This window comes from Archangium violaceum, assembly GCF_016859125.1.
Taxonomy (GTDB): domain Bacteria; phylum Myxococcota; class Myxococcia; order Myxococcales; family Myxococcaceae; genus Archangium; species Archangium violaceum_A.
This window is the reverse complement of sequence record NZ_CP069338.1, coordinates 8,302,844-8,360,514: the sequence shown is the minus strand read 5'-3', so window position 1 is coordinate 8,360,514 and position 57,671 is coordinate 8,302,844. Positions and strand designations below refer to the sequence as shown.

Here is a 57,671-nt window from a genome sequence, read left to right as displayed (position 1 = left end):
GCCCAGGGTCGCGCCGCCGTCGACACACAGGTCGTGCAGGGTGATGTGGCGGGCGCGGTCGGAGACGAGGAACGCCACCGCGTCGGCGATATCGGCGGGAGTGGCGATCCGGCGCAGCGGAATGCCCAGACGGAAGGTCTCGAGCGAGCCGGAGATCACCGCCTGCGCGCCGTGCTCGTCGGCCCACAGAGCGCGCTGCATGGCCGTGTCGGTGGAGCCGGGAGACACCACGTTGCAGCGGATGTTGTGCTGCGCCAGCTCCAGCCCCAGGCACTTGGTGAACATGGTGGAGGCGGCCTTGGAGGCGGCATAGGCGGCCATCTGCATGCGGGGAACTCCGGCGGCGTTCGAGCCGACGGTGACGATCACCCCGGACTTGCGCGGCACCATGCGCCGGGCGACCGCGCGGGAGACATGGAAGACACCGTGGGTGTTGACGGCGAAGGTGGTCGCCCAGTCCTCGTCGCTGAGCGACACGACCGAGCCCATCCGCAGCACCCCGGCCACATTGGCGAGGATCTCGATGGGCCCCAGCTCGCGTTCGACCCGCTCGACCACCGCCTCGACCGCGGCGCTGTCGCTCACGTCGACCTTGAAGGCCGCGGCACGGCACCCGCGCTGGCGCAGCTCCTCCACGAGAACGGACAGACCCTCCTCCCGGGTGTCGAGCGCCGCGATCGACGCGCCCTCGGACAATGCCCGAGCCACCGCCGCCCCGATGCCCTGCGCGGCACCCGTCACCAGCGCCACCTTGTTGGTCGTTCCCATCCGTTCCCTCTTCCCAATGGCCGGAAACCGCCGGCCTGAATGACCAGGAGATAATGAGAATGGTTCTCATTATCATTATCTCGCGAGCGCACTCTTGCCATGTCCCGGCACGGCAAGTCAAGGGCCACTTTCACGGGTTGTGCCAGGAGACAGGATGTTGGAGGTTGCGAGGTCCGGCCCGAGACATCCCATGCGCCATTGGCTCCAAACACACCCAGCAGTGCTCGCCATGAGCACCCTGCTTCTGATCCGCGGCTCGGCGGGTCACGCCTTCGACTCGGCGACGAGCGCCTGTCGGCAGAATCCTGGTTACTGCGCTCGCATCGCGGGCGAGGAAACCGTGGTGCCCACAACCCTCCGAGGCGCCGCCGAGGTCGCCTCCATGGCGGCCACCCTCGAGGTGCTGACCCCCAATATGAAGTCCAGCATCGAGCGCGAGTTGGTGGAGTGCGCCGAATGGGCGAACGAGACGGTCAATCGCCAGCACTTCGGCGGCAACAATCCCTCACGAAGCCAATGCCAGGAGGAGTTGGGGAAGGACCCGTGTGGAAGGAAGGTGACCCGGGCCATGCAACTGGGCAATGAGAAGCACCGCCTGGCCCTCCAGTGCGCGAAGCAGAAGCTGGGCGCGCGAATACCGGGGCGATTCAGCGTGGAGCAGCGCTATCGCTATGACCAGCAAACAGGGAAGAAACAACTGGTCGGCTCCGAGGAAGAACATGCCCTCCGTCAGCAGGGATGCGCTGACGAACTCGTGGGGACGCTCGTGCCCGATGTGGTCATCCACTCGGGCAACCCTCTCGAAGTCCTGGCGGTCTATGACTTCAAGTTCCCCTGCCCCACCAGCAATGAGCCCAGGTGGAACGACTATCCTAAAGGACACCCCTATCATGAATCCAATCAAGGGGCGATGTACCACAGGGCATTGGGAGTGAGGCCCTTTCGCGTGGCTCCCATCTGGAGGATCTATTGATGAGCGAGCACTATCCGAGAATACGGCTCACCTCGTGGCATGGCGGGCTGTTGATGCGCGAGAGCTTGAGTCTCTGCTTCTATATGCAGCGCTCTCACGAAGAAGTAGCTCCCGCCGTGGCGCGCTCGTTGGAAGTGTACCTGCGCGCCGTGGGACCTCGGGCGCTTGCCTGGTATCCCGATGACCACGGCGAATGGTGGGAGTTGGATGCCTCGGGATGGGACGTCGTCCAGCGACAGTTGTCCGACGAGAGCTGGCCCGGCAGCCACATCTTCGACTTGTGTGAGAGTCCGGATAGCGCCCGTGGTTACGAGGTCGAGTACTGTGGGAAAGGGCTTGAAGCATTCCACCCGGGCGCCGTCTGCGCCGTGTCCTTCTGGTTGCCCACGGAGTATCTGGAGGAACATGGCCCGAGCCATGTTCGCAAGTTGGCGCTGGAACTCGCCGCTCCGCTGCCCTTCAGCTCCGGCCATGCGGGCCTTGCGTTCAATCGCCTCGGCACCCCTCCGGAACTCCAGCACCTCCGATTCCGTTACCCGGGGATGGATGTTCCCGACCTGATGAGATTGTCCTGGAACATCGGCACGCGGGTGAAGGGTCCCTCCTGGCTGACCTTCCTCGGCCAACCCGTGCTCGGCGAGTTGGGGGGCTCGACGGGCCTGCGCTCCCGCCTTTCTTCTCCGGACATTTCCGTCCAAGAGATGGAAGGCGAGCGGGCCGTCGTCACCCTGGGGGAATGGCCCGAAGCGGGCGACACCGAGCAGGGCCGCGACCTGCCGCTCTATCGCGAGTTAGCGCGCGTGCTGGAGCCATGGCTCTATCAAGAGCCCCCGAGCCGGGACAGCCTCGCCGCGGAGGACATGCGCCGCTGGGAGCGCCGCTTTCTCGACTGAGTGCTCAAGACCATGACCATTCGATGGCTGAACTACCTTTGGCAGAAGCCACATCCAGCGACGCTCGATGAGATCGAATTGCTGGCGCGCCATTGGGGCGTACGGCTCCCCGAGCAATACAGAACAATCGTATCCCTTCACCAGGGCATGGTCCCTGAACCGTGCGTCTTCGATGTAGGCAGGGGCACCGATGTCTTCAACACCCTCTTGACGATCTGTGAGGATGAGAAGTGGCGCGCGTACTCCGCGCGAAACGCATACCAGACACTAAAGCCTCATGTGCCTTCGGGAATATACCCATTCGGCGACACCCCTGGAGGCCAATATGTATGCTTCGACTACCGAACCACGCCTGATGAGCCCAAAATCGTTCTCGTCACTGTAGAGACAGACATCCACCCCATCGCGGACAGCTTCTCGGCGTTTCTCGCAATGCTGCACGACTAGAACGTGTCGCCTGCCTCGCGGAGCAGCACCGTCACGCGTCTCAAGGCGCGGACCAGCAGCCCGGGCCCGTCCAGCCCTCGCGACCGCTCGCCAGCACCACCTTGCGCCACCCGCTCTCCTCCGCCACCACTTCCAGCCGGCTCCCCGCCGAGAGTCGCTCCAGCACCGGCGCCACCGTGGTCGCCCTCTCCCGCGCCATGCAGTCCTGGGGCAGCACCTCGGCTGGGAGTTCGTGCTCCACCTGCTCCTGTACCACCAGAGGTCGCGCCACGGTCATCGGCTCCGTGCGCCCCGGGGACCTCGTCATCAGGCCCACCAGTCCTCCCAGCACCACGGCCGCGACCAGTCCCAACACGCAGCGCGGGTCCTCCCACACTCGAGGCTTCAGCGCGGCGTCCATCGCCGGTTGTGCCGCCGGCATCCCCAGCGTGGCCCTCATCTTCATCTGCTGCGCCCCCTCCACCTTCGCCGCCAGCTCTCCCGAGCGCTTCACCATCTCCTGCGACCACGTCCGCAGCGGCGCCACCTCCGCCTCCAGCCTCGAGCGCAGCGATGCCTTGCGATGCAGGAAGTGCGACACCAGCGCCCGCCGCTCCGCCTCGCTCACCGCCAGGCTCGGATCGAACCGGAAGCCCTTCTCCACTTCCTTCGCCCACGCCACCAGCCTCGCCGAGCGCACCGCTCCGAAGCCCGGCACCTGCCTCACGTCCTCCTTCAACACGTCGTACGCGGACTCGATGCCCCAGCGCACCAGGTTCGACTTCAGCCCCTGCTTGATGCCCTCGATCTCCTGATCCTCGATGAGCACTCCGCGCAGGAACTGCTCGCGCTGCAACGCCTCACGGTGCTGGAGCTGCCGGCGCTGCTCGGCCTCGTACTCCGGCTGCAACCTGCCGTACTCCGCTCGCAGCCCGTGCAGCAGCTGGCGCGCCCGCTCCCCCAGCCGGTTCAGCTCCTCCTTGAAGCGCTCGTACTCGGCCTGCGCCGCAGCCAGCCCTGACTCCGCCTGCCGAAGCAGTTCCTGCTGCTCGGCCATCAGCCCCGGGAGCCGGAGATCCCTCCGGCCCTTCCACCACAGCACCGAGGCACTCGCCAGCAGCGTACAGGCGGGCACCAGGATCAGCTGACCCACCCTCGAGGACGCCAGCACCAGCACCCACCAGCCCACCGTGGCCAGCACGCCACCCACCAGCATGGCCAGGCTCGCCTGCCGCACCCGGTTCACTTCCGCCTGGAGATCCTCCGGCAGCCAGTCCGGCAACGCGGGCATCGGCGCAACGGGCACCGGCGCGGTCAGCTTCGGAGACAACAGCCGCTGGGCCTCGACCCACAAGGGCTCGATGTCCGGGAAGCCACACGTGAAGCCCTGCGCCGGCGCCTGATTGCCCGGCGCGGTGAAGAAGGCCACCCCGCGCGTGGCCAACATCTCGCACCATGGGCAGGCCGCCAGGTGCTGCGGATACTTGTGGGTGGGCTCCTGGGGGCACGTGCGCAGCGCTCGCGCCAACCCCTGGAGGGCCCGGTACCACGCCGTGGCTCCTGGCCTCCCCGTCCGCGAGGCCTCCGGAGCGAAGGCCTGCTCGAAGAGCCCCGCCAGTTCCTTCGGCAGCGTGGCCAGTGGCAGGTGGATCGCCGGTGGCGTCATCTGGAGCGCCCGCGCGTTGCGCCCGTAGGCGAAGCGGAACTCGCGGATCGCCCGCTCCGGTGTCATCTCCCCCTGTCCGGCGAAGACGCCCGTGAAGGGATGGCGCCCCAGGAAGAGCAGGTGGAAGAGCAGCACCGCCAGGCTGAAGCCCTCGTGCGACGCGGTCCGCTCCAGCCCCGCGAAGCTCTGGCCCTGCAGCTCGGGTGGCGTGAAGAGCGGGACTCCCACCTCGCAGCGGTACACCCGGCTCCCCGCCCGGATCTGGAACGAGTCGCAGTCGATGAGCCGCACCGTGGCGTCCTTCGGCGACACCAGCAGGTTGCTCTCGTTCACGTCCCCCACCAGGTGACCCAGGGCGTGCAGCTCCTCGAAGACGCTGGCGCAGTTGAGCGCCGTCTGCACCAGGAAGGCCCAGTCCGCGGTGGGGAACTCCTTGCGGCGGCTGGCCGTGGAGTACAGCAGGTGGATGGGCTTGAAGCCGTTCACCCGGGGCATCGTGAAGCCACGCACCGGGCCTCCGGCTCGGCCCTCGTGCAGAACCTCGCGCGGCCAGGCCGCCAGCTTCTCCACTCCCTTCGGCGCGTGGGCCGCCATCCACAGCAGCTTCTGCCCCTGCTCCGCCGGTGGCGCCGACAGGTACACCTTCGCCACGTGCCAGGCATCCCGGGGCAGCGCGTACACCGCGCCCTCTCCCCCTCGTCCCAGCTCCGGGCCCAGGGCGATCCGCTCACCTCGCGCGTTGAAGAGGAGCGTCTGCGACACGGCCTACCCGCCTGGAGAGGCCGAGCGCCCCGACCCGGACAACGGCATGGACCCGGCGCTCATGGCGTCCCCTCGACGGGCGCACGGCCTTCCCGGACGGCGAGCACGAGCGTCTTGTCATCGTCCGTCCGCTCGTTCACCGCGGGCGAGTCCAGGAACGAGCGCAGGGGCACCACCAGGTCCTCCGGGTGCGCGGCGCCGCGCAGCGCGGTGAACAGGGGCTCGAAGAAGGGGCGGTGCACCGAGCGCGACGCGAAGTGGAGCGCCAGCATCTGCAGCCCGTCGGTGAACAGGGCCACCTCGTCCACCGGCTCCCCGCACACCACCTGCAGCACCTGCTCCAGGTCCGGCGAGGTGACGAACCAGGTGGTGTTCGCGTACTCGCCCACCTGCGGCCAGAAGATGGGCACGTAGCCCTCGCCCTGGCGCACGACGATGGCCCCGTCACCCACCTGCGCGAACACGGCCGCGTTCTCCCCCACCACCGCCGTCAGCAGCGTGCAGGCCAGCTCGCGCACCGGCACCTCGCGCCTCGTGGCCTCCTCCTCCAGCGTCCGCCGCACCTCCCGGTACCAGCCGCGGATCCGCTCCGGGTCTCGCAGTGCCTCCGGACCCTCGCGCTCGAGCGCCTCACAGGCCACCTCCACGAAGCGCCGGCACGCCAACGCCGAGCCCTCCTGACTCAGCCCGGCACTGCCCGCCCCATCCGCGCACGCCACCACCAGGAAGGACTCCTGCCCCGGACACGTGGCCGTGCCCGCGCAGCTGTCCTGACACGGCGTGGCCGAGCGCCGGTGCGAGGTCCCCTCCAGGGACTGCTGGAGCAGCCTCCACATACGGTGTGCCCTGTCCCTAGACGGAGGCCCAGCCGCCGGGAGCCGCCGGGTTGGCCAGCCGCACCTCGTCCGTCGTCTGCGAGCGGGACACGGCCTTCTGCGAGTTGGACAGCCACTGGAACAGGTCCCGGAAGCGCAGGCCGTCCAGCTTGAGCGGCTCGCGCACGGAGATCTGCTTCAGCACGTCGAGGTTGGCCCCCTCCACGCCCACGGCGAAGAAGGAGAAGGCCTTGGAGGCCTCGCCCTGGCGCACGCGCTCGGCGGCGGACTGCCACGCATCCGTGGGGCCCCCATCGGTGATGAGGAAGATCCACGGCCGGTAGAAGAGGATGCCGTTCTGCCGGTAGAGGCTCTTGCGCACCGACAGCATGTCCGTGGCGCGGACGATGGCCTCGCCCATGGGGGTGTTGCCCTCGGCCATCAGCGGGGAGGGGAAGAAGGCGTCCGCGGTGGAGAAGTCGTGCAGCGTCTGCACCTGGCCCCCGAAGGTGACCACCGCCACCTCCACCCGCTTGGAGGCCAGACTGTCCGCGGCCAGCTCGTCCCGGTACTGGAGCAGCCCCGCGTTGAGCGCCTCGATGGGACGCCCATTCATGGAGCCGGAGGTGTCCAGCAGCAGCACGCACGGACAGCGCGGCTCCGGGTTCTCTGCGAACGACAACGCTCCAAACGGTACTTGCTCGGCCACGTGGCTCCCTCTCGGGTGCGCGGGGCGGGTCTCCCCCCCAGGCGGGTCACCGGGGATCTACCAGGGCGGCCCTGGGTTGAACAGGCACACCCGGAGGGATGCCCGACACGCCAGGCTCCGGACACCCACCGCGTGACGCCAGGCCGCTCACTCCCCGGCCAGGGAGAGACGGGCCCGGAGGCGCTCGGACCCGCGCTCCAGGACTCCGGTCGGCACGGGTTTGCGACGCAGTTTGAGCCTCAGGTTCGTGGCGGGCAGGCGCACCTCGCCCCGGGCCTCGAAGAAGGTCTCATCCGGTGAGAGCTCGTATTCGTAGCGGCCGGGAGCGAGCCCATCCACCTCGAAGCTCCCATCCCCGGCCGTCGTGGCGCTGCCTCCCCGAGGGACATCGCCCCGCGCTTCCCCGGAGTCGGGGAGGCTTCGCGCCTCGCGCGGGAAGAAGCGGATACGGACGCCCCGGAGCCCCCGTCCTTCCGGATCCAGGATGCGCCCGCGCACCGGAGCGGCCTGCTGAAGGGTGAAGTCCGCCGAGACAGAGCTCCCAGCGGCCAGGTCCCGCCTCATCGGCTCGCTCGGGAGAACGTGGCCAGCGGCCTTGATGGAGAGCCCCACCTGGCCCGGGTCCACGCACTCGAAGCGGAACCGCCCGTCCGCGGAGGTGGTGGTGACGAGCCTTCGCCAGACGTCGTCACGGGTGAGGAGCAGCTCCAGCTCCGCGCCCTGAATGGGTGCCCCATTGGGACGCGCGACACGTCCGGTCACCTCGCCGCAAGGCTCCAGGGAGAGCCGGGCGTCCGTGAAGTCCCCCTCCTCGGGGATGCGCACCGCCGCCGTCGCGATCTCCTTCCCCTCACGCACCCGCAGCGTGTAACGGCCGGGTGGCAGACCCTCCATCCGGAAGCTCCCGTCCGCCCGGGTCTCCTCGAGCCGCCGCCATCCCTCGCCCTCGAGTTGGACACGGAGGCCCGCCGCCCCCTCCCCCTGCCGGAGCACGCGGCCCGAGAGCGTCCGAGGCACGTGCAGGCGGAGGGACAGCGCGTCCCCACCCACCGGGCCCGCCTCCGCGAGGCGTCCGGGAAACGAGGCGACCGCGTGGAACTCGCCCGTGGGCACTCGCGGGAAGACGACCTTTCCTCCAGCGTCCGAGGTCGCCAGGAAGGCGTAGCCTCCGGCCCGGGGAAGCAGCGCGACCTGGGCACCGGCCAGGGGCTGCCCCGAGTTCCCGTCCATGACGTCCACCGTGACGGGCCTGCCCGCTTCCAGCGGGACCTGGGCCACGTTGGCTCCGGCGGGAATGGCGGCCACGAAGGCGGTCCCCTTGGGTCCGCTGGCCCAGAGGTCGTAGGTCGCGGCCCGGAGGTTGGAGAACTCGAACCAGCCATCGGCATCCGTCACGGTCTCGCGGAGCGGGGACCTGCGACCGAGCCAGTCCGCCGTCTGTGCCAGTTCCCCCTTCATGGCACCGCACCCGGGGTCGAGGATCGTCATCCCGGGCTCACCCTGGACACAGTCTCGCGCGGAGAGGGGCACGTCGGCATGGAGCACGGCGCTCACCGTCGCGCCCGCCACGGGCTTGCCCTCCCAGGTCACGACGCCCCGGAGGACGAGGGACCCCGTGGGAAGCGGCTCCCGGACAGGCGTCCCTTGGGGAGCGGAAGCCTCGGAGCGTGAAGGCCCGACGGGCTCGTGCGCACAGCCCGAGACGACGAGCACGAAGACTCCCACCACTGCTCCCAGCAGGCGCGACACCCAGAGCTCCCTGACGAACATGAGACGCCGCGAACTCTACCCTGCTCCACCCCAGACGGGGGCTCGCGGGGAGGGGGCTCGCGGCCTTCGCCGGGTCGTGCTACCGATTCCCCCCTGAAACCTCTCCCGGAGGAGAAAACGTGTCGCTGTCCGTGGTCCACGAGGCCCCCTCCCCCTTCGGGACCGTGTACGTGGTGGACGAGGGCGATCAGCGCACGCTCCGCTTCGACAGCCCCGAGGGAGCGCTGCAGAGCGCCATCCTCAAGAGCGATCCCCTGGCGGTTCCCACGAACTACGTGCGAGTGGCCACCGCCGGGCTCGCGCTCACGAGGGGCCGCTCCCGGGTGCTGGTGGTGGGGCTCGGAGGGGGCGCGTTCCCCATGTTGATGCACCGGCTCCTGCCCCGCCGCGCGCAGGTGGACGTGGTGGAGATCAACCCGGTGGTGGTGGACGTGGCCCGGCGCTTCTTCGGCGTCCGCGAGGACTCCCGGCTCCATATCCACGTGGGGGACGGGGCCCGCTTCATGGCACGGCAGGGGGCTCGCTACGATCTCATCCTGCTCGATGCGTTCTCGGACAGCGGGACGCCGGACCACCTGAAGGAGGCACTCTTCCTCGAGGACGTGCGGCGCAGGCTCGCGCTCGGGGGCGTCGCGGTGCTCAATATCGCGCTGGAGGAGTCGAGGAAAGTGGCCCAGCGGCTCGAGACCTTCGCCGGCGCATTCGAGGGCTGCGCGAAGCTGCGCGGAGCCTCGGGGTACAACAACCTCATCCTGGTGGGCACCCTGGAGCCGCTGCCCCCCGAGCCCCTGTTCCGGCAGCAACTCTGGAGGCTCGCGCGCGAGCTGGACTTCCCGGCGCTGACGGAGAGCGTCGTGTCCTTCGAGAGAGCAGCGCTGAGTCGCGCGGAGCCTCAAGACTGATCGCACGCACCTGCGCATTCGTTTGCCCCTATGCTGTACCCACTGTCAGTAGGAAGCAGCTATGAACTCAGCGCTGAGTTCCGGAAGGTCACGCTTCCCTCTGAGGTAGACCATTCCCCAGGTCCACGAGAGCTTCGGTTTGACAGGCGAAGTCGCAATGAGAGTCTCCTGCTTTTCGCCTTCGTCGGCATCGGAGATGACAAGGGTCCCGTCGAGAACTTCGTTGCCCTTAAGTGAAAGCCGCTGGTCATAAGGAACCTCGAACTTCGCTTCGTACCCATCATCCCACCATATTCGCGACGACTGGCTCAAGACATGCATGAAGGCTGAGGTCGAGCGCGTTGGGTTGAGTTATCGGGCACAAGGCAGAGGAAGCCCGCCCCGGGGCAGCGGGTAGCAAGCAGGAGGAGATGGAGAGGGGAGTGGGGAGAGTGCGACACGTGAGCTGCAATTGACTCCAGGCAGCTACGTGATTTGCGCTGTGCTCAGCGAGCCCAGCTTCGTCCACAGCTTCTGCCAGAGGCTGGCCGACTCCCGGCCAATGACCAGCACCACTCTTCTGGCGTGTAACAGCACCCGCGCGGCTACTTTGAGCACCCGCTCGCGCACACGGAGCAGCCCCAGCCCTCGCCCGTGGCCTGCTCCATCAGCACGCGCGCGGCGTGCACCAGGTTGTAGGCCAGGGCATTGAGCAACAGGCGTACCTCGTTGTTGGCGAAGGCGTCGATGGACACCGCGCGCTGGACGGGCGGCTGCCCCCGGTACTTGGACTTGGGCCGTCTGGCCGAGGAGAGCGCCGGGGCCAGCACGTCCATGAGCTCTCCGAAGTGGCCCTCCGCCGTGCCGCGTTGGCGGTAGTGCTCCAGCAGCGCCTGTGCCGGCATCTGCTCCTTGCTCCAGCTCGTCACCAGCCAGAAGGCGTGCGGGAAGAGCTCGTCCTTCCTCTCCAGCACTACCAACACCACGCGCCGCGCACGGCTCCAGCCCTGCGCCTGGTACTCCCATTCGTACAGGTGGGTGCCCGGCTCCCCCTGCGGCACTCCCGAATTCATGAAGCGCGGCAGCGCCGCCTCCCGCTGCAACACGCTGGTGTTGCGCACGCGCGCCACGTAGGGCGTGCCTCGCTCCTCCAGCTTCGCCAGCAGCTTCTCCTCGGGAAAGCCCGCGTCGAAGCGCACCGCCGCCACCTCACACACCTCCTTCTCCACTCGCCCCAGCAACTCGTCGATGAATTCCAGCGCTCCATTGGCGCTGTGCACGTTTCCCTCGCGCAACCTCACGTCCAGCAGGTCTCCCGTCTCGGCCAGACTGGCGACAATCGGGTGGTACATGCGTACTCCGTAGTGCCCGTTGTACGCGCTGCCCTCCTGGTGCCCATGCACCTCCACCGGCAACCCGTCCACGTCCACCGTCACCTGCTTGAGCTTCTGGCCCTTGGGCTGCTGCGCCCTCAGCCTCCGCCCCGTCTGCCACACCAGCGCCTCGTGCAGCACCTTCCGGTTTTCCTCTCGCGCCAACATGGCCGTCAGCCGCGACAAGGTGGGCTGTGAGGCCAACCCCTCCGCTCCCCCCTCTTTCCCCCTCAGCGGCACGCTGCTCTTGCTGTCCGACACCGCCAACCTCAACGCCGCGTCCCTCCTGAGCGCGTCCGCGTCGTCGTGGTCTCTCCACCCTTGCCCCAACAGCAGAAGGTCCGTGCGCACCAACTCCCTCAGCGAGTGGGTTATCCGCTTCTCGTCTCGCGTGTCCGTCAACATCTCCCCCAGCCAGCGCGTCAGCCCCAACCGCTCGTCCACCTCCCTCAGCAGCACCGCACCTGCCTCCGACGTCAACCGCTCCGCCCTCGCCTCCAGCTTCACGGAGCCGTTGAACTCCAGCCCGAAGTCGTTGAGGATTTCACCCATGACGCGCCTCCTGCCTTGTGGTTGTGGATGTCTGAACAACACCCCTCTACCACTCGGGAGGTCAGGCGCGTCACCCTCCTTTTCCGGTCATCCTCCTGCACCTCTCGTGAATAAGGCGGGATCATCCGTCAGGGCGTACTCCCCCCGCAGGACTCCCTTCGGCGTAGGCGAGTTCGCGGAAACGAGCCAGATTTTGTCTTCATCAAAATACACCAGATTCTGCCACCCTCCCGCTATCAGCCCCCAAAGTTCGAGGTGGTCCGCATGGATGCTCTTACCAAAGCGGACGAAATCGTCACGCACCTTCAGCTTGAACCGAATCCGATCGACTCCCCAACTCATCACCAACTGAGCCGACAAATCACTGTCGTCCTTGCGGCTCTTCTCGCCATACACGGGTAGGAACTCGCGAAAGACCAAACGCTCGTCGAAATCGCTACCCGCGACAAGGAGAGCCCCACTGACGTTCGGAAGGGGCTCCATGGAGGAGGATTTCGATACAGCCCCAGCCGTACCCTTGAGGCCCGAAACCTTTGTGAACGTCCTTCCAATGAGATCAACAGCCTGTTCCGTGAACTTCTCCTGGCGTGGCTCATCCGCCATCACATCAATGGTGCTTTGATGCAACTTCCAGCGACTGACCACGAATACATCGTCCCTGAAGTCTACATCCAATGAATGTGTCGTCGTGGTGATTTCGTGACTGGTACTCGAGACGTCCTCCTGCTTGTACCGAATCGTCACCAAGGTCTGCCGCCTGGGCTGCTCGTAAAGCAGGTCAACGCTCTTGTCTTGCTCCGCGAAGGGCTTCGAGAGCAGGAGTTTCCCATCCTTGCGAGTGCCCAGCTGCCACTTTCCAGCCTTGTCACGTACGAGCAACAGTCCCTGCTCTGCGAGTTCCTTCTCGATCTTCGTATCCTGTTTCTGGTCGAGAGGAGGAGCACCGACCGGCTGCTGACCACCAGGAACCTGTGCAGCACCTGCCACAGACGATGTCGGCTGTCCTCCGGAACTGGAGCAACTCCATAGAAGTACCGTGGTGAAAGCCAGGAATCTGCGGGAGCGTCCCATACCTGTTTGACCTCGTGGAAGTTCGTAAACATCTTGGTGTGATAACCGTGTTGCGCATACAAAGCGCCGTTGTAGCCTTTTGCCAAGTCCCGGCACTGCTCCGCGCTCCCCACATCGGAGAGACTCAATACATCGACTGGCGTCTTCGGGGTGAAGTCGGAGAAGACCTTCTTGCTTGCTCGGCTCAGCGGGCCGTGTACCCTCCGCGTTCTTCGGCTTTATCACGAGGCTGAGGATCATTTGCAAGCTCACTACCTGGGCTGAGAGGTGCGTTTGCGGTAGTGACAGAGCCTGGCAATGGCTTGATGCCGACGTCGCCAGAAACTCCATCGGAGGGAAAAAGCGCTCAGGGGTTGCCATGATTGCAGCAGACGGATGAAGAGCCGTCTCACCTCCTGGATGCTGAAGAGGACGAGTTGGACGCCGAGGCTGGAGAGCGAAGGCCGCGCCGGTGCAGAAAGAGATGCATGCTGCTCTTCTTGCACGGCGGGCCCAGGACTTTTGGGAGGAGGGACTCCGGAGAAGCGCGTTTGCGGCCTGCCGTCTCCCGCACAGTCCCTGCCCGCGCGGGAATCTGGTGTGCTGGAGCAGGAGACTGCTCCCGCGTGTCAGCCGTAGCTGTCTCCGGGTGGCCGGAGCCAGAGTTCGCCGGCTCCTGAATTCGCATCGCATTGAGCTCCAGACGCGCCGTCGTGAGAAAGGAGTGCGCCACCAGGCACAACGTCATGTGGCGGTACCACCCCGTCCACGAGCGCACTTCATATTCATCCAGCCCTACCTCCTGCTTGGCGGATTCAAAGCAGGACTCCACGGGCCAGCGGCCTCCCGCCGCCTCCACCATGGCCTCCAGCGAGGTATTCGCGGGCGCGTGCACCAGGAAAAAGTCGTAGTTGCTCAGGGTGAGTGTTTCAAGGGTTTTGTCCACATCTCGCCGCACCAGCAGCCAGCGGCTGAGGCTCTCCACGTCCGGATTGAGCCGCACCCGAGCCCAATCCGACTCGCGAGGACCCTTGGCGCCGTCGCCCGCGGACAGTCGCTGGAAGTCCTCCGGGTGCACCTCCTCGAGGAGTATCTGGGCGGGAGTCATCTTGCGCAGTCCTCGCTCAACCGGAGTGTTCGAGGCGACTGTCAAGACATAGCGTTGGCGACGTTGCTCCAGAAAAGCGCGCAACTTGCCATCCCGGCCATACACTTCATCCCCAAGCACCCAACGCGGCGTGTACCCCGCTTCAAAGGCCCGCTTGCGCCAGTTGCGGTTTGGTGGCGAACTCCACCTCATCCGCAATGCCCGCCCGGCGGCAGCGCTCCCTGTCAGAAGTCCACTCCTCGGGCAGGTACAGCTCCCGGTCGAGGAGGGTATGCCCCTGGGCGGTGGCATAGACGAGGAAGACACCCATCTGGCAGTTGGCGATGCCGCCGGCCGTGCCGGTGTACTGGTGCGCGACACCGGCGGACATGTCCCCCTTCTTGAGGAAGCCCGTCTCATCCAGGATGAGGTCCCCCTTGGGGCCCAGCTTGCGCAAGACATCGGCTTGCATGGAGTCGCGCACTTCGTCCGGCTCCCATCTGGCGCGCCCCAACAGGTACCGGAAGGCGTACGGAGTGGGACGGCCAGCCTCCTCGCTCAACCCCCAGGAGTTCTTGTGCTCCACGCGCGCCAGCAGGGCTCGCAGGAAATCCTCCACGTTTCGCCGTGTCTCGGGACGGCGAAAGTGCGGATTGAGCTACTCCACTACTGTTGCCGCGCACGCTTGTTGATGGAGATTTGGACCGGCTGGTTGATGGGCATCAGCGGGGATGAGCGGGCCTGGAGCAGGCTGGCTGATGGGCATCAGCGAGGATGAGCGGGCTTGGAGCAGGCCCGGTGATGGAGCCCTCATCTTCCATGCGCGCGGGGAGGGCACTGCCGATGAGGGGCCATGGCTGGGAGTCCAACTGGTGCGCTGCTTCTGGAGTTGGACTCGCACCGGATTGGGATTGACGGCGTCGACGTGCCGTTGAGGCCGAGGGCCCCGGCCGGTGCCCTCAGGCACTCCCGCCAGCCAGGGAGCGGGCAGCAGCCATGGCTCGCGGAGCACCAGTCAGACTCCATGTGCTGCCTCCGGTGAGGCCCTGTCGGCCCCGGGGCCGACAGGGCCTGGGCGCAGGACATACCTCCAGCGTGCCCGGCCGGGAGCGGACCAGGAAGGGGACTTGTCGGGTGGGTGAAGCTGTCGGGCCCTGGGCTTGAGGTCTGTCCCTCACTGAGCGCGCACGGCGCCCAGGAATGCCTGCACACTCAGCGGCGGGGAGGGAGCGGCGGGCGGGGCGTAGCCGGCCACGACACTGGCGACGTGGGCAGCGGCCTTGCGCGGGAGCCAGTGCGGCGGCCAGGGGCGCAGGGCGTGCACTTGTGGGAGCATCTGCCCCTGGTGCACGGCGCGCAGCCAGCGCCGCGGCGTGCGCCAGCGTCCGGCCTCACTGGCGCCTGTGTGTGTCCAGGGGTTGACCAGACGGCGCACGGCCGTAAGCCCCATCCCCACCAACCCCCACAGCGCCAGGGCCCACGCTATCGCCGCCACCGAGTACAGCCGCCGCCACGCCACCTCCCAGGGGGCCACCGTGCACGTGCCACCGCACGCCTGGCAGCGGTAGCGCCGCACCTGCACCACCCGCACCCGCGCCTGCTGCCCGGGTTGCGCAGGGCCTCGCACCTGACGGCTGCGCGTGCCATGCCCCTGCAACACCGTGCCGACTCCCACCGGCCGACTGGCCGCTCCACACCTCGGGCATTGCCCCGGCCTTGCCGCTTCCACGCTCGGCGGGGCCTTCGCCCACCCGTCCACTCCCACCCGACTGCGCACCAGTTGCTGACGGCCTGCTGTCCGCTTCTCCATCGCCTCTCGCGGAGCCCGGGGCCCTGGCCTGTACCTGCCCCTGTTTCTCTTCCCCGCCCTCGCCGGGACGTCGGGGACGGCTTCATGCCGTTTCAGCTCCGCCCTCCTCGGCTCCCCCTACTTCGGCCGTCAGGCGATTACCCGAACCCGCTGGGTGATGGGGCGCACCACGACCCGGGCCCCCTTTCCATCATCCAGTCGGTCCGATTCCGGGCCGCTCTCCCTCATCTACGCTGCGCGGTAACAACTACTCGCTTCAACGCCTCGGAGAGTTTCGCAACGAGGGTTGCCTCCGTGCCGGTGGGGACGACACGGGTGGACTCCGCCGTGATGGACTTGGACATGCGTTCCCCCTTGGACTCGACTTCTTCCATGGGATGGAACCACATGACCTCCGCCGTCACGTCCATCCCCTCGAATTGTTCGCCCCCATGGCTGCCTCCCTGCCAGGTGGTTACAGCGGCGTGACGTGGGAAGTCACCCTCGCCCTCTGCTGTTTCCAGGGGAAAGCAAGCACAGGGACAGGACGACGATGCCCCTGCGGACGAGCAATTTGAGGAAGGTTGATCTCCGTTTGTTTTTGAATCTACAACTGTAAGGTTATGGTATCACAGGTGAAAGCCTTCGATGGTCCGGAGCGAGTATCCGAGCCGCGCGGCTGTTTCGCTCTCCTCGGTCAATGCGGCGGTAAGGATGTCGCGGATGGCGGCATTGACTCTTAGGCGGCTGTTGTCCGCTCCCGCAGCGAAACCGAGACGGGTGGCGTCGAGGGTGCAGATGTTGTTCGCCTCGAAGGTCGGCGAGGTCACCTGACCGAAAAGAGCATCTCATTCATCGGGCGCAGGCCCTGTCAGGGGTGCGACACCATAGTCCTGCTGAAGCTTTTCGACTGTTGTGATCGTGTATTGAGGAACCGGCTGAGACCTAGACGGTGCTGCCATCACAATCCCCCCAAAAGCGCAATGAACCTACGAACGCTCCGGAACTGTCGCGAGTACGCGCTCCGGCGCGAAAGCGGCGGCAATCTCGCTGCGCCCGTGCTCGATGAGCTCGGCCACGGCACGGCCCGTCAGTGCGCTCGTGAGGATGCCCTGCCCCGCATGCCCGCTGGCGATCAGCACCGCCTTCGTCCCCGGGTAGCGGCCAATGAGCGGCTTGCCCCCCGGCGTCACTGAACGCAGTCCCGCCCACGCCTTCCCGAAGCGGGCCTCGCGCAGTCTCGGCGCCAGCTTCGCCACCGTGGCTCCCAGGTGCATCAGGCCCGTCGGCGTCACGTGGCACGCGAAGCCAACGTCCTCCTCCGTCGCCCCCACGACGCTCTCCCCCATGCGCCAGGGCGCCAGGTACGTGGGCCCCGACACCACCCGCGTGAGCCGCACCTCCGGGTGGAAGATTGTCAGCATCTGCCCTCGCAGGGGCTTCACCGGCAATGGCGGCAGCCCGGCGATTCCTCCGGACCACGCCCCCGCGCACACCACCAGCGTCCCGGCTCGGAGCGTCTCGTGCTCCGTCCGTACCTCCACTCCGCCCTCCACCTCGGATACCGCTCGCGCTCCCTCGCCCAGGCGCACCCGCACACCCCTCCGGTGCAGGTCGTGCAACAGCGCGTTCAGGTAGGCCTCCGTGTCCACCATGAAGCCCTGCTCGGTCAGGAAGGCCCCGAGGATGGGCGTGCCCTCCAGCGCGGGCTCCAGTTCCACCACGCGCGCCGCGTCCGTCCAGGCTCCCAGCCACTCGGGGTGATTCGCCGCCTTCTGTCCGAGCGCGTCCCGGCCCTTCGCGTCCATCGCCACCCGGAGCACTCCCTGTCCCCGGCGCAGATGCAGGCCTTCACCCAGTGCGGCCAGCTCCTCGGACAGTGCCCCGTGTGCCGCCCTCGTGAAGGCGAGCATGTCCGGGTCGTCCAGCAGCCGCACCGAGGGAATCGCCACCCCCGCCGCCGCTCGCGAGCCCTGCCCTCCTGGATCCATCGGATCCAACACCGTCACCCGCGCCCCCAGCATCGCCAGCCGGCGTGCCACCGACAGGCCCATCACTCCGGCTCCGAGTACCAGGACGTCCCGGGTCGCGCTCATCGGTCAGCCTCGCTCCTCGCTCCAGCGCACCGCCTGCATTCGCATCTCGCAGGTGTAGCGGCCCCGCTCGTCCTTCAGCCACAGCTGCTCCGGTGCCGGGTACATCTCCTCCACCGAGAGCTGCTCCGCCGCGCGCGACAGGTACAACAGCAACTCCATCGCGAACGGGGAGGCCGTGTCGATCAGGTACGGCTTGCGCTCCGTGGTGCTGCGCACGAATACGAAGCGGGGCCAGCCGCTCGCGTGGCGCTCGCGCTCCACCGCGAGCAGCAGGTCCATCCCGCTCACCTGTGAGAACGAGGTTGTCGGCAACTCCCACCGCTCCCGCTGGTACACCGCGCCTCCGATGCTCAGCCTCGGCAGGTGTCGGCCCTCGGTTCGCAGCTTCGCGTGCAGAACCTGCGGATGCGCCAGCGCCGCGAACGGCGGGTACGTGTTGAAGTCGTCCAGCGGCATGTACAGCGAGAGCCGCTGTCCCTCCCCATTCATCAGCACCGGCCCCTCGGGCGTCGGCAACACCTTCACGTCGTGTGGCTTCAGGGCGTCCTGCTCCACGTCCAGGACGTCCGACACCGAGTACACCAGCCGCCGCCCCGGAAAGACGTAGAAGCCCTTGTTGCGCCGACGGATGGCAAGCCCCACCAGCCCCTTCGCCGCCGGCTCGCGCTGGAGCCACTGACCCGCCACCGACTCGTAGCGCGCACGGTCCGGGTAGAAGGCGCTCAGCCAACTCCACAGCATCAGGTGGTGGTGCACGCGGGCGAGCAGCACCTCATAGCCGCCTCCGGTCGCCGCGAGACACACGTCCGGCAGCGCATAGCGGCCTCCCGGCCTGGAGGTGCCCAGGAAGTCCTCCGGCAGCGTCCGGGCTCGCGACATGTCCTCATCGAGCTGGATGGGGGGCACCGGCGCGAAGCGGCTCCCCGATACCTGGTCCGGCCGCAGCCGCACCGCGTACTCCAGGAAGTCCAGCGGGCGCTCCTCGGGGCCCAGCGCGTCCCGCACCTGCTCACGGTAGCTGCGCTGCACGCTGTCCCCGTACGCCGCCGAGAGTTCCAGCCCTCCGGACAGCTTCGCCGCCACCTCCTCGCTGAAACGCCGGCCCAGCTTCAGCCGAAAGGGCGAGGACGCCTCCTCGTAGAGGATGAGCCGATCCGAGTACACCTGCCCTTCGCCTCGCCTCGCGGGCTTGCCCGTGTACTCGGTGAAGCGCGACTCCAACGTCTGGAGCAGTTCCCGGCGACGGGCCAGCCCGGCTTCCTCGAACGCGGCGCGCAGGCGCTCCAGCTCGTCCAGCCGCGACAGCCAGCGCTCCCGGGCCTCCGAGTCGGGCAGCGCCGCCACGGCCTCACGCAGGCTCGCGAAGGCACCGAAGTCGTTGGGGACGAAGGGCAGCCCCAGCAGCACCACCGCTGACTTCACCAGCGGCACCACGAGCCGCTCCACCGACTCCACTGGAAGGCCCAGTGCGCGCGAGGCCGCGTCCAGCGTCGGAGCCGTGGGCAGTACCGCGAGCAGCCGCTCCGCCTCCGGCGACAGCGCAACCTCCAGCCTCAACGGCGCGCAGCTCGCCCGGCCCGCCTCCACCTTGAAGATCGGATTGGGACGCAGCGGCAGGTACGGGCGCACCCCGCGCTCCCGAGCCACGGCCCGCGCCAGCTCGGTGATGGCCCAGAAGGTGAGGAAGGTGCGCCGCCGCGTATTCCCACTCGGCACCACGCGCACGTCCGAGCCGTCGTCCCCATCACACTCGCCATAGGAGATGGGACCGAAGAAGCTCGTCGTCTCGTTCTTCGCGCAGAAACGCTGGAGGTACGTGTAGACCTGCCGCTCCACCCGGCGCGCATCCGAGTTATCCGGCTTCGGCTCCCCCTCCAGGTAACGCGACCAGACGTTCTCGTACATGGCCGGGTTGGAGAAGAAGACCGCCTCCTGGATGGAGGAATCCGCCGCCCGCTCGCGCAGGCGCCTTCGCAGCTCCTGTCGCTCCTCCGCGTACCGGGCCGACAACGTCTCCCGCCGCGCACGGTAGCGCTCCAGCGCCTGTGCACACCCGGGCCCGTACTTCGGCTTCAGCGAGGGCTCCTTGCCCCGCTCCAGTGCCTCACGTGCCGTCCGCGCCGCGTCCTCGCCCGCGGAGGTGCGCACGGCATCCACCAGCGCCCGCTCGTCCTCGAGCAACACCGCCACCTCGGAGCGCAACTCCTCCGAGAACCCCAGGCCCTCCAGCCAGTCGAAAGGGAAACCCGCGTGACGGAGTACGAAGACCTCGCCCAGCGTCCAGCGCTCGCTCATGCGTGTACCCTCTCGAGGACCGCCCTCCCCACCAGCGCCGCATCCACCTTGCCGCGCTGTACCTCCGGCAGTGTCGCGAAGAGCTCGCCCACCGTCACCGGATGCTCCGCCCCCGCCACCATCGGCGCGAGCCTCGCGTCCATGGCCAGCACCCCACCCGTACGCAGGTTCGCCGCGTACCAGGAAGGTTTCACCACGCCGTCCAGCGTCGCCGGCAATTGCACCAGCGCGCAGTCTCCATCCAAGCGCACCCGGTCGCCTCCAGGCGCCCCAGGGCTCGGTGGATGGATGGAGGCCCAGGCCACCCGGCCCGGGCTGAGCGGCGCGCGTTGCAGCAGCCTCCCCGCCAACGAGGTGAGCAACTCCGGCAGGCGGGCGTGAGGCACCGTCCCCTGCGCCTCGAAGGGCACCGTGCGCGCCAGATCCCGATCCTCGGGCGGCGCGAGGAAGCGCACCGGCACGCCCGCGAAGTCCTCGCCAGGGCGCCCGCGCGTCCAGTGGAACGGCCTCACTCCCGAGACCCAATCGAACACGGGACGCTGCCCGAGCAGCGCGAAGGTCCGCTCGTGCGCGGCCTCGTCCACACCGGGAGCCCCCACCCACCACTCCGCCACCACTCGAGCTCCACCGGAGCGCAGACGTTCCACCGAAGCGACCAGCGACTCCAGCGGCACACGCACGCCATCACTGCCCACGACACCGCCCTCGTCCATCGAGCAGAAGCCCACCACCGCCGTGCGACAGCCGCTCGTCACGAGGGATTCCGGGTCGAGCAACGCCCCCTGCGGCACATGGCCCGCCCAGGGCCCTCCGTCCACCGGTGGACGCACGTTCTCGGGGACCCAGGTGAGCGGCTCTGGATCCGCCGCGTCCAGCGCCGCCACCCTCCAACGCAGAGGCGCCACGTCCTCGGGAAACGAGGCCCGCTGAAAGATAGGGAGCGCCGCCAACACCGCGCGATGCATCGCCGCGAAGGGGCCCGCCACCTCCAGCGGAACCGACGCCGGACACGCCGCCGCCAGCGCCACTGCCGCGGGGAGTTGCAGATCCCTCTCCAACCACAGCCGCACCCGCTCCGCGCCCGGCAAGTGCTCCACCGTACGGGACAGGTCCTCGTCGTAGAGCGCGGGCCGCTGGACAATCCGCAGCACGTCGGCCGAGCGCTCGGTGGTGCCACCCTCCAACTCGATATCGTCCAGCCGCAGGCGCACGCCCGACGGTGGACCGGAGAGCGCCGTCAGCACCGCGCCCAGGGCTCGCAGGGGCCGCAGTGGATCCGCCCTCCCCCGCTTCCCCAACACGAGCGCGGCGCGCAGCAGCAACAACTCCCGCATCGTCTCGGGCGTGGCGGGCCCGCGCTCCCGCGTCTCCACCGCTCGCGCCAGGGTCTCCGGTGCCATCACGCGCTGACAGAAGGCTCGCGCTACGTCGAGCACCCGCCAGCCCTCGGGCGCATCCGGCACACACGTCACGTCACGATGCGGAAGCAGGACGAGCAGCCTCATTCCCGAGACTCCGTGCCCCACAGGAAGCAGCAACGCAGCTCCGCCGTGTGCCGCCCGTCCTTCGCGCCCAGCCACAGTTGCTCGGGCGAGGGCCGCATCTCCGACAGCACCACCTCGCCCTTCTGCTCGAGCAGGTTGACGAAGACGCGCAGCAGCGCCGGGCTCCGCACGTCGATGAGCACCGGCTTGCGCTCGCCAGGGAACTTCGCGAACACGTGGTCCGGCAGTCCCCTGCGCGCCCAGATGGCCACCGCCATCCGGAGCCGGGCCCGGTCATCCTTGCATGCGAGGAGCGCCTCCCCGTCCGAGTCCTCCAGCGTCCACTGCTCGCGCTGAAGCACCGCGCCACCGAGCACCAACCGGGGCGTGTGCGCCCCCAGCGAGACTCGCAGGGGCCGGACGCGTGGCAGGGCGAAGGCCGTCTGCACCAGGCTCTCCATTTCGCCGTTGTAGAGACACACCTCCGAGCCCAGCCGCGTGGACATCAGCCGAGCCGTGCGCCCGTCGCTCTCCACCTGGAGGTCATCGAAAGGCAACCGCCACGCCGAGGGCCGGGCACTCACTCCGCCCAGCTCGACGACGGGCCCGGGGAACTCGGAGGGCAGCAGGCCGGTGCGCCGCGAGGCCAGCACGGTGATGAAGGGCATCGGCCGCCGCAGCGCCCCGAGCGCCCGCACCATCTCACTCTCCACCCGCCCGCGCGCCTCGTGGAATTGCAGTGCCCAGCCCCACACCAGGGCCGTGTCATGCACGTCCCCCACCACCAGCTCGTAGTCGCCGCGACTCCAGGCCTCCACGTCCGAGGCGCCCACGAGCAGATCAATCGAGGTGACGATCGGCAGCTCCACGTCCGCGCGAGGCGTGGGGAGCACCGCCGGATCCAACTCCACGCGGGAGGCCGCCGGGTCGGAGATGGCCGCCGCGAGCGCCGTGGCCACGGACGTGTCATAGGGCAGCGGCTTCTCACCGTACGCCGCGACCACCTTCCAGAACGGCACCGTCCGAGCGCCCACCAGGGCCGCCACGGCCGACCGGGCCGCCTCGCGCGTGCGCAGCGCCGCCTCGCCCATCAACCCGAGCGCCGGTTCCAGCCGCCGCGCCAGCTCCCGAGCGCGCTCACCGCCCAGCGAGAGGCGCAGGTCTCCGCCGCACTCCTCCCGCATCGGGAGACGGTCCTGGTAGAAGTTGTGGCCCTCGGCGGACGTCGAGGTGGGAGCCTGTGGCGCCACGCTCCAGCACTCCCGGGCGCGCTTCGCCATCTCCTCGTTGAGCGCCATCTTGGCCGCAGCGTCCGCCGCGCCATAGCGAGCCATCAACCCCAGCAACCCCTCCAGCGCGCGCAGGTGCCCACGCGCCGCGGTGCCGGGGAGACCAGCGAGCCGCTCGGCCAGGTCCTCCAGCGGGTGGTGCGACGCCGCGGGCACCTCGAGCTGATGGGTGAACAGATTCCGCCGCAGGCCGAAGCCCACGGTCTCGAGCAGCAGCGGCCACTCCACCCCGAGCGCCTCGCGAAGGGCCGACAAGGGTCGCGTCCCATCCACGGCCTCCACCAGCCTCGGGAGCAATTCCTCCACGCTCGCGGGACGGGGCGCCGCTCCCTTGCTCGGGGGCAGAGAGGCAAAGGACTTGAGGCGCAGGACGAGACAAGGCGCCACCTCTGGATCGGCGGCGATGGCGCGCACCAGACCCAGCACCAACCACGAGGCGGCGAAGGTGTTTCGCCCCACGAGCGACTCCGGGCCGGACCAGCGCACCGTGACTCCCGTGGGGGCGTCGGGCTCCACCCGGCCGTAGTTGATGGGGCCGAAGAAGCTCATCGTCTCGTTCTTCGCGCACAGGCGCTGCAGGTAGCTGGCCACCTGCCGCTTCAGCCGGGCCCCGTCCCGGCCAGCGATCAAATCCCTCGCCACCGGAGGGCTGGAGCTGGCCACCGCCTCCAGGAAGCGGGGCTCCGTGCGCAGCGCCGCGAGCGCCTCCTCCACCCGGGCCGACTCGCGGGTGAAGGCCGACTCGAAGGCGGAAGCAGCCTCCTGCGCGGCCCGGGCGTGGACGTTGTAGCCGGCGAAGAACCCGGGGGACTCCAGGCCCTCCACCTCCACCGGGCGCCCCGCCTTCAACGCCGCCAGGACGGCGGGCGGAGGCCGGTGCAGACGCGGACCGCTCGCCTTCAGCGCCTCCAGAGCACGCTGCTCGGCCCACAGCGTCCGGGCGCTCGCCGCCGCCTCGGGACAGCGCAGGCTCTCCAGCCGCTCGAAGGGAAACCCCGTGGTGCGGACGACGAGGTGGGGAAAGAGAGTCCAGCCCTTCATGGGTGACGCACCAGCCCTTCGGGCCTCTGGAGAGCGAGGGCTCTCCCTAGTTCTTCGGCAGCGGGACGACCTGCACCTCCTGCCCCGGCACCGCCATCACCCACCGCGACCACACCGGCTGATTGGGGCAGGTGACGATCACCTCGATCTCCTTGCCGGCCTCGATCGGCATCGACACCGGCGTCGCACCGGGCGCCATCTCCTCGCCCACCTTGACGAAGCAACCCGGCTGCCCGCCGACGCTCAACGTGCCCTTGCTGCCCGGCTCCGGCCTGGCCTCGGGCAGGGTGCGCACGTCGATGAGGTCCTTGCGCACCGCGATTCCGAAGCGGCGCAACTGACCGTTCTTCGCGGTCGAGACGACGTTCTGATTGACGCCGGCCAGATCGAGGCTGCCAGGGTCATCCACCCGGAGGCCCGCGGCGTAGAGCTGCTCGCCCGGCTCACGGTTGATCACCTCGACACCGCCGCCCGAGAGCATCTTGGGAACCACCACGCCGGCCCCACCCACGACCACGAGCCCGACGGCGCCCAGGATGATCCACTTGAGCGGCGAGGATTTGGGAGCGGGGGGCTGCGCCGCGGGAGCCGGAGTCCTGGGAGGCGCACCCACGGGAGGAGCGCCAGGCGAGACCTGGGTCGCAGTGCGGCCGGACACCGGGACGGCGGGCTGCAGCGCGGGCCCGGACGGACGAGGAGGCGCCACGGGCGCGGAGGCCAGGGACGGCCTGGGCGGTACCGCGGGTACGGACAGGGACGGACGCGCCGGCATGGACGCGGGCACGGAGGCCATGCCCGGCGAGGACAGAGCCGCCGGACGCGACGCCACGGTCGGCGGCGGAGGTGGCGGCACGGGAGGCGCCACGGCCGGCACGGAGCGCGAGGGCACGGCCGGCATGGAGCGCGAGGGCGCGGCCGGCACCGCGGGCTCATGAGCCGAGACGTTCAGTGTGGGAGGCTCGGGAGGCAGGGCATTGGGAGCGATGAGGCCCTGCTGCGCCGACCGGTAGACCTCGGTGCGCTCGTCCGCGCCAGCAGCGCCGGGAGGAGGCGGTGGTGGACGCGGTGCCGCCACCGCCTGGGGCTGCGGCATTGCGCCAGGCTGTCCGGTACCGGCGCCAGGCCGGGGACTCGAGCCCGCCGCGGGCTCGCCCGTCCCGCCCGGGGCGACGAGGGGGCGAGGCGGACTGCCCGAGCCCGTGCTCTGCTGTCCTCCCACGCTCGGGAACGAGCCCGTGAACGGACCATTCTGGGTGGGTCCGAACTCCGCGAGCCGCTCGCCCAGCGTGGCCTTGAAGAACTGGGCCACCGCCGCTGGCGACGAATTGAGGCGGTGGTGGGCCATCACCGCTTCGATCTCCTCGCGCATGGCCGCGGCGGACGGCGTGCGGCGCGCCGGATCCTTCACCAGGGCGCGCAGGATGAGATCCGACACGTCCTGGGGGATGTTCGGCTTGAGCTGCGACGGCACGGGCGCCGGCTCGCGCACGATGGCGCTGAGCGTGGCCGCGTCGTGGTCGCGCTTGAAGGGCAGCTGGCCGGTGAGCAGCTCGAAGAGCACCACGCCCAGGGCGAACACGTCGTTGCGCGCGTCCAGGGGGCGGCCCGCGGCGGCCTCGGGGGAGATATAGGAAATCTTCCCCTTCAGCACGCCCGCCTGGGTGTTCTCCTCGCCCTGCACCTTGGCGATGCCGAAATCGCTCAGCTTGATGGCGCCATCGAGCGAGATGAGGACGTTGTGGGGGCTCACGTCGCGGTGCACCACCGGGTGGGGCACGCCAGCGGGGTCCACGTAGCTGTGCGCGTAGTGCAGGCCCGCGGCCGTCTCGGCGACGATGCGCAGCGCGTGCTCGATGGGCAGGGCCAGGCCCTTGCGCCGCAGCTCGTTCATCAGCTTCTTGAGATCCGGGCCGCGCACGTACTCCATGAGGATGTACGCCACGCCGTCGTTCATGCCCACGTCGAAGGTCTGCACGACGTTGGGGTGCGTGAGGCGCGCGTTGGCCCGCGCCTCCGCGAAGAGCATGTCGACGAACTCCCCGTTCTCCGCGAACTGCGGGAGGATCTTCTTCATCACCACGAACTTCTCGAACCCCTTCACGCCCACCTGCTTGGCGAGGAACACCTCGGCCATACCGCCCTGGCCCAGCCGGCGGATGATCTGCAGCTTGGTGGCACTGATGGAGTTGCTGATGTCCGTGCTGCCGCCCTTGACGTTCGGATCCACGTTGGTGGAGCCGAAGAGGTACTGGCTGAGGGCCCGCGGCTCGAGCGCCTCGAGGTCCTCCAGTGGCTGCTCCACCAGCGACGAGCGGCTGAGAAGCGGCACCAGCTGGGGAATGGAGGGAAGCCGCGCGGTCCCGCCGCAGATGGGGCACTCGCGCTCGGGGCTGGCGTTGGCGCGCAGCTTGGCCAGGTACTCGGAGGCCAGGGCGCGCTGGTGGTGCTCGTGGCCGCAGTTGCGGCACTCACACGGCAGCCACAGCGTGCCGATCCGCGCGGTGAGCTGTTTGGTGAAGCGCGCCAGCGCGCTGAGCACCGGCGGGGGCACCCGGCACAGCACCACCTTGGCGCCCTGCGCCGCCGTGCTGAGCACCTGCTCCAGCTTGGGGACGGCCTCGGGCTCCACCTTGGTGACGTGCGAGAAGTCGAAGGCGACGCGCCCCTCCAGGCCCGAGGCCAGCCGGCGCACGTTCAGGTCCCCCTTCAACTCGCTGGCGAGGGTGATGTACGTGATGTCGTCCTGGACGATCTTCAGGTGCGCGGTGAGCGAGCTGGGCGCGCTGGGCGTGGTGGCGCGCAGGTAGCGCATCACCACCGGATCCACCGTGCCGAACTGCTGGCGCCGGGCGTAGTCGAAGAACTCGCTCGGCAGATCCGCGAACTCCAGCTTGCCGGCGCACACCGGGCAGGAGTGCTCGGGGGCGCGGCCCTCGGCGATGATGGGCGCATCCGCCTGCAAATCCACCAGTCGCAGCCGATCCTCGCCGCAGGCGCGGCACGTGTAGGGCGCCAGCACCGACAGCACCCGCATCACGCCGGCGAAGCCCTCCACCATGTTGAGCTGGTCCACCATCACCGGTGGCGCGTTGACCACGTAGAGCGCGATGCCTCCAGGAGGCAGCTTGCTGGCGAACTCGATCCACCGCCGCACGCCGAAGGAGCTGATGCGCTCCACCTGGCCGAGATCGACGATGATGAGCCCACCGAGGTCCGGCGAGGACGACGTCAGCGGGAACGTCTCATCGATGACGCCAGCGATGCGGACGTGGTTGATGGTACCCACGCGCACGCGGCTGATAGTGGCATTGGAACCCTGCTGCGTCTCCACCGTCCCGCTCCTCATTCCGGCTTGAAGTACAGCAACGACTTGGGGAGCGCGGCGCGGCGGCGCGCCTCCCCGAGCCCGACAACGCCCAGCATCCGCGTCTCCTTCCCTGGCACGACGCGCACCGCGATGAGATCGCACGCGTCCAGGATGCGCCGCATCCCCAACCCCGCCCCACCACCCGAGGCGTTCACCTGCAGACGCCCACCCAGCGAGGCCACGGCTCGCGCGATGGGCCCGGGCGTCAACCGTCCGAAGAGATCCACCGCCTCCAGGTAGAGGCCGCCCTCGCCCACCGCGAACGCCACCTGGCAGACGTGCTCCGGCGCCACGGCCCGCACCGAGTCGCGCCGGTGGGCATAGAGCGGCGTGCCGTTCGCATCCACCGGAGCGTCCAGCAGCGCGTTGGCCGCCAGCTCGTGCATCACCTCGGCCGCGAGGTGGGCCGCGCTCCGGCTGCCCTGGGAGGACTCCACCCGCGCGGCGGCCTCGGACGAGGCCCTCTGGATGTCCACCACCTGCTCCAACCACAGCTTCGCCACGGCCGCCCCGAGAGGCAGCATCGACTCGCCCCGCATGAGCGCGGCCAGCACCCGCACCTCCCACGCGGACGGGAGGCCCCCCGGCTCGCGCGTGGCCAGCAGCAGCGCCGCCGGGTCTTTCTCCAGCAGCGCCGCGTGGGACGGCCCCAGACGACCGTCGAAGAGGACCAGCTCGCGCACCGGCTCCCGCGGCACGCCCGCCCGCCCCGTCACCAACGGCAGGCCCCCGCGCACGAGCGTGGGCGCGGCCTGCTCCAGCGAGGCGGGAGCCAGCGAGGGATCCGCGATGAGGTGGAGGCCGGTGGCGGCCCCCGGGCGATGGGCGACTCTCACGTGGCGACTCAGTACTGGAACTTGACCTCGCTGAATACACTCAGCGGGGGCGCGGGGAATCCGTGGGACTCCTCATACTTCGCGTTGAAGAGGTTGGAGCCAAGCACCGATACCGTCAGCCCCTTCGTGACATTGGCCCCCACGCGCGCGGTGGCGGTGAAGTAGCCGGGCAGCTTCACCTGCTCGAGCTCACCCGTGTCGGAATTCTCCAGGAACCCCGGATCGAAGCGGTCCCCCACGTAGATGGCGTACAGCTCGGCGAAGGCGAACTTGCCGAAGTTGGTCCGGCCGCGCGCGTACACGCGGTGCTGGGGCGCGTAGTCCAGCGGGCGCTCCGGCCGGCCCTCGAAGGCGAGCGCGCGCGCGTTCAGGAACTGGTACGACACGTCGAACGACGAGTTGATGGCCGCCACCTGCGCCGCCGCCTCCAGCTCGAAGCCCGCCACACGCGCGTCACCCACGTTCTTGAACTGCGACGTGGAGCCGAAGAGGAGCTCCTGGTTGATGAAGTTCTTGGCCAGGTTGTAGAAGCCCGTGCCCGTCATGCGCACCGTGCGGTCGAACGGCCAGAAGTCGATCGACGCCTCGAAGGTGTCCAGCGTCTCGGCGTTCAGGTTGCCGTTGCCCAGCAGCGTGGCCGCGTACATCTGCTGGTTGATGGCCAGCTCCGCCAGCGTGGGGGCGCGGAAGGCGCGGCCGTAGTTGGCGCGGAAGGACAGATCCGGCCGGGCGTGGAACACCACGCTGGCGCGCGGGGAGATCTGATCCGTGCGTGCCTGCCAGACCGTCTCCGGAATCATGTACTTGTCGTAGCGGGCACCCGCGCTGAGCACGAGCTGGCTGACGGGCCGGAACTCGGCGTCGACGAAGCCGCCGAGGATCTGCTGCCGCGTGTCGTCCAGCGACAGGCCGGGCAGCACGTTGGGGTTGTTGACCAGGTCGTTCTTGTAGTCACCGCCGAAGGTGACGGTCAGGTCACCCAGAGAGAGGAGCGCGCGAGCCTCACCGCCCAGCCGGCGGCGCTTGCCCAGCGGCGCCTGGGGATTGCCCTCGTCGAAGGCGTTCTCCATCTCCACCTGGCGGCGCTTGAAGAGGGTGTACGCCTGGGCGAACACGCGCAGGTTGTCGGACACCTGCTGGTCGAACTGCGCGCTCGCGTTGAAGTTCTGCACCTTCTCGACGTCGTCGGGCGTGTAGTGGCAGCGGCCGCAGTTGCCCACCGTGGAGATCTGGTGGCCACCGGGGCGGCCGAGCTCGGCGGTGGTGAAGTCGGCGTCCAGCCGCAGCCCCTTCACCTGCACCTTGCCGCTCACCTGGTGCACCAGCGAGTCCTCGTTGGTGTCCACGAGGTTCTGCCGCGGATCATTGAAGAGCTGGGGGCCGTCCGAGCCGAAGCCGTAGTAGTTGACGAGCGCCTCCACCGGTCCGCCCCGGCCCGCCGCAGTGGCCTGGGCGCGCCAGGTGCGATCCTGGCCCGCGAGCAGCCGCGCGTCCGCGCCCCAGTTCCGCCCGTCCTGCATCAGGTCCGAGGGCTGGCGCTCGATGATGTTGATGACGCCGCTGAAGGCGTTGGAGCCGTACAGCGAGGAGCCGGGGCCCCGGATGACTTCGATCTGCTTGAGGTTGCTCAGCGGCGTGGTCTCGTCCGCGTAGAACTGGCCCGTCCAGGGGTCCGTCAGCGGCCGGCCGTCCTTGAGCAGCAGGAGCCGGTTGGAGAGGTAGTTGGAGCCCAGGCCGCGCGCGCTCACCGCCGCCTTGCGCATGGAGCCCCGCCGGCACTCCATGCCGGGGAAGTACTGGATGGCCTCGCACAGGGTGAACTGGCCGGTGCCCTCCAGCTCCTCGGCGGGAATCCAGGAGATGGTCATCGGCACGTCCGCGATGCGCTGGCTGCGCTTGGAGGCCGTGGACACCACCGCCTCGCTGAGCAGCTGCTGCACGGACTCCTCCAGCGAGGAGTCACTGGTAGCGGAGAGCGGATCCGGAATGTCCACCCCGGCCAGGCCCGAGGGCGGAGGCAGCGGTCGCGAGGTGGACGGACCCGTGAAGGGCGCGCGCTGGGGGACGTTCGACGTGGAGGGAGGCGGCAGCGGCAAGGGCTTGCGCGCCGTCGGGACATCCGCCGCCTGGGCGGTGGGCCCGCTCTTCGTCTGCGCCGCCCCAATTCCAGAGGCGAGGCCACACATCAGCCCGACGAGGGCCGGGAGCCAAGCGATTCGAGTCGAGTGCATCGTTCTCTACGTCCCGCGAGGTGAAGGAGAAGCGTTCAGGAGACACCAGGACTGGCCGGGTGGCGCGTTTTCCTGGCGGTCATTGCGTCGGCTGTCGCCGAACGCCCAGGTTGTTGAATTGTGATTACTCTAACTTTTCAAGAAGGGGAAAGTCGCCCCCCCTTCCCGGTCAGTCATCCGGCTGTTCCGCCGAGACCTCCAGGGCATCGGCGAAGGAAGGAAGAACGGGCTGGAGGGCGGAGGGCTCCATGAGGGCCCTCGTCTCCACGCGCAGTGCGGGCGCCTCCACCAGCACGGGCTGGCGGCGGGGAGGACCTCTCTGGAGCAGCTTGCGGAAGTCCTCCAGCTCCTTGCCCTGCACGGCGACGAAGGCACCGAAGGGGGCCACCGGCTCGAGCTTCTGCAGGTTCTGTGTCAGGTCGTCCGCGTCGCCGCGCATGCCCACGAGGACGGCGCCCGGCACCTTGCTGCTGCGGAAGAGCACCCGGACCCCCTCGGGCACGTGCGCCAGCGGCACCAGCGCGGCCTCGGCGCCCTTGGCCTCCAGCATCTTGAGGGCGGACTCCACGTTGGGCACCGAGGTCAACTTGAAGTGCTTCTTGGCGTCCAGGTCACCGGCCAGCACCACGTTGGTGACGAACCTGGAATCCGTCGCGCCCGCGCCCTTGACGATGGCGAGCCGCTTGCCGGCCAGATCCTTCACCGAGCCCTTCGCGGTGGAGATGATGGCCCAGCGCTGGGACGTCTCACCGGAGAGCGGGGCGAGCGCCACCGGGGTGGCCTTGGCGCCGAGCTGCACCGCGGCCCAGGAGTCCACGACGGCGAAGTCGATGATGCCCTCGGAGACGGCCTTCGAGAAGTCCTCGTAGCGGGCGAAGCTCTTGGCCGCCGTGGCACGACCGGTGGCCGCCGAAAGCTTCGCGGCGAGCGACTCGGCGTACTGGAAGCGCTGCTGACCGTCGGTGAGGGTGGTGGGCAGGAAGACGCCCAGGGTGGCCTTCCTGGCGGCCGCGCCAGCGGCGGGCGCCCACGCGCACACCAGCGCGAGGCCCAGGAGGAACGAGCGGGAGGAAATCATGGCGTGATATCCGAAGCGGTGGCGCTGGAGGGCTCGGGGTTGGAGGTCGGGGCGGGGTTCGCCGGCTCGGACAGGCCGTAGATCATCTGCAGGCGATCCTTCCACTCCCGGACGGCGGCGGCGCGCGGCCCGCCCGAGGCGAGGTAGCGGCGATAGGAATCCACGGCCTCGCCCATCTCGCGGCGGCGCTCCTGGGCGTCGATGCCCAGGTTGAGCGTGGCCTGGGGCACGGTGCCCTCGAGCTTGCGCCAGATGGCCACGGCGTCCGCGGTCTTCTTGCCGCGGTAGGCGACGCAGGCGAGGTTGTGCTGCAGGGCGGCGCTGTCCGGCGAGAGGGCCAGCGCGGCCTTGAGGGCCTTCTCCGCGGCCCTCATGTTGCCGGACGCATAGGCGCGCTCGGCCTCGCGGCGGTGGAGCGCGCTGGTGAAGGCCGCCGTCCATTGCGCCTGCTCGGGGATGGGGCGCTTCGTGGCGGCCGTGAGCGCCCTGCGCGCCTGTGGCAGCAGATCGCGGCGGTAGAGGACGAAGGCGTCGGCGAGCTGACGGGTGTTGGGACGGGCCCACTCGGGCGTGGGGGTGAGCGAGCGCTTGAGGCCCGCGCTCGCTTCCGCGAAGCGGCCCTCCTCCGCCTGGGCGAGCGCCTTGGCGAAGGCGGCCAGACGGCCCAGGCTGGACGAGCCGCCACCGACCCCGGCGCGCTCCGCGGACTCCACGTCCTGGCGGGCGCCCGCGCCGTCACCGGCCTCCAGGCGGGCGAAGGCGCGACGCAGGTGGGCGCGCGAGAGGTTGGCGCGCGTCACCTCGATGGCGCGCTTGGAGGTGCCGGGCTCGGCCAGCCGCTTGAGGGCGGCATCCACCTGCCCGAGCTCCAGCTCCGCGAGGGCCGAGCCGGCGGATACGTCGGCCAGCGAGGCCACGTCCGGGGCCATCCGTCCAGCCGTCTCGAAGGACTCGAGCGCCTCCTTGGGAGCGCCCGCGCCCAGCCGCGCGTAGCCGAGCAGCAGGTGCTCGCGCCAGGCGGCCTCGGGCATCTGCACGCCCTGCTCCATTACCTTGCGGGCCTCGGCGTAGGAGCCCTGCTGAAGGAGGACGGCGCCCAACCGGCGCGCCATGGCGGACGAGCGCTCCAGATCGAAGGCACGGCGCAGGTCGCGCACGGCGTCATCCACGCGCCCGTTGCCGGCCCGATCCCGGGCGCGGTGGGCCAGCGCGCGGGCCAGCCACTTCTTCGCCTCGGCGTGCTCCGGCTCCAGCTTGAGGGCGTGGGTGTAGTCGTCGATGGTCAGGTCCCACTGGCCGGTGGCGAAGTGGTCCGCGCCCAGCAGCACGTAACCGAGCGCCTGCTTGGGGGTCATCTCCAGCACGCGGCGGTGCACTTCCACGGCGCGCGCGTAGCGGCCGGCGCGGCGATTGACGCTGCCGAGCGTGGCCCACAGCTCCAGGCTGTCCGCGCCCGACTGCACGGCGCCCTCCAGGAAGGAGATGGCCTCCTCGTTGCGGCCCTGCTGCTGCAGCGCCATGCCCACGGCGATCTGCGCGGTCACGTCGTTCGGGACCTGCTCCAGCACCTTGCGGTACTCGGTCTCCGCCTCGGCGGGACGGCCCTGGGCCAGCCGCACGTCACCCAGCAGCATGTGCGCCGCCGGCGTGCCGCCCAGCTTCACCAGCGCCAGCGCCTGCACCTCGGCGCGCGGCAGATCCTTCGATTCCAGCAACAGCCGCCCCAGGCGCTCGCGGACCTCGGGCACCTGCGGGAAGCGCACGGTGAGGCCCTCGAGCAGCGCCATGGCCTCGGCCAGCTTGCCTTCCAGCTCCAGCACCGCGCCCAGCCCCATCTGGATGGAGACGGACTCGGCCCGGCCCACCTGGGCCCGCTCGAAGGACAGGCGCGCCGCGGCCGGGTCGTTCCTCAGCAGGTGGCCGCGGCCGAGCAGCTCGTGGATTTGATGGTCGTTGCCGGCGATCCGCTCCGGGCGCTGGGCCAGGTAGGCCTGCAGCTCCGCCACCGTCGCGTCACCATCCATCGCGATGAGGGCGTAGTAGCTGCCCAGGTAGTAGTGGACGAGCAGGTGCTCGGGCTGGTTGGCCACGGTCACCTGCTGCAGCACCGGCACCGCCTCCTCGTAGCGCTTGAGCTTGAAGAGCGAGATGCCCAGCGGATAGGCCAGGTCGAGCGAGTCGCGGTTGGCCGCGTACACCGGGGCCAGGCGCTCGGCGACGCGGGCGTAGTCCTGGAGGGCGAGGCCCACGGCGCCCAGGCCCGCGGCGGCCGGCACGGAGGTCGGCTCGGCGGCGAGCGCCTTCTCGAAGAGCTCCAGGGCCTTGCGGTACTTGGTCTCGGCGCGCTTCTTGTCGCCCGAGGCGGCGGCGGCGCTGGCGTCCACCTGGGCCGACTCACCTTCCCGGACGAGCCGCTGCGACTCGGTCATAGGGGGTGGGCGGTACTGGGCGAACGCGGCCGTTCCGGCGAGCGAATGCGCGACGACGAGGGCCGCGACGAGGCGGCGGACGGGGGGTCGGAAGAGGCGTCTCATGCGACTCATGGGGAGGCGGGGCTGAACTCGGCGACGACCACGGTGATGTCATCCTGCGCCTTGAGGCCGGCGCTGAAAGCACGCGCATCGGCCAGGATGGCATCGCGCAGGGCCTCGGCGGACAGGTGGGCGTTGACCTGGAGGGCGGAGGCCAGGCGCTGGGTACCGTATTGCTTCTGGCTGGCGTCACGGGACTCGGTGAGGCCGTCCGTGTACCACACGATGACGTCACCGGGCCGCAGCTGGGCCTGGCGCGAGGCGTACTGGGAGCTGGCGGAGGCGCCCAGCAGCGCGCCGCGCGCCGGCAGCGAGGCCACCTGGCGGGTATTGCGGTTGAAGACGATGGGGCTGGGGTGGCCGCCGCTCGCGTAGTCGATGACGCCCGTCTGCACGTCGATGACGGCCAGCGCGCTCGACATCTGGTGCTCGCCCCGGCCCACGTGGGCCATGGTGACGTTGAGCGAGGTGATGAGGAGTTGGGCGGAGATCTCCGCGGGCGGGCGCATCGTCATGGCCGCGGCGAAGCCGCTGGTGGCGCTGGTGGCCACCAGGGCGGTGGCGAGGCCGTGGCCGGTGACGTCGCCGATGCCGATCACCACGCGCCGATCATCCAGGGCGGCGCGCGTCCACCAGTCGCCGCCGCACGCGTCCGCGGTGACGACGAGGCCGGCGATGCGCAGCGGGCCCGCCTGGAAGCCCTCGCGGCCGGGAAGGAGCGTCTCCTGCACGGTGCGCGCGAGCGACACGTCGCGCTCGAGCTGGGCCTTGGCGCGCACGTCCTCGAGCAGCACGTTGATGCGCTCGGCCATGTGGTTGAACACCACCCCGAGCGTGGTCACCTCGCGCCCGGCGCCCCGCACCACCTCGGCGCGCGCGCCCAGGTCTCCAGCGGCCAGCTGCATCACCTTGCCGGTGAGCACGCCCAGGGGCCGGGTGATGCGGCGGCTCTGGATGGCCACCAGCACACCGGCCACCAGCAGGAAGCCCACACCCAGTCCGGCCATGGTGGTGGTGTTGCGGCGCAGCGACTCCTGCTTGGACGTCTCCAGCTCGTGGAGCTGCTTCTGCAGGGACTCCAGCGAATAGCTGATGACGACCACGCCCTGGCCGCTCTGGGAGCCGTAGTCGATGGGCTCCTGGTACTCGATGATGGGCTTGCCCTGGTAGAGCGCGCTGGCCCAGCGCCGCTCCGGCTTGCGCTCGGTGGAGGTGCCCAGCTTCGCCTCCGGCGACGAGTCCGCCGCGAGCTGGCTGTCCGCGTCGTAGATCTGCACGCGGAGGATGTTGGGGTTGTCGGCGATGATGGAGCGCGCCACCTCGGAGAGGAAGGCGTAGTTGTTGTCGCGCAGCGAGGTGGCCGAGGTGAGCGACAGGGTATGGCTGAGCGTCTGGCCGAGCTCGGTGGCCTGGTTCTGGACCTGCTCGGTGAAGCGCCCCGACGTCTCCTCGAACTGGGACTTGGTGGACACCCAGGCCACGGAGGCGAGCAGGCCCACGATGACGCCCACCAGCACGCCGGTGGTGACGAAGAGGAGCTGATCCAACCGGAGCCCGCGGATGGCGGCCACATCGGGGAGCTCGCCGGCTTCCAGGGGGGCCACGATGGTGCCCGTCATCTCTGGATAGAGGGGAGAGAGCGTCGTCGAGGTAGTGCCCGCCACACGGGTGGCGGTACCGGTAAGGGTAGACTCCGGATGCTCGACCGGCCCACCAGGGGGGGGTTGGGAGGGCAGAGGGGCGTTGGACAAGGCAGGACTCTGTTCGGCGCTTGGGGGGGAGCGCGACGGCTATCGGACTCTGAGAGGCCGCGACTCTAGCGCACTTTTCCTGCCAGGCGAGTCCCCCCTGTTGGAACACAGAGGGGTGGACTCGCGACGGGTCCGGGCGGAACTTCGCTGGTAGTGAGGTCCTTCGGGATTGACCCGTCCCCCTGGAAACCCTACAGGGCTGGCGGTGTCCCTGAACAAGCGCGCGCGTTCCTTCGGGCAGTGGCTCGCCCTCGGCTCCGTGGTGGGTGCCGTGTGCGGCGTGGCCTCGGCGGTGTTCCTGTATTTGTTGGATCAGGCCACGCACTTCCGGACCTCGCACGAGGCCATCGTCCATACCCTGCCGCTGGCGGGCCTCGTCCTCGGTGCGCTCTACGCCCGATGGGGAAACCCCATCCGGGGCGGTAACAACCTCGTCATCGACACGGTGCACGAAGGTGACAAGCAGATTCCCGTGCGCATGGCGCCCATGGTGCTGCTGGGGACGGTGCTCACCCATCTCTTCGGAGGCAGCGCCGGGCGCGAGGGCACCGCCGTGCAGATGGGGGCGAGCCTCGCCGACGCCGTGGCGCACCGCTTCCGCGTGTCGCCCGACACCCGCCGCGAGCTGCTCGCCGCCGGCATCGCCGGGGGCTTCGGCTCCGTCTTCGGCACGCCCATCGCGGGCACCGTCTTCGGGCTCGAGGTCGTCTGCGTGGGGCGCATGAGCTACGAGGCCCTCGTCCCGGCGCTGGTGGCCTCGGTGGTGGGGGACCTCGTCACCCGCTCGCTCGGCATCCACCACACGGTGTACCCCACGCCGGCGGCGCTGCCCCTCACGCCGGGGGTGCTCGGCAAGTGGCTCGTCTTCGGTGTCGCGGTGGCGGGGGTGGCCGTGGTGTTCGTGGAGCTGGTCCACTTCCTCAAGAAGCGGCTGGAGAAGAGCGTCCCATCCCTCCCCCTGCGCATGGCCCTGGGCGGGGCCCTGATCGTCGTGCTCTGGAAGGGGGTGGGCACGAGCGACTACCTCGGCCTGGGCGTGCCCACCATCGAACGCTCCTTCGTGGACCCCACCCTTCCGTCCGAGGCCTTCGCCCTCAAGCTGCTCTTCACCGCCATCACGCTGAGCGCCGGCTTCCTCGGGGGCGAGGTAACCCCCCTCTTCTTCGTGGGCGCGGCGCTCGGCAACGTGCTGGCCCGGCTGCTCGGTCTGCCGCTGGACCTGGCGGCGGGCGTGGGGCTCGCCGCGCTCTTCGGGGCCGCGGCCAACACTCCGCTGGCCCTGTCCCTCATGGCCGTGGAGCTGCTCGGGGCGGGCGTCCTCCCCCACGTCGTCATCGTCACCGTCACCGCCTACCTCCTCACGGGGCAGCGGGGCATCTACCCTTCGCAGCGCATCGCGCGCCTCAAGCACGGAGGGCCGCTGCTCTCGCGGCTGGTCCCCCTGCGGGACGTGGAGTCCCAGCCCGATCCCCCTCCCGGGGAGCAACCCCCATCGGAGCCACCAGCGACGCGCGAGGGCTCCCGTTAGGAGAGAGACGCGCGGGCCGGTCACCCGCCCCCATCAGCCCGCCTGCTGGCTTCGAACAGCCCTCCCGGCACGTCCGTGTAACGACTCGTGCCAGGTGTGAACGCTTCGTGACGAGGCCTCCGCCTACGCCGCAGCGCGGCATGTCCGATGGACATTTCATCCTCGGGGGCGTTGGAGATTCCGGGGCACCTTTGCGCTATAGGGGGGCCGCCGATTCCCACCCATGACGAGAGAGACGCGCGTGCCAAAACCCCGCCTCCTGAATCGCGAAGAAGACTCGCTTCCGCTCGAGCGGGAGCTCCTGGTCCGGATGCACGACCTGATGGTGAAGGCGCGCGTCCTCGAAGAGCGCCTCATCCAGATGTACAAGCAGGGCCACGGCTACTTCTGGATCGGCGGCCCCGGTGAGGAGGCCTTCAATGTGCCCCTCGGCCTGTTGATGAAGAAGGGCCAGGGCCCGGCCTACGACTACCTGCACGCGCACTACCGCCAGTCAGCCACGATGATGGCGCTGGGCGAGGACCCCATCGGGGCCCTGCGGCAGATGAAGAACGTGGCGTCTGATCCCTACTCCGGCGGCCGCAACTTCGCGGGCCACTTCTCCAAGCGCGAGTGGAACATCGCCCCGGTGTCCTCGCCCATCGAGGTGCAGTACGTGATGGCCCCGGGCACGGCGCTGGCGCAGAAGCGCCACGGCGGCGACGGCATCACCATCGTCACCGGCGGTGACGCGGGCACGGCCGAGGGCGATTTCGCCTCGTGCCTGGTGTGGAGCTCGCGCCCCGGCAACGAGCTGCCCGTGCTCATCATCGTCACCAACAACAAGTGGGGCATCTCCACGTCGGCCGAGGGCCAGCACGGCGAGACGCATGTGGCGGATCGCGGCAAGGCCTTCAACATGCGCACCAAGACGATCGATGGGAACGATCCCATCAACGCCTACCTGGAGCTGCGGGAGGCCATGGAGTACGTGCGCAAGGAGCGCAAGCCGTTCCTGATGGAGGCGATGGTGTCGCGCCTGTACGGCCACTCCTCCGCGTCCGGCGCCAACTTCGTGGGCAACGAGACGGACTGCCTGGCCCTCTTCGAGGAGCGCCTGGAGAAGCACGGCGTCCTCTCGCGCAAGGAGATGGACGACCTGCGCAACCGCTACACCGAGGACATGGCCGCCATGGCCCGTCAGGTCCGCGAGGAGCCGCTGCCGGCCCCCGAGACCATCTGGAACCACATCTTCGCGGAGAGGAAGTAACCCATGGCCAACATGGCACAGGCCGTTCGCATGGCCCTGCACTACGCCGAGGAGCACCTCGGCGTCACCGACATCTTCGGCGAGGACGTGGGTCCGCCCCTGGGCGGCGTCTTCACCGCCACGCAGGGCCTCAAGACGGCGTGGAACTCGCCCCTGGACGAGCGCGGCATCATCGGCATGGCCATCGGTCTGGCCATGGCCGGCTCCAGGCCCGTCGCGGAGATCCAGTTCGCCGACTACATCTACAACACCATCGATCTGCTGAAGATCGCCGGCAACACCTGCTGGGCCACCAACGGGGACTGGAACCTCCCCATGGTGGTGAAGACGCCGGTGGGCAGCGGCATCCGCGGCTCCATCTACCACTCGCACTCCTTCGACGCGACGGCGACCCACATCCCGGGATGGAAGATCGTCATCCCCTCCAACCCGCTGGATGCGTACGGCCTGATGATCTCCGCCTGCCAGGAGATCAACCCCGTCATGTTCCTGGAGCCCAAGGCGCTGCTGCGCATCAAGGGCGAGGAGCGCATTCCGGGAGAGCCGGACGACGAGAAGCTGCTGTCGAAGATGATCGACGCGCCGCTGGGAGACCGCTCGCAGTGGAAGCCGCAGTGGCCGCGGCTCGAGGCCTACGCGGTGCCCATCGGCAAGGGCAAGGTGGTGCGCGCGGGCTCGCAGGTGACGGTGGTGAGCTACGGCCGCACGCTGCCGCTGTGCAAGAAGGCCGCGGACGACCTGGCCGGCGAGGGCGTGGACGCCGAGGTCATCGACATGCGCACCCTGTGGCCGTACGACTGGGAGCTCATCAAGGGCTCCGTGGAGAAGACGGGCCGCGTGCTGTACGTGAACGAGGACACCGAGGTGACCAACTTCGGTGAGCACCTGGTGCGCCGCACGGTGGAAGAGCTCTTCTACAAGCTGATGGCGCCACCCCGGCTGCTGGCCGGCAAGTTCGTGCCGGGCATCGGCCTGGCGGACACGCTGGAGATGGCCTCGGTCCCCCAGCAGGGGGACATCACCGCCGCCATCCGCGCACTGGCGGCCGAGCAGCCCTGAGCCACACACCGCGAGTGGGGATGTAAGCGTAAGCGCGTGGGGGCGGCCCGGATAAACACCCGGAGCCGCCCTCCGCCTTTGCGAGGTTGCCCGCGCCTTGGTTACACTGCGAGGGCCGTGCAATCGACGCCCTCAAGAAACCCTGCCCCGGACGCTCCTCCCTTCCGCATCCGCCGCGCGCGTCGCGGTGATGCCGAGAGCCTGGCCTCCCTTCTGCGCGAAATGGGCTATGCCCACGGCTCGGATGCCCAGACGGTCCATTGGGTCATCAGCCATCCGGAGATTGAAATCTTCGTGGCGGCGGACCCGCAGGATCGGCCCGTGGGCATGGTGTCGCTGTCGCACCGGCCGCAGCTGAGGCTGCGTGGGCGCATCGCCACGGTGGACGAGCTGGTGGTAACGGAGACCTGGCGGCGGCGCGGCGTGGGCCGGGCGCTCATGCAGCAGGTGCTCGAGCGCTGTGGCGCCCGGGCGTTGAGCGTGAAGCGGCTCGAGGTGAGCGCCTACGCCCTGGTGGAGCTGCGGGACTTCTACGAGGCCTGCGGCTTCGTGCAGGTGGACAACCTGGTGATGCGCCACGCCGACCTGGAACGGCAGCACGGCCAGTAGCGCACCACCCGGCGGGGCCATGATGGCCCCGCCTCTTCAGCGCTTGAAGCTCGTCACCACGCGCTGCAGGCGGGCCTGGTCCACCTCGGAGACGTCGACGAAGCGCACGCCGATGGCCTCTGCATCATCACGCACCCACGAGATGATGCCCTCGAGGTCGAAATCCTCACCGCTCACGGTCATCTGAAGGCGCACACGCGAGCCCACGTCGTAGGAGCGGCGCGTGCGCAGGCACAGCCCTCCCGCCGACAGGTTGAGCGAGTACGCGCGAAGCGCTCGCGCGGCATCCTGAGCTTCCTGGAAGCGCACGTCGAAAGTCGCCGTCACCCTCTCGTGAGTCCTCCGGTTGGCCTGCATCACCGCCGGGGACTCCGCAGCTTCGGCCGTCTTCATGGTCATGCGCACTTGCTTCCCTCGGGAGTGTTTCTCAAGGACTTCGTGACAGCCACAAGTGTCCGCTGTCACCCACGTCCTGTTCAAGGGGGGCCCGTTTCTCCCCGAACGTCTTATTAGTCCCGTTCGTGAATGCAGTGGGGGACAGGAATGCGGGCGAATGTTCTTCTAGTGAGCAGTGTCCTCGTCGTGGGGCTGATGGTTGGAGCGTGCCGCAACGGCAACGGCAACACGGGGGACGCGGGGAGCGACTCGGGGCTCTCCAACGGTGGGCGTGATGGAGGCGGAGGGACGACACCGGATGGGGCTGGGGGCGAGACGCCACAGGTCTGCGACGTGGCGCGTCAGCAGGGCTGTGCCGCGGACGAGCTCTGCTTGCGAGGCCTGCTGGAGGGAGGTGGTCAGGGAAACCGCTGCTTCCCCGGTGAGTGCGATCTGGTGGCGCAGAACTGCCCCGCGGGCAACAAGTGCACCTACGTGCGCCAGGGGAGCGAGACGACGCGCCGCTGCGTGCCGGACGGGACGGTGACGGAGGGCGGGGCCTGCGAGAGCACCACGCAGCCAGGGGGCGACATCTTCTACGACACGTGCAAGGCGGGGCTGTACTGCACGGATCAGACGGGGCCGGACGGGGGCACCACGTTCACGTGCCAGAAGTTCTGCTACGGGAACGAGCAGTGCACGGCACCGCGAGCCTGCGTCGAGGTGCTGCGCTTCACGGGCTCGGATGAATTGCCGAGGGTCTGTGGGGAAGCGGGGTCTGGGTGCGATCCGCTGGCGCAGGGCTGCGCGAGCTCGCTGGGGTGCTATCCCACGCCCGGGAGCGGCGCGGTGTGCGTGACGGCGGGCACGGTGGAGGACGGGTCGCCCTGCGCGTACTCGAACGACTGCAAGCCCGGGAGCGCGTGCGTGAAGGACGGAGCGGGACTGGTGTGCCGCAAGCTGTGCCGCGCTCCATCGGGAGAGCCCGGCTGCGCGAGCGGACGCTGCGAGCCGCTGCAGGACTTCGCGGGAGTGGGGGCCTGCGTGCGGTAGTCGCGAGGCCCGACGGAGGCCGCGCCCCCTACACTCCGGGCTTGTTGAGCATGGGTCCGGAATGTAAGGGGCCCGCGTGGACTCTCATCGATTGCGTCCGGGGCTCGTGTGGCTGATGGCGGCCGCCGCGGGCCTCTCCGTCGCGAACCTGTACTACCACCAGCCGCTGCTCGGAGAGATCGGACGGACGTTCCAGGCCTCCGATCGGGCCCTGGGGCTCATCCCCGCCTTTTCCCAGGTGGGCTATGCCCTGGGATTGCTGTTCATCGTCCCGCTTGGGGATAGCCTCGAGCGGCGGCGCACTATCGTCGTCATGACCGCGCTGGTGAGCCTCGCGCTCATGGCCGTGGCGCTCGCGCCCAACATGCCGTGGATGGTGATCGCCAGCGGCGTGGTGGGCGTGACGACGGTGGTGCCCCAGTTGCTGGTGCCACTCGCCGCGCACCTCGCGCCCGAGACCCAGCGGGGACGCGTGGTGGGCACGGTGATGAGCGGGCTGCTCATCGGCATCCTCCTGTCGCGCACCGCCGCGGGCCTGCTCGGGGTGCGGTTCGGCTGGCGCGCCATGTTCTGGATCGCCGCGGCGCTGATGCTGCTCCTGGTGGTGGTGCTGCGGCTCACGCTGCCGAGCCAGGCCGCGAGCTCCACCCTGCCCTACCCGGCCCTGCTGCGCTCATTGGGGAGCCTGGTGCGTGAGGAGCCCCTGCTGCGGCTGCACTCGCTGCTGGGCGCGCTCACCTTCGGGAGCTTCAGTGCCTTCTGGGCCACGCTGGCGCTCTATCTCCAGTCGATGCCGGAGCACTACGGCCCGCAGGTGGCGGGGTTGTTCGGCGTGGTGGGCGTGGCCGGAGCCGTCGCCGCGCCGCTGGTGGGCCGCTACGCCGACGTGCGTGGAGATCGGCGCATCAACATGCTCGCCGTCGGCGTGCTGTTCCTCTCCTTCATCGTGCTCGGGCTGCTCGGCCACTCGCTGTGGGGCATCGGGCTCGGCGTCATCCTGCTGGACCTGGGAGCACAGGCCAATCAGATCGCCAACCAGGCGCGCGTCTACGCGCTGCGCCCCGAGGCGCGCAACCGGCTCAACACCGTCTACATGGTGACGTACTTCGCGGGAGGCGCCTCGGGAGCGTGGCTGGGCAGCATGGCCTGGAGCCACTGGGGATGGATCGGCGTCTGCGTCGTGGGCGGAGGCATGGCGCTCACGGGGTTGCTGGTGCTGGGATTCGCCGGGCTGCGGCGTCCGGCGGCCTGAGCGGGCGCCTCCTCGAAGGAGCCACGGAGCGCTTCCGCTGGAGGGAGCGGAGTGTGGCGGGTATGATGGAGTCCTTCGCGGGGGGTGAAGAATGTCGAAGGTCCATACGGTGAAACAGGGCGAGTGCCTGTCCACCATCGCCTGGTCCCACGGCTTCTCGGACTGGCGTACGATCTACGAGCACCCGGACAACGAGGAGTTCCGCCGCCTCCGGCCGAATCCCCACCTCCTCTATCCGGGAGACCAGATCCACATACCGCCCTTGAAGGCGAAGACGGTGAGCGCCAAGGCAGGGGCAACCCACGTCTTCACCTTGAAGCGGAGCCCCCGCCGGCTTCGCGTGGGCGTGCGCGACCATGACGGCACGGTGCTGGCCAATACGGACTACGTCCTGATCGTGCGGGGGCGAGAGAAGTCGGGGAAGACCAATCAGGACGGGCTGCTGGACGAGGAGATTGGCGATGCCACGCGGTGCAAGCTCGTCATCCGTGGACGAACGATGGAGCTGGCGGTGGGGGAGTTGAACCCCATGGAGCACACGGACGACGGGGGGATATCCGGAGCCCAGATGCGTCTGCGGAACCTCGGCTTCAACCCCGGACCCGTGGACGGGAAGATGGGTCCACGTACTGCGGCCGCGCTGAGCGCCTTCCAGCGCGTGCAGGGCCTGGAGGTCACGGGTGAGCTCGACTCCGCCACGCGCCAGAAGCTCACGGAACGATTCGGCTGCTGATACCCCACGGAGGCTTCATGTTCTTCCAGGTCGCTCCCGGAGAGACTGTCAGCAATTACGTTCAGCTCGCCCCCGCGGTGTGGTTGTTCCTCTATCCGAGGAGCCGTGACACCGTATTCCAATCCGGCGCGAGGCAACTCCAACGGCTGCTTCCGGGTTACAGCACCGCCGCGGAGCCCCAAGCGGCCACCAGCGACTCCGCGCGTTACTTCTACGTCGACGACACGACAGCCGATGAGAGCGGGCGAAGGCTGCTGCGCGACCTGCTCCCGGGATATAGCGCCGCCGACGTAGCGCCCCCCACCCTTCCTCCCGAGCAGTGCTTCGCCGCCCTCGAGAATCTCTTCTACATCGACATCGCGACCGCGGCGGCGGGAGGACAATTCGTCGCACGCCGGCGACTGACCCTCCTCGCCTTCAACCATGACGGCAGCCCCGCCTCGGGAATCCGCGTGGAGTGGTCACGCGAGCGGGGAAGCGCGGCGCTCCGCTTCCTCGACGCGAGTGGAACGGCGAAAGAAGCCCTCACCGGCAACGACGCGGTGACCACGGATTCCCATGGCATGGCCGAGGTCACCCTCCAGCACCCCTCGACCGAGGTGGCCGAGGCCGATCGGACCCTCCGTATCCTGGCGCAGGTGAGCTCCCTGGAAGTCGCGCTCGAGCTCCGCATCGTCCGCAACGAGCGGGCCACACAGCTGAACGATCTGTTGGCACAGGAGGCCGCCGAGCACCTCTGGGTGTTCCAACCCGTAGCCAACTCACGTACCCCGCGAAACGAGGGCATTGTCGAGCTCCAGGAGATGCTCAACGAGGTCGTCTCCCGGCACCGGGCCATCCAACCCTTCAATTTCATCCCGCTCGACGGAGTCTTCAGCGAGCGGACCCGGGATGTGCTGCGGAGCTATCTCACGCACTTCGCGACCATCGACGGGAAGGGAGACTACCCCTATGACCTCCAGGAGATCGGTCTGTCCCAGGAGCTCGAGGACTACCTGCGCAAACAATATGCGCCGTTCGATCCGGACACGGCGCAGGGGTGTGTCGTCGATCGCCACCTGCTGATTGGCGAACGGCGAGATACGGCGCCGGCCGCCATCGATGGGCTGGCGGAGCTCTATGAAGGGGTGGTCCAGCGGCTCAAGCAGGAGATGGTCCGGGTCGCCGACTCCTACATCAACAACAACACGTTCTGGCTCCACCGCACCACGCACCTGCCCTATCAGGCGGCGACCACCTGGTGCTTCCGGTGCACGGCGCAGACGACGCTGAAAGCACAGCCCACCCCCCAGGCTCCCGATCTGACGCTGGAGGGGGGGCCGCTCACCCTGACGCCGGGGGAGTGCTTCCCCTCGCCCGCCCTCCAGGGCAACTGGGCCCAGGTCGTCCATCCGGCGGGAACCGGCTGGGTACGCATGAACACGGGGCGCCGGATCCTGGATGACCAGAGCCTGGCGCAGAACGCGGGGACGCACGGAGGTGCCGGTGTGGCCTACAGCTTCGGCTGCAAGGATCTGCCCGCGACGTACGCCGCACGGCTGCGGGACAACGCCCACGCTCCCGCGGAGAATGGTGAAGGCAACCGGAGCCGTATCGCTTCCTGGGACGAGTACCAGCAAGGCCACCGCGTGGGCCGTATGTCGGCCGAGGATGGCTGGGCCGGCGACAACCAGATTCCCTACCACACGGGATGTGATTGCAGCGGCTTCACCCAGAACTGCATCACTGAATCCCTGTTGTCCAACAACATGCGAGTGGTCCCCCAGGGGCTGCTGTCGGCCATCCGCGTCAATACGAACCGCGTCCCGCTCGATACCGTCGGCTCGGGAGACTTCGTGGGCGCCACCGCCTACGCCCGCCCCATCCCCCATCCGGGGACGGATGACACCCTGAACTGGGTCCGACAGGGCGACATCATCGCGAATACCGGCCACATCGTGTGGTGCGCGGAGGAGCGCCCGAACGTCTTGAACAACAACAACACCTTCGAGGTCTTCAACGAATACGGGAGCTACACCTATCAACTCCCCAACGGTGTCACCGCTCCACTCGACACCCAGCGCTTCCTCCGAAAGGCACTCCGCATGCCCTTCCACTACTGGAGACGAACCCTGCAGGGTCTGGAACTCGGCAAGGCCTACATATGGAGATGAGACGCTCTTTGTCGCTCGGGGTGATGGTCTTCGCGCTCACCGCATGTCCCCCCTTCACCGGAAACTCCGAGGGAAAACCCAAGCAGCCGCCTGCTCCGAAGGCACGCGAGGCCCTTGTGCCCAACAAGCTTTATGAAGAACCCACGCAGCTCTTCTCCCTGACCCTGGCCAAGGAAGGGTTGACCTTCGTTCAGGACGATCTCGGTCCGGAGGATGCCCGGCGCCCGCTCCCCGTTCTCCATCCCCAGGGACTGTGGCTCTTCGATCGAGGCCCGGACGACCGGACCCTGCGCCTGCTGGCGTACGATCTCTCGGGGCACCGGCTCGGGGTGTACGACCTGGTCGCGAGACTCGGGTTGACGGCTCCTGGAGAATTCCTGGTCGCCACGGCTTCCGTCGACGCCCATGGCACGCTGCGGCTCCTCGCCTCGCGGCGCTTCAATGCGTCGGCCATGAAGATGGAGGACTTCGTCCTGGTGGGAGTCTCCCCCAAGGGCGAGCTCACGTCCGTGAAGGAACTGCCGGGCTTTCAATATGACGGCACCGCGTTCATCGAGGGCGAGTCCGTGCTCAACCTCGAGCGGGGTGAAGGCACCGCCGCCACCTGGGTCCTCTACCAGGAGGGTAAGAGGCGGACCCTGACGGGCTCGACGTGGGGGCGTCAGATCATCCGGGTGGACGGTGGAGTGTTGGAGGCGCCCTCCAGCCCATCGGCCCGCTTCCTGCGCATCTCGGATGGCACCCACGCGGCTATCAAGGCCGCGGGAGCTCCAGGGCCAGGCCTCATCGGCATCCCCGGCCGGGGAGACATCTTTGGAGTGGAGCAGCGCGCCTCCTACACTCGCCCGCCGGAGGGTGAGTGGTACCAGCAGGAGCGCACGGGCAAGGCGTTCTTCTTCGCTCGGAAGACGGGAGAGGTGCTCCCGCTCGGCTCCAGCCCGCTTCCGGCGAATCGGGTTCGAGGGCAGGCAGGGCAGGACTTCGTGGTGCAGCTCCTGAACCAGTCCTTCATCGACGAGCAGGGGCGGCTGTACGAGATCGCATGGACGCCGACCTCCTTGCGCGTGCTGCGCCATGAAATGACCCCACGCGAGAGAGAGCGGCTACCCAAGCCCTGAAGAGCGCCTCGCGAGTACGCTCCAGGACATTCCTTCCGTGGAGCGGGTAGAACCGGGAAGAGGGCCCTGCTAGCCCTCGCGCCGCCATGGCGGCTCGCGTACTCCCCTCCCGGTATCCCCTGCTCGTGGACGTCGGATGCCTCGGTGTCCTGCTCCTCGCGTCCTGGAAGCTGGTTCACGCTATCGAGCAGGTCCTCGACCTCGGCATGTGGGACGAGGCGGACTACCTGCGCCGGGGACTCATTCTGTCCTGGAGCTCCCTCCCCAACGCGGAGTGGGGGCCGCTGTACTCGATCTGGTATTCCGCCCTGTCCCGCGTCTGGGTGGACCCGGTGGCGCTCTACTACGCCAACCACAAGCTCCTGCTCCTGCTCACGGTGGGAGGCTCCTACGCCTTCATGCGGAGAATGGGGGCGAGGCCGACACTCGCGCTCCTCGGCTCGGCCATCTACCTGCTGTCGGCGGCCCCCCACACCCTTCCGAGGCCGACGCTCCTCGCCCTCCTCGTCCTGCTGGCCGTGTGGCTCGTCGCCTCCTTCGTCGAGTCGAAGGAGGGCTTCTGGGCCGTGGTGGCGGGGGGGCTGCTGCTGGCGTCCTTCGCCCGCCCGGAGTTCTTCGTGGCCTTCCTCCTCACCACCGCCGTCTTCCTGTTCCTCGTGGGCAGGAAGGTGCTCGGCGAGGGCCGCGCCGCGCTCCCACGAGCCGCGTTCCTCGTCGCGGGTTTCGGGCTCATCACGCTGGTGCTGCTCCTGGTGTTGGGCAACCCGTTTGGCAACACGAGCAACCGGCGGTTCTATGCCTTCTGCCAGCACTTCGCCGTCAATTACGTCGCGCGCACCCAGCTCCCCATCGACGCCTGGGGTGAATGCGATCAGGTGATCCACTCCGTCTTCGGGAACGTGGACAGCGTCGGTGCCGCGCTCAGGAGCAACCCGCGGGAGTTCTTCTGGCACCTCGGGGTCAACCTGAAGCGCTACTTCGTCGTCTCCGTGGGTCTCTTCTTCGCGGGGTATGGGGGCACTTCGGCGGTGGCCGGGGCGTGGACGGTGGAGCGTGTGGGGCGCCTGCTGTTGCTCGTGGCCGTGGGCTGGCAGATGGCGCTGCTGGCGTGGCGGTGGAGACGTTTCCGAGCGGCGATGGCGGAGCCACGGCTCCAACGCATCATCGGGATGCTGTTGCTCGTGGAAATCCCCATCGTGTTGTCCGCCATCCTGATCCAACCCCGGACCCATTACCTCATCATCCAGGGGGTGATGGTCGCGGCCGTCCTGGCCACACTCGGTTCCGTCCTGGGAACGTGGGATGAGCGCGAGCCCGTGGGTCGGGTACTCGGCGTGCTGTTGGGACTCGGGCTCTTGGTGGTCACCCCGGACCTCTCACTCGGCGCATCACCCGGAAGAACGGATGAGCACCTGCGAATGGTGCGGTCCATCGCGGCCCTCCGTCTGACGGAGCGGCTGGAACCCGGGAAGAGCCTCGGCATGATCGAGGCGCAGGGCGGATATGACGCCTACCTGGGTCCTCGCTATCGCCGGGTGTACTTGAACGCCGGCCAGGAGCCCTTCGGAGAGTTCCTCCGGAAGCACGAGATCGGGCTGATCCTCCTGGATGACGCGCTTCGCAAGCACCCGCGATTCGCCCGGGACGCGGAGTTCCTCGCCTTCCAGTCGAACCCGGAGGCGTTCGGCTTCTCGATGCATCCCCTGCCGGAGAAGGGAAAGGCCCTGGCCATCTCCAGCACCAGTGCTCCCGTCTCTCGCGCGAACGGATACTCCGACTGAGCGAGGGGAGAGACGACGCAGCCCCCTCGCACCGAGAACGGACCGGGATACGGCTCACCCGGTGTTGCGCATGCCCGCGGCGATGCCGCTCAGCGTGAGCAGCAGCGAGCGATCGCAGTTCGCCTCCCCTGCCCGCTTGCGCCGCATCAGCTCCACCTGGAGGAAGGACATGGGGTCCACGTAGGGATTGCGCAGCGCGATGCTCTGCCGCAGTTGCGCGTTGCCCTCCAGGAGGCGCGACTCGCCCGTCACCCGCTTCACCCAACGGCGGGTGCGCGAGTACTCGGCGCGGATGCGCTCCCACAGCGGGCGCGTGGACTCCGGCGCCAGCGCCGCGTACCGGGAGGCGATGGCCATGTCCGACTTCGCCAGCACCATGGCCACGTTGTCGATGACGGTGTGGAAGAAGGGCCACTGGCGGTACATGCGCTTGAGCAGTGCGAGCCCCTCGGGCCTCGATCCGTACTCCTCCAGCGCCGAGCCCACGCCGTACCAGCCCGGCAGGATGGCGCGGTTCTGCGTCCACGCGAACACCCAGGGGATGGCGCGCAGGGACTCCAGTCCTCCGGCGGCGCGCTTGCTGGGCCGCGAGCCGATGGGGAGCGCGGCGATCTCCTCGATGGGCGTGGCGGACTGGAAGAACGGCACGAAGCTCGGGTCCTCCCAGACGAGCGCGCGGTAGGCGCGGCGGCCGATCTCCGCCAGCTCGTCGAAGGCGGCGCGGAACGGGCCCTCTTCCTCGGAAGCCACGCGCGGCTGCGCATCGAGCGAGTGCAACAGCACCCCGCCGAGCACCAGCTCCAGCGTGCGCCGGGCCAGCTCGGGCCGGGCGTACTTGTGATCCAGGGCCTCGCCCTGCTCGGTGGCCTTGTACGTGCCCGCGACACTGCCGGGCGGGAGCGCGAGGATGGCCTCGTGCGCGGGGCCACCACCCCGGGCAACCGTCTCGCCGCGGCCGTGGAAGAGGCGCAGGCGAACCCCCGCCTCGTGGGCCACCTGGGTGAGCGCGGACTGGGCCCGGTAGAGCGCCGCGCTGGCGGCGAGCAGCCCCACCTCCTTGCCCGAGTCGCTGTACCCCACCATCACCTCCTGCACGCCCCGGGCTTGCAGGTGCTGGCGGTACTCGGGGTGGGCGAACAGCTCGCGTAGGATGCGGGGGCCATCGTCGAGTGCGCCGAGCTGCTCGAAGAGCGGCACCACGTCCACCGTGGCGCATCCGCGCCCCTCGTCCCACAGGCCGGACTTGCGCGCGCACGAGAAGGCGGCGAGCACGTCCTCGGCACTGGAGGCCATGGAGAGGATGAGCGTGCGGCAGCACCCCTCGCCCGACTCGGCCTGGGCTTCGCGCATCCGCTGCAACACGGCCAGCAACCGGGCACCGCCCTCGGTCGGCGCGGGCCCGCCCTCCAGCGACGCGGCGGCGCTGCGTGCGTCGTCCGCGGGCGCACGCACCTCCAGCTCGGCCAGGTGGAAGCCCATGGCCTGGACCAGGGAGACGAGGCGGCGCACCTTGCGCAACCCGCCCTGCCGGGCCTTGGCCTCGATGAGGGAGCGCTCGATGATCTCCAGGTCGCGCAGGAGATCCGCGGGCGAGCGATAGGCGACGGGAGGAAGGGGATCGGTGCGGCCGGCGCGGCGGCCCTCGACGTAGGCCAGGGCGGCCTGGAGGCGGGCCTCGATGAAGCGCAGCTTGCGGCGCCAGGGCTCGCCCACCGTGCGGGGTCCGTAGCGAGCCATCACCTCCGGCAGGTCCGCGGCGTCCTTCTCGAGCGAGGCCCGCAGCTCCTTCGAGACGAAGGCATGCCGCTCGGACTGGGTGAGCACCCAGCCCAGCTGAGCCACCTGATTCATCATGTTGCGCAGCCCGCGGGCCCGGTGGGCTCGCAGCGTGTCCGCGAGCACGTCCGGCGTCACCAGCGGATTGCCATCCATGTCACCGCCCACCCACGAGTGCAGGCGCACGGGCGTGGCGAGCACGCCCAGGGGCTCGCCGTAGGCGCGCTCGAAGGCCCAGTCGAGCGTCTCCGGCATGAGCGCGAGCTGCTCGCCGAGCACCTCCTCCACGTACCAGAGGACGTTCTTCACCTCGTCGCCCACGGTGGGGCGCTCGCGGCGCAGCTCGTCCGTCTGCCAGAGGGCGGTGATCTCCTCGCGCATGGACAGATGGGTGTCGGCCTTCTCGCGCGGCGTGAGGTGGCCGCGATCGCGGTTCTCCAGGAGCCGGGCGAGGCGGTAGGTCTTCTCCAGCACCGTGCGGCGAGACGCCTGGGTGGGGTGCGCGGTCAGGGTGAGCGTCACGCGCATGGACAGGAGCAGCTCGCGCACCCGCGAGGCGGGGACACCGGCCTGCCGCAACGCCAGCATCACCGCCTCGAGCGATGAGCGCTGGGGGCCCTGCTGGCTGAGGGCATGCTCCCGGCTGCGGCGCATGCGGTGGTGCTGCTCGGCGAGGTTGACGAGTCGGAAGTACGTGGAGAAGGCGCGCAGCACGGGCTCGGCCTGCCCCAGGGGCATCTCCCGCAGCAGCGCGGCCAGTTGCGTGGCGGCGGCCCGGCGCTCGGACTTCGGCCCGCGCCGACGTTGGATGGACAAGTGCCGGACGCGCTCCTCCAGGTCGAAGAGGGACTGCCCCTCCTGCTCGATGAGGACTTCTCCGAGCAGTCGGCCCAGGAGCCGGACGTCCCGGCGCAGCTGCAGATCGATATGACGAATGGGGGACATGCGGAATGCCAAGCTAGTGCCGCTCGCGCGCGGGGATCCACTACCGTGTCGAAGTCATTCGAGACTTCAACTTCCTCAGGTTCCGATACGACGCAGAGTGAGCAGCGGACCGTCGTCCACCTTACGTCCCGTGAGGTCGATGAAGCAGTCGAGCATCCAATCGCCGTGACCCTCGGGGTCCATGATGCGCTGTTGGACCTCCCACTGCCGCTCGCCCGCCTCCTTGAGGAAGGTGTTGGCCGGCCGGCGCGCCTGCGGCGTGAGCACCACGCTCCCGTTCGCCTCGAAGTAGGGGGCCATCGCCGCTTCCAGCTTCGCCGCCGTCCACTCCTCCCCTCCCGCGTCCAGCCGCAGCAGCGCCAGCGCGTCCGCGTAGCGCTTCTGCCCGAGCGCCCGCAGCAGCCGGTGCACCTCGTTGCGCACGTGCGCCGCGAAGGCGCGAGGGTCGTCGGTGAGATCCGTCGGACGGCGATCCGGAGCCTCCGCCCGCCGGAGGACGACCTCGCCCGGGTTCTTCATCCGCTCCCACTCGTCCAGCAGGCTCTGGTCGACGTGGCGGATCATCGCCCGCATCCAGTCGATGATCTCGTTGACCTCCTGGTTGCGATAGCGCTCGGGCACCGTCTGGGTGAGCGCCTTGTAGGCGTCACCGAGGTAGCGCATCAGCACGCCCTCGCTGCGCTGCAGGCCGTACTCGCGCACGTAGTCGTGGAAGGACATGTACCGCTCGTACATGTCGCGCATGATGGACTTGGGCCGGATGTTCTCCGCGCCCACCCACGGGTGCTTCTCCGCGAAGGCGTTGAACGTGGTGTAGATGAAGTCGCGGTTGGGCTTGGGCCACTCGAGCTTCTCCAGTTCCTCCATCCGCTCGTCGTACTCCATGCCCCGCGCCTTCATCTCGGCGATCTTCTCGCCCTTGAGCTGGTGCAGCTGGGCGTAGAGCACCACCTCGGGGTTCTCCAGGATGGACTCCACGAGCGTCAGCACGTCCAGCGCGTACGTCTCCGACTCGTGGTCCAGCTTGTTCAGCGTGTCCAGCAGGTACAGCGACAAGGTCTGGTTGAGCGAGAAGTCGCGCTGCAGCCCCGGCGCCACCGTGATGCTCGCGCCCGAGCCGCCCTCTCCCTTGTGCACCAGCACCAGGCCCGCGTTGCGCAGGGTGCGGAAGCAGGCCGCCGCCTCCTTCAGGTTCCTGCGCTTGATGTAGTCCGAGCCGTGCGAGCGGAAGATGAGCCGCACCAGCCGCTGGTAGCCCTCGGCGCCGCCCACCATCTCGCTCTGCAGCAGGTTGAGGAGGAAGCCGTGCGTCACCTCGAAGCGCGACTCCAGGGGCTCGGGGAGCCCGGTCTGAAGACGCTCGAAGGTGCTCTTGTCGTAGTTGACGAAGCCCTTCTGCGGCGGAGGCTTGCGGGGCAGGCGCTTGCCGCCCTTGGCCTCCTTCTGGGCGATCTTGACGTTCTCGATGACGTGCTCGGGCGCCTGCGCCACCACGCTGCCCTGCGTGTCGAAGCCCTTGCGGCCCGCGCGCCCGGCGATCTGCTGGAAGTCGCGCACGCTCAGCGTGGCCAGCTTCTCGCCGTTGAACTTGAAGAGCTGCGTGAAGAGCACCGTGCGGATGGGGATGTTCACCCCCACGCCCAGCGTGTCCGTGCCGCTGATGACCTTGAGCAGGCCCGTCTGCGCCAGCCGCTCCACCAGCAGCCGGTACTTGGGCAGCAGGCCCGCGTGGTGCATTCCAATCCCGTGGCGCAGGAAGCGCTGGAAGTCCTTGCCGTAGGGCGTGTCGAAGGGGGCCTCCAGCAGCGCCTGGCGGATGGCCTCCTTGTCCTCCTTGGTGGAGAAGTCCACGCTCATCAGGTTCTGCGCCTGCTCGGCCGCGGCGCGCTGCGAGAAGTTCACCAGGTAGATGGGCGCCTTGTTCTGGCGGATGAGGTCCTGGATGGTCTCGTGCAGCGGCGTCTCGCGGTACTCGAAGTCCAGCGGCACCGGGCGCTGAGCGCTGCGCACGCTGGCCACCTCGCGGCCGGTGAACTCCTGCAACCGCTCCTCGATGAGGTGCGTGTCGCCCAGCGTCGCCGACATCATCAGGAACGTGGTGGACGGCAGGGTGATGAGCGGAATCTGCCAGGCGATGCCGCGCTCGCGGTCCGCGTAGTAGTGGAACTCGTCCATCACCACGTAGTCCGCGCGCAGCATGGCGTCGCGCAGGGCCAGGTTGGCGAGGATCTCCGCCGTGCAGCAGAGGATGGGCGCCTCGCGGTTGATGGCCGCGTCTCCGGTGAGCAGGCCCACGTTCTCCGGGCCGAAGGCCTCGCACAGCGCGAAGAACTTCTCGTTGACGAGCGCCTTGATGGGGCAGGTGTAGTAGGACACCTTGCCCTCGGCCATGGCCTTGAAGTGCAGCGCCATGGCGACGAGCGACTTGCCCGAGCCGGTGGGCGTCTTGAGGAACAGGTGCTTGCCCCCCAGCAACTCGAGGATGGCCTCCTCCTGCGCCGGGTAGAGGGACAGCCCGGTGGACTCCACCCAGCCGACGAAGCGGCTGAGGATCTCATCGGAGTCCAGGGGACCCTGCGAGCGGTCGGGAAGCAGCGCCGCGAGCGGCGCACGGGGGGATTCGATCGTGACCATGAAGAGCGGACTCTAGGCGGGAGGCCGGACAGGCCGAGGGGAAAAGTGCACGACCCTGCCCGGAACCATCCAGGAGCAACAGAGGGCTCGCAACCCCCCATTCCGGAGCCCGCTCAGTGCTCAACGCACGTCATCGGCACGGAGGGTGAAGCCCGTATCGAACCCATCCGTGGTCGAGGTCTCGACGCCATCCTCTCCACAGACGAGCAACAGACCCGACCCGGCACCAGGCGACAACCCGGCGAGCGAGAGCGCTCGACGCAACGCCTCGTCGTTTTGCGTGTGAGCCCTGGGCATTCCCCGGCAGGCCTCGGACGCGACGGCATGGACGAGGTGGAGATTCCGGTACTCCCGAGCCCAGGACGCGAAGACGGAGAGCACCAGCGCGGACAGGACCACGGAAGCACCGCCCAGGACGAGCGTGCCGCCAGGCGAGCGCGGGAACATGGCCGCGATGGCCAGCGTCACGGCAGCGCCAATCAAGCCCTCGAACAGCGTCCCGAGGTGGAGCAGCTGCTCTGGATACGGCGAACGCGCGAGCAGCACCACCGCCACCGAAATCATGAGCAGCGCACACCCAGCCAGGAGTCGCCCTCTCACCGGGTACAGGACCTCATGCCGATTCATCGTTTCACCTGGCTTCGTGGCATCCCCATACGGGGAGCGACAGGGCGCAGCATATAACCTACAGGCGCCTACCTGCTCCACCCGTGGATCAAGTGCATACAGGCTGTTCCAGGCTCCCCCTGAACTCCTGGTTTTTGTTCACTGAGCGTACACAAGTGCACGCTCCCTGAACGGGCCTGTAGCGCGGAGGGCAGGCACCGGATATACCGGCATTCCTATGACCGGCGAAAAGCTCGTCTACGCAGGAACCGTCGAAGCGCTCTTCCTCAGGGCCCTCGAGAACCGTCTCACGCCCGCGTGCCGCATGCGCCTGCGCGAGGCCGGCCTCGACCTCGACCAGAAGCTGTCTCCCACCTACACACTCGAGCAGTGGAAGCAGTTCCTCCGCATCGCGGCGGATCACGTCTACGCGGGGATGCCCGCCGAGGCTGCCTACTACTCGCTCGGTGAGCGGTTCATCGATGGTTACTTCTCCACCCTCTTCGGACGCGCGCTGCTCGGCATGGCCCGGCTGCTCGGCCCCAGGAGGGCGCTGACCCAGGCCCGGCTCTGCTTCCGGACCAGCACCAATTGCAGTGAGGTACGAATCGTCGAGCGTGGGCCGAACGAGGTGGAGTTCTCGCTCACGGACATCGGGGCGGACCTGCCGACCTTCGTGGCGGGCGTCCTGGCCCGTGCGGCGGAGCTGGCGGGCGGTCAGCGCGTCGTCGCCATTCCCGAGGGCTTCGACGGCCAATCCGCCACCTACCACGTCCGTTGGTCCGAGCAGGCCGAGACCGCCGTCGCGCCCGAGCTCGCCGCACGGGGTACCGCCGCGAGCGGTGCCTCGACGACCCAGCCTCCGGCGTAGGAGTCCCTCGTCCCACCCGGGCATCGCCCGAGCCTCACGGAAGGGCTCGGGCGCTACCGGCGCTCAGCCCACGCGCCACTGGGGATGGGCGAGCACCCGCGCCTCGAGCTCCGGCGTGAGTGGCTCCCCATGGGGCGCGCGGGAGGAGGAGCGGCGCCAGCGCTCCAGCCAGCGCTCCCCGAGCGGTAGAGCCAGGGACTCGCGGCGCGTGGCCGCCACCGTCGTCTCTCCCTTGGTGCCCGTGGACACGCCCGCGCCCACGTAGAAGCCGGCCAGCAGCAGCGTGACGCGCGTGGGCGTGGCCGCGCTGTACGTCAGCAGCAACGCGCCCTCTCCGTCCTCCCGGCAGCAGGCCCTCACCCGCGACAGCACCGCGGTGGTCCACATCTCCGGGTTGGACGCCGGGGAGAACGGATCGAAGAACACCAGGTCCGCCCGGGGCAGCCCCGCGTCGATCAGTCCCTGCGCGTCTCCCAGGTGCAGCCGCCAGCGCAGGCCCTCCCCTTCCCAGACACCGTCGCGCATGAGCGCCTCGGCCGCCTCGCGGAAGGGTTGCAGGAAGGGGAAGCCCGCCGCGTCCGCCAGCGCGAGCCGCAGCGGCGCCAGGTCCACCTCGAAGCTCACCAGCTCCAGGGCCCGCCGGCGCTCGGAGCCCAGCTCGCGCGCACAGGTGAGCGCCGCCACGGCGTTGGTGGCGGCCCCCAGGCCCACGTCGTGGATGACGAGCGGCTCGCCCGAGGTACGCAGGCGCTCGGCCAGGCACGGCTGCTCCACGTAGAGGCGCAGGGCCTCCTGCCATGGGCCCACCGAGGGGTGCATCACCTCTCCGTGCCCGAGGTGCCGCACCGCCCGCGAGCCGTTGCGCAACGTCACCAGCTCGAAGTCACCATCGCGAGGGTTCTCGGAGTCCACGCGCTCAGCCCACTTCCTTGAGGGTCACGGCGCCGGGGCCCACCTCGAGCTTCGCTTCCTTGAGATCCTTGGGCGTGGCGACGGCCTGCTTCAGCTCGCGATAGGCCTGCGCGTAGGAGCCCTTGAGGATGGCATCGCGCATCCTCCAGGTGAGCTGCTGGTAGTGGTGCACGTTGTGCACGGACAGCATGCGCGAGCCCGTGTGGTGCTTGCCGCTCATGAGGTGCTGCAGGTAGCCGCGGCTGTAGCGCTTGCAGACGTAGCAGTCGCACGTGGGATCCAACGGCTCGTCCGAGAGACGGAACACCTGGCGGGTAATCCGGACGAGGCCCTGGAAGGTGTAGGCGTAGCCCTGCTGCGCCATCTTCGTGGGGATGATGCAGTCGAACATGTCCACGCCGCGCAGCACGGCCTCGAGCAGATCCGTGGGGGTGCCCACGCCCATGAGGTAGCGGGGCTTGTCCTGGGGCAGCGACGCGGCGGCGCGAGCCGTCATGGCCTTGCGCTCCTCGTTCGTCTCGCCCACCGCGAGGCCGCCGATGGCGAAGCCGTCGAAGGGGTGCTGGGTGAGGAAGGCGGCGCTCTCGTCGCGCAGGTGCGGGTGCACGCCGCCCTGGACGATGGCGAAGAGGGCCTGGCCGGTGTCCACCTTGTTCTTGGCCGCGAGGCTGCGCAGCGCCCAGCGGTGGGTGCGCTCCATGGCCTCGCGCGTGCCCGCCTCGTCCGTGCGCGAGTCGATGCACACGTCCAGCACCATCATGATCTCCGAGTTGATCGCCTGCTGCATGGCGATGCTGGACTCGGGGCTGAGGAGCTGGCGGCTGTTGTCGTGGAAGCTGCGGAAGTGGGCGCCCTTCTCGGTGATGAGCCGATCCTCGGGGAGGGAGAAGATCTGGAACCCGCCCGAGTCGGTGAGCACCGCTCCATCCCACTGCATGAAGGGGTGGATGCCGCCGAAGCGCTGGAACACGTCGATGCCCGGCTTGAGCATCAGGTGGTACGTGTTGGACAGGAGGATCTTCGCCCCGGTGGCCTTCACCTCCTCCATGCTCAGGTGGCGGAAGGAGGCGTGGGTGCCCACGGGCATGAAGACGGGCGTGGGGATGGAGCCACGACGGGTGTGAAGCACCCCGGCACGGGCTCCCGTGGGGTCGGTGGTGACGAGCTCGAAGCGAACGGCCATTTCCGAGCCCTTATACCCGTGACGGGCGCGGGACATGCCCGCTATCTGCTCGGCGCTCGTCTCCTTCCCCTCCAAGCTCGCGCTCCGCCTCCTGACACTCCATGGCCGAGCGGCGCTTCACTGAGGGAGCACCTTGGGACAAGGAAATAATTGGTTCCATGTAAACCAAGAGCGCCGCTGAAATTCCACGTTCTGGAATGAACGCATGTGCCCTGCGAACCCACTGCCCGACAAAGGCCCTACTGGGAGAGCGCCCGGGCAGGCGCAGCGCGTGTCCGTCAGCAACCCTATTCGAGGGCCACGAAATCTGGTTTAAGCCCC

42 protein-coding genes and 1 pseudogene (1 of these 43 cut by a window edge) are annotated in these 57,671 nt (G+C 68.9%); 15 read left to right on the top strand and 28 right to left on the bottom strand.

Going from position 1 to position 57,671, the window contains the following annotated elements; all coding sequences use genetic code 11:
- On the bottom strand, positions 1-768 hold the 5' portion of the coding sequence (locus JQX13_RS35795; RefSeq protein WP_203403931.1) for a 2,3-dihydro-2,3-dihydroxybenzoate dehydrogenase. Its footprint begins 6 nt before the window's first position; the window shows 768 of its 774 coding nt (coding positions 1-768); it begins with the start codon at positions 766-768; its stop codon lies beyond the left edge, outside the window.
- A 229-nt stretch (positions 769-997) separates the two neighbouring features.
- Between JQX13_RS35795 and JQX13_RS35790 the strand changes: the two genes are divergently transcribed.
- From JQX13_RS35790 to JQX13_RS35780, 3 genes are read left to right on the top strand one after another with little or no spacing between them, the layout of a single operon-like run.
- Positions 998-1,741: a hypothetical protein gene (locus JQX13_RS35790; RefSeq protein WP_203403930.1), complete on the top strand. Its 744-nt coding sequence runs from the start codon at positions 998-1,000 to the stop codon at positions 1,739-1,741.
- The gene (locus JQX13_RS35785; protein WP_203403929.1) at positions 1,741-2,634 is read left to right on the top strand and encodes a DUF3396 domain-containing protein; all 894 of its coding nucleotides are present in this window, start codon (positions 1,741-1,743) and stop codon (positions 2,632-2,634) included. The genes JQX13_RS35790 and JQX13_RS35785 overlap by 1 nt, the downstream gene beginning before the upstream one ends.
- 12 nt (positions 2,635-2,646) lie before the next feature.
- Positions 2,647-3,081: an SMI1/KNR4 family protein gene (locus tag JQX13_RS35780; RefSeq protein WP_203403928.1), complete on the top strand. Its 435-nt coding sequence runs from the start codon at positions 2,647-2,649 to the stop codon at positions 3,079-3,081.
- A 40-nt stretch (positions 3,082-3,121) separates the two neighbouring features.
- Here JQX13_RS35780 and JQX13_RS35775 read toward each other — a convergent pair whose 3' ends face one another.
- The 4 genes from JQX13_RS35775 to JQX13_RS35760 all read right to left on the bottom strand — a co-directional run bounded on the left by JQX13_RS35775 (position 3,122) and on the right by JQX13_RS35760 (position 8,782).
- The gene (locus tag JQX13_RS35775; RefSeq protein WP_203403927.1) at positions 3,122-5,488 is read right to left on the bottom strand and encodes an SH3 domain-containing protein; all 2,367 of its coding nucleotides are present in this window, start codon (positions 5,486-5,488) and stop codon (positions 3,122-3,124) included.
- 59 nt (positions 5,489-5,547) lie between these two features.
- Positions 5,548-6,324, bottom strand: coding sequence for a PP2C family serine/threonine-protein phosphatase (locus tag JQX13_RS35770; RefSeq protein ID WP_203403926.1), 777 nt, complete (start codon positions 6,322-6,324; stop codon positions 5,548-5,550).
- A 16-nt stretch (positions 6,325-6,340) separates the two neighbouring features.
- The gene (locus JQX13_RS35765; RefSeq protein WP_239014053.1) at positions 6,341-6,985 is read right to left on the bottom strand and encodes a vWA domain-containing protein; all 645 of its coding nucleotides are present in this window, start codon (positions 6,983-6,985) and stop codon (positions 6,341-6,343) included.
- A 174-nt stretch (positions 6,986-7,159) separates the two neighbouring features.
- Complete coding sequence (locus tag JQX13_RS35760; protein ID WP_203403924.1) at positions 7,160-8,782, bottom strand: MSCRAMM family protein; 1,623 nt, start codon at positions 8,780-8,782, stop codon at positions 7,160-7,162.
- Positions 8,783-8,901: 119 nt separating this feature from the next.
- Here JQX13_RS35760 and JQX13_RS35755 point away from each other — a divergent pair, with 119 nt between their 5' ends.
- Complete coding sequence (locus JQX13_RS35755; RefSeq protein WP_239014052.1) at positions 8,902-9,684, top strand: spermidine synthase; 783 nt, start codon at positions 8,902-8,904, stop codon at positions 9,682-9,684.
- A gap of 45 nt (positions 9,685-9,729) precedes the next feature.
- Here JQX13_RS35755 and JQX13_RS35750 read toward each other — a convergent pair whose 3' ends face one another.
- The 17 genes and pseudogenes from JQX13_RS35750 to JQX13_RS35670 form a co-directional block, all read right to left on the bottom strand.
- Positions 9,730-9,996 (bottom strand): hypothetical protein, encoded by a 267-nt coding sequence (locus tag JQX13_RS35750; RefSeq protein ID WP_203403923.1) that lies wholly within the window; start codon positions 9,994-9,996, stop codon positions 9,730-9,732.
- 153 nt (positions 9,997-10,149) lie between these two features.
- Positions 10,150-10,281 (bottom strand): hypothetical protein, encoded by a 132-nt coding sequence (locus JQX13_RS55640; RefSeq protein WP_275424884.1) that lies wholly within the window; start codon positions 10,279-10,281, stop codon positions 10,150-10,152.
- Complete coding sequence (locus tag JQX13_RS35745) at positions 10,269-11,588, bottom strand: IS1380 family transposase (protein ID WP_203403922.1); 1,320 nt, start codon at positions 11,586-11,588, stop codon at positions 10,269-10,271. The genes JQX13_RS55640 and JQX13_RS35745 overlap by 13 nt, the downstream gene beginning before the upstream one ends.
- A gap of 87 nt (positions 11,589-11,675) precedes the next feature.
- Positions 11,676-12,659, bottom strand: coding sequence for a hypothetical protein (locus tag JQX13_RS35740; RefSeq protein ID WP_203403921.1), 984 nt, complete (start codon positions 12,657-12,659; stop codon positions 11,676-11,678).
- Positions 12,660-13,047: 388 nt separating this feature from the next.
- Positions 13,048-14,344: pseudogene (locus JQX13_RS35735) on the bottom strand (IS701 family transposase).
- A 555-nt stretch (positions 14,345-14,899) separates the two neighbouring features.
- Complete coding sequence (locus tag JQX13_RS35725) at positions 14,900-15,535, bottom strand: transposase family protein (RefSeq protein WP_203403918.1); 636 nt, start codon at positions 15,533-15,535, stop codon at positions 14,900-14,902.
- Between the two features lie 608 nt (positions 15,536-16,143).
- On the bottom strand, positions 16,144-16,344 hold the full coding sequence (locus tag JQX13_RS35720) for a hypothetical protein (RefSeq protein WP_203403917.1): 201 nt from the start codon (positions 16,342-16,344) through the stop codon (positions 16,144-16,146).
- A gap of 159 nt (positions 16,345-16,503) precedes the next feature.
- On the bottom strand, positions 16,504-17,610 hold the full coding sequence (locus JQX13_RS35715) for an NAD(P)/FAD-dependent oxidoreductase (RefSeq protein WP_203403916.1): 1,107 nt from the start codon (positions 17,608-17,610) through the stop codon (positions 16,504-16,506).
- Positions 17,611-17,613: 3 nt separating this feature from the next.
- Positions 17,614-19,905: a lantibiotic dehydratase gene (locus JQX13_RS35710; protein ID WP_203403915.1), complete on the bottom strand. Its 2,292-nt coding sequence runs from the start codon at positions 19,903-19,905 to the stop codon at positions 17,614-17,616.
- Complete coding sequence (locus tag JQX13_RS35705; protein ID WP_203403914.1) at positions 19,902-21,410, bottom strand: hypothetical protein; 1,509 nt, start codon at positions 21,408-21,410, stop codon at positions 19,902-19,904. Before JQX13_RS35705 ends, JQX13_RS35710 begins: the two co-directional genes overlap by 4 nt.
- Positions 21,407-23,719 carry a lantibiotic dehydratase gene (locus tag JQX13_RS35700; RefSeq protein ID WP_203403913.1) on the bottom strand — a complete coding sequence of 771 codons (2,313 nt, stop codon included), beginning with the start codon at positions 23,717-23,719 and terminating at the stop codon, positions 21,407-21,409. Before JQX13_RS35700 ends, JQX13_RS35705 begins: the two co-directional genes overlap by 4 nt.
- 46 nt (positions 23,720-23,765) lie before the next feature.
- A complete protein-coding gene (locus tag JQX13_RS35695; protein ID WP_203403912.1) occupies positions 23,766-27,065 on the bottom strand; it encodes a serine/threonine protein kinase in 3,300 nt (1,099 codons plus the stop codon).
- Positions 27,062-27,922 (bottom strand): hypothetical protein, encoded by an 861-nt coding sequence (locus JQX13_RS35690; RefSeq protein WP_203403911.1) that lies wholly within the window; start codon positions 27,920-27,922, stop codon positions 27,062-27,064. The genes JQX13_RS35695 and JQX13_RS35690 overlap by 4 nt, the downstream gene beginning before the upstream one ends.
- Positions 27,923-27,930: 8 nt before the next feature.
- Entirely contained in the window at positions 27,931-30,153 is a 2,223-nt protein-coding gene (locus JQX13_RS35685) for a TonB-dependent receptor plug domain-containing protein (RefSeq protein WP_203403910.1), read from the bottom strand.
- 169 nt (positions 30,154-30,322) lie between these two features.
- The gene (locus JQX13_RS35680; RefSeq protein WP_203403909.1) at positions 30,323-31,231 is read right to left on the bottom strand and encodes a PhnD/SsuA/transferrin family substrate-binding protein; all 909 of its coding nucleotides are present in this window, start codon (positions 31,229-31,231) and stop codon (positions 30,323-30,325) included.
- Complete coding sequence (locus JQX13_RS35675) at positions 31,228-33,765, bottom strand: tetratricopeptide repeat protein (protein ID WP_203403908.1); 2,538 nt, start codon at positions 33,763-33,765, stop codon at positions 31,228-31,230. Before JQX13_RS35675 ends, JQX13_RS35680 begins: the two co-directional genes overlap by 4 nt.
- A gap of 5 nt (positions 33,766-33,770) precedes the next feature.
- Entirely contained in the window at positions 33,771-35,381 is a 1,611-nt protein-coding gene (locus JQX13_RS35670; protein ID WP_203403907.1) for a SpoIIE family protein phosphatase, read from the bottom strand.
- Positions 35,382-35,718: 337 nt separating this feature from the next.
- Here JQX13_RS35670 and JQX13_RS35665 point away from each other — a divergent pair, with 337 nt between their 5' ends.
- The 4 genes from JQX13_RS35665 (at position 35,719) to JQX13_RS35650 (ending at position 39,958) form a co-directional block, all read left to right on the top strand.
- Positions 35,719-37,041, top strand: coding sequence for a chloride channel protein (locus JQX13_RS35665; RefSeq protein ID WP_203403906.1), 1,323 nt, complete (start codon positions 35,719-35,721; stop codon positions 37,039-37,041).
- 241 nt (positions 37,042-37,282) lie between these two features.
- On the top strand, positions 37,283-38,290 hold the full coding sequence (locus tag JQX13_RS35660; RefSeq protein ID WP_430384111.1) for a thiamine pyrophosphate-dependent dehydrogenase E1 component subunit alpha: 1,008 nt from the start codon (positions 37,283-37,285) through the stop codon (positions 38,288-38,290).
- Positions 38,291-38,293: 3 nt separating this feature from the next.
- Entirely contained in the window at positions 38,294-39,349 is a 1,056-nt protein-coding gene (locus tag JQX13_RS35655; protein ID WP_203403905.1) for an alpha-ketoacid dehydrogenase subunit beta, read from the top strand.
- A 117-nt stretch (positions 39,350-39,466) separates the two neighbouring features.
- A complete protein-coding gene (locus tag JQX13_RS35650) occupies positions 39,467-39,958 on the top strand; it encodes a GNAT family N-acetyltransferase (RefSeq protein ID WP_239014051.1) in 492 nt (163 codons plus the stop codon).
- A 36-nt stretch (positions 39,959-39,994) separates the two neighbouring features.
- Here JQX13_RS35650 and JQX13_RS35645 read toward each other — a convergent pair whose 3' ends face one another.
- Positions 39,995-40,357, bottom strand: coding sequence for a TIGR02266 family protein (locus JQX13_RS35645; RefSeq protein ID WP_239014050.1), 363 nt, complete (start codon positions 40,355-40,357; stop codon positions 39,995-39,997).
- A gap of 165 nt (positions 40,358-40,522) precedes the next feature.
- Here JQX13_RS35645 and JQX13_RS35640 point away from each other — a divergent pair, with 165 nt between their 5' ends.
- From JQX13_RS35640 to JQX13_RS35615, 6 genes are all read left to right on the top strand, one after another.
- Positions 40,523-41,386, top strand: coding sequence for a hypothetical protein (locus JQX13_RS35640; RefSeq protein WP_203403904.1), 864 nt, complete (start codon positions 40,523-40,525; stop codon positions 41,384-41,386).
- 115 nt (positions 41,387-41,501) lie between these two features.
- A complete protein-coding gene (locus JQX13_RS35635; protein WP_203412362.1) occupies positions 41,502-42,638 on the top strand; it encodes an MFS transporter in 1,137 nt (378 codons plus the stop codon).
- Between the two features lie 91 nt (positions 42,639-42,729).
- The gene (locus JQX13_RS35630; protein ID WP_203403903.1) at positions 42,730-43,371 is read left to right on the top strand and encodes a PGRP and LysM peptidoglycan-binding domain-containing protein; all 642 of its coding nucleotides are present in this window, start codon (positions 42,730-42,732) and stop codon (positions 43,369-43,371) included.
- A 17-nt stretch (positions 43,372-43,388) separates the two neighbouring features.
- Positions 43,389-45,524 carry a hypothetical protein gene (locus tag JQX13_RS35625; protein WP_203403902.1) on the top strand — a complete coding sequence of 712 codons (2,136 nt, stop codon included), beginning with the start codon at positions 43,389-43,391 and terminating at the stop codon, positions 45,522-45,524.
- Between the two features lie 116 nt (positions 45,525-45,640).
- Positions 45,641-46,642 (top strand): hypothetical protein, encoded by a 1,002-nt coding sequence (locus JQX13_RS35620; protein ID WP_203403901.1) that lies wholly within the window; start codon positions 45,641-45,643, stop codon positions 46,640-46,642.
- A gap of 86 nt (positions 46,643-46,728) precedes the next feature.
- The gene (locus tag JQX13_RS35615) at positions 46,729-48,423 is read left to right on the top strand and encodes a hypothetical protein (protein ID WP_203403900.1); all 1,695 of its coding nucleotides are present in this window, start codon (positions 46,729-46,731) and stop codon (positions 48,421-48,423) included.
- A gap of 54 nt (positions 48,424-48,477) precedes the next feature.
- Here the strand turns inward: JQX13_RS35615 and JQX13_RS35610 are convergent, their stop codons facing one another.
- The 3 genes from JQX13_RS35610 to JQX13_RS35600 all read right to left on the bottom strand — a co-directional run bounded on the left by JQX13_RS35610 (position 48,478) and on the right by JQX13_RS35600 (position 54,405).
- On the bottom strand, positions 48,478-51,144 hold the full coding sequence (locus JQX13_RS35610) for a phosphoenolpyruvate carboxylase (RefSeq protein WP_203403899.1): 2,667 nt from the start codon (positions 51,142-51,144) through the stop codon (positions 48,478-48,480).
- Between the two features lie 75 nt (positions 51,145-51,219).
- The gene (locus tag JQX13_RS35605; protein WP_203403898.1) at positions 51,220-53,778 is read right to left on the bottom strand and encodes a DEAD/DEAH box helicase; all 2,559 of its coding nucleotides are present in this window, start codon (positions 53,776-53,778) and stop codon (positions 51,220-51,222) included.
- A gap of 120 nt (positions 53,779-53,898) precedes the next feature.
- Positions 53,899-54,405: a hypothetical protein gene (locus JQX13_RS35600; protein WP_203403897.1), complete on the bottom strand. Its 507-nt coding sequence runs from the start codon at positions 54,403-54,405 to the stop codon at positions 53,899-53,901.
- A 217-nt stretch (positions 54,406-54,622) separates the two neighbouring features.
- Between JQX13_RS35600 and JQX13_RS35595 the strand changes: the two genes are divergently transcribed.
- Positions 54,623-55,255 carry a TIGR02265 family protein gene (locus JQX13_RS35595; RefSeq protein WP_203403896.1) on the top strand — a complete coding sequence of 211 codons (633 nt, stop codon included), beginning with the start codon at positions 54,623-54,625 and terminating at the stop codon, positions 55,253-55,255.
- A 63-nt stretch (positions 55,256-55,318) separates the two neighbouring features.
- On the opposite strand, the gene JQX13_RS35590 is transcribed toward JQX13_RS35595, so the two are convergent.
- Together JQX13_RS35590 and tgt are read right to left on the bottom strand one after the other, a co-directional pair.
- Positions 55,319-56,167 (bottom strand): MnmC family methyltransferase, encoded by an 849-nt coding sequence (locus JQX13_RS35590; RefSeq protein WP_203403895.1) that lies wholly within the window; start codon positions 56,165-56,167, stop codon positions 55,319-55,321.
- Between the two features lie 4 nt (positions 56,168-56,171).
- Positions 56,172-57,425, bottom strand: a complete 1,254-nt coding sequence (gene tgt / locus JQX13_RS35585; RefSeq protein ID WP_239014049.1) for a tRNA guanosine(34) transglycosylase Tgt — start codon at positions 57,423-57,425, stop codon at positions 56,172-56,174.
- Positions 57,426-57,671 lie beyond the last annotated feature (246 nt).

Excerpts from the sequence above, each read along its gene's own strand:
- JQX13_RS35790 (WP_203403930.1), top strand. The coding sequence starts at position 998 with ATGAGCACCCTGCTTCTGATCCGCGGCTCGGCGGGTCACGCCTTCGAC.
- JQX13_RS35785 (WP_203403929.1), top strand. The coding sequence starts at position 1,741 with ATGAGCGAGCACTATCCGAGAATACGGCTCACCTCGTGGCATGGCGGG.
- JQX13_RS35780 (WP_203403928.1), top strand. The coding sequence starts at position 2,647 with ATGACCATTCGATGGCTGAACTACCTTTGGCAGAAGCCACATCCAGCG.
- JQX13_RS35770 (WP_203403926.1), bottom strand. The coding sequence starts at position 6,324 with ATGTGGAGGCTGCTCCAGCAGTCCCTGGAGGGGACCTCGCACCGGCGC.
- JQX13_RS35760 (WP_203403924.1), bottom strand. The coding sequence starts at position 8,782 with ATGTTCGTCAGGGAGCTCTGGGTGTCGCGCCTGCTGGGAGCAGTGGTG.
- JQX13_RS35745 (WP_203403922.1), bottom strand. The coding sequence starts at position 11,588 with ATGGGTGAAATCCTCAACGACTTCGGGCTGGAGTTCAACGGCTCCGTG.
- JQX13_RS35740 (WP_203403921.1), bottom strand. The coding sequence starts at position 12,659 with ATGGGACGCTCCCGCAGATTCCTGGCTTTCACCACGGTACTTCTATGG.
- JQX13_RS35725 (WP_203403918.1), bottom strand. The coding sequence starts at position 15,535 with ATGGAGAAGCGGACAGCAGGCCGTCAGCAACTGGTGCGCAGTCGGGTG.
- JQX13_RS35715 (WP_203403916.1), bottom strand. The coding sequence starts at position 17,610 with ATGAGCGCGACCCGGGACGTCCTGGTACTCGGAGCCGGAGTGATGGGC.
- JQX13_RS35710 (WP_203403915.1), bottom strand. The coding sequence starts at position 19,905 with ATGAGCGAGCGCTGGACGCTGGGCGAGGTCTTCGTACTCCGTCACGCG.
- JQX13_RS35705 (WP_203403914.1), bottom strand. The coding sequence starts at position 21,410 with ATGAGGCTGCTCGTCCTGCTTCCGCATCGTGACGTGACGTGTGTGCCG.
- JQX13_RS35700 (WP_203403913.1), bottom strand. The coding sequence starts at position 23,719 with ATGAAGGGCTGGACTCTCTTTCCCCACCTCGTCGTCCGCACCACGGGG.
- JQX13_RS35695 (WP_203403912.1), bottom strand. The coding sequence starts at position 27,065 with ATGAGGAGCGGGACGGTGGAGACGCAGCAGGGTTCCAATGCCACTATC.
- JQX13_RS35685 (WP_203403910.1), bottom strand. The coding sequence starts at position 30,153 with ATGCACTCGACTCGAATCGCTTGGCTCCCGGCCCTCGTCGGGCTGATG.
- JQX13_RS35680 (WP_203403909.1), bottom strand. The coding sequence starts at position 31,231 with ATGATTTCCTCCCGCTCGTTCCTCCTGGGCCTCGCGCTGGTGTGCGCG.
- JQX13_RS35675 (WP_203403908.1), bottom strand. The coding sequence starts at position 33,765 with ATGAGACGCCTCTTCCGACCCCCCGTCCGCCGCCTCGTCGCGGCCCTC.
- JQX13_RS35670 (WP_203403907.1), bottom strand. The coding sequence starts at position 35,381 with ATGACGGGCACCATCGTGGCCCCCCTGGAAGCCGGCGAGCTCCCCGAT.
- JQX13_RS35655 (WP_203403905.1), top strand. The coding sequence starts at position 38,294 with ATGGCCAACATGGCACAGGCCGTTCGCATGGCCCTGCACTACGCCGAG.
- JQX13_RS35645 (WP_239014050.1), bottom strand. The coding sequence starts at position 40,357 with ATGACCATGAAGACGGCCGAAGCTGCGGAGTCCCCGGCGGTGATGCAG.
- JQX13_RS35635 (WP_203412362.1), top strand. The coding sequence starts at position 41,502 with ATGGCGGCCGCCGCGGGCCTCTCCGTCGCGAACCTGTACTACCACCAG.
- JQX13_RS35630 (WP_203403903.1), top strand. The coding sequence starts at position 42,730 with ATGTCGAAGGTCCATACGGTGAAACAGGGCGAGTGCCTGTCCACCATC.
- JQX13_RS35625 (WP_203403902.1), top strand. The coding sequence starts at position 43,389 with ATGTTCTTCCAGGTCGCTCCCGGAGAGACTGTCAGCAATTACGTTCAG.
- JQX13_RS35615 (WP_203403900.1), top strand. The coding sequence starts at position 46,729 with ATGGCGGCTCGCGTACTCCCCTCCCGGTATCCCCTGCTCGTGGACGTC.
- JQX13_RS35610 (WP_203403899.1), bottom strand. The coding sequence starts at position 51,144 with ATGTCCCCCATTCGTCATATCGATCTGCAGCTGCGCCGGGACGTCCGG.
- JQX13_RS35605 (WP_203403898.1), bottom strand. The coding sequence starts at position 53,778 with ATGGTCACGATCGAATCCCCCCGTGCGCCGCTCGCGGCGCTGCTTCCC.
- JQX13_RS35600 (WP_203403897.1), bottom strand. The coding sequence starts at position 54,405 with ATGAATCGGCATGAGGTCCTGTACCCGGTGAGAGGGCGACTCCTGGCT.
- JQX13_RS35595 (WP_203403896.1), top strand. The coding sequence starts at position 54,623 with ATGACCGGCGAAAAGCTCGTCTACGCAGGAACCGTCGAAGCGCTCTTC.